At 71.2% G+C, this 51516-nt stretch carries 46 protein-coding genes and 3 tRNA genes (1 of these 49 cut by a window edge); 26 read left to right on the forward strand and 23 right to left on the reverse strand.

The window, feature by feature from the left end:
- The 3 genes in view from purL to AOM00_RS10605 are tightly spaced (at most 32 nt apart) and all read left to right on the forward strand, a layout consistent with a single transcriptional unit that may run on beyond the window.
- Positions 1-2177: the 3' portion of a phosphoribosylformylglycinamidine synthase subunit PurL gene (gene purL, locus AOM00_RS10595; RefSeq protein ID WP_062517757.1), read on the forward strand. 130 nt of this gene lie to the left of the window's left edge; only the last 2177 of its 2307 coding nucleotides appear in the window; its start codon lies beyond the left edge, outside the window; it ends in the stop codon at positions 2175-2177.
- 32 nt (positions 2178-2209) lie between these two features.
- The gene (locus AOM00_RS10600; RefSeq protein ID WP_169746840.1) at positions 2210-5365 is read left to right on the forward strand and encodes a glycoside hydrolase family 2 TIM barrel-domain containing protein; all 3156 of its coding nucleotides are present in this window, start codon (positions 2210-2212) and stop codon (positions 5363-5365) included.
- Positions 5366-5369: 4 nt separating this feature from the next.
- Complete coding sequence (locus AOM00_RS10605; protein WP_062517796.1) at positions 5370-5741, forward strand: sterol carrier family protein; 372 nt, start codon at positions 5370-5372, stop codon at positions 5739-5741.
- A gap of 99 nt (positions 5742-5840) precedes the next feature.
- Here the strand turns inward: AOM00_RS10605 and AOM00_RS10610 are convergent, their stop codons facing one another.
- Genes AOM00_RS10610 through AOM00_RS10625 form a run of 4 tightly spaced genes read right to left on the reverse strand, consistent with a single transcriptional unit; the run spans position 5841 to position 12398 of the window.
- Positions 5841-7940, reverse strand: coding sequence for an FtsX-like permease family protein (locus tag AOM00_RS10610; protein ID WP_062517759.1), 2100 nt, complete (start codon positions 7938-7940; stop codon positions 5841-5843).
- Positions 7937-9847 carry an FtsX-like permease family protein gene (locus tag AOM00_RS10615; protein ID WP_062517760.1) on the reverse strand — a complete coding sequence of 637 codons (1911 nt, stop codon included), beginning with the start codon at positions 9845-9847 and terminating at the stop codon, positions 7937-7939. The genes AOM00_RS10610 and AOM00_RS10615 overlap by 4 nt, the downstream gene beginning before the upstream one ends.
- Entirely contained in the window at positions 9844-11649 is a 1806-nt protein-coding gene (locus AOM00_RS10620) for a hypothetical protein (RefSeq protein ID WP_156159131.1), read from the reverse strand. The genes AOM00_RS10615 and AOM00_RS10620 overlap by 4 nt, the downstream gene beginning before the upstream one ends.
- Entirely contained in the window at positions 11646-12398 is a 753-nt protein-coding gene (locus AOM00_RS10625) for an ABC transporter ATP-binding protein (RefSeq protein ID WP_062517762.1), read from the reverse strand. The genes AOM00_RS10620 and AOM00_RS10625 overlap by 4 nt, the downstream gene beginning before the upstream one ends.
- Positions 12399-12636: 238 nt before the next feature.
- On the opposite strand from AOM00_RS10625, the gene AOM00_RS10630 reads away from it, so the two are divergent.
- Positions 12637-13182, forward strand: a complete 546-nt coding sequence (locus AOM00_RS10630) for a hypothetical protein (RefSeq protein ID WP_062517763.1) — start codon at positions 12637-12639, stop codon at positions 13180-13182.
- 56 nt (positions 13183-13238) lie between these two features.
- On the opposite strand, the gene AOM00_RS10635 is transcribed toward AOM00_RS10630, so the two are convergent.
- The 3 genes from AOM00_RS10635 to AOM00_RS10645 form a co-directional block, all read right to left on the reverse strand.
- Positions 13239-14450: a serpin family protein gene (locus tag AOM00_RS10635; protein ID WP_062517764.1), complete on the reverse strand. Its 1212-nt coding sequence runs from the start codon at positions 14448-14450 to the stop codon at positions 13239-13241.
- Positions 14451-14665: 215 nt separating this feature from the next.
- On the reverse strand, positions 14666-15313 hold the full coding sequence (locus tag AOM00_RS10640; protein WP_062517765.1) for a response regulator: 648 nt from the start codon (positions 15311-15313) through the stop codon (positions 14666-14668).
- Positions 15310-16104 carry a sensor histidine kinase gene (locus AOM00_RS10645; RefSeq protein ID WP_062517766.1) on the reverse strand — a complete coding sequence of 265 codons (795 nt, stop codon included), beginning with the start codon at positions 16102-16104 and terminating at the stop codon, positions 15310-15312. The genes AOM00_RS10640 and AOM00_RS10645 overlap by 4 nt, the downstream gene beginning before the upstream one ends.
- A gap of 268 nt (positions 16105-16372) precedes the next feature.
- Between AOM00_RS10645 and AOM00_RS10650 the strand changes: the two genes are divergently transcribed.
- From AOM00_RS10650 to purM, 6 genes are all read left to right on the forward strand, one after another.
- The gene (locus AOM00_RS10650; protein ID WP_062517767.1) at positions 16373-17755 is read left to right on the forward strand and encodes an ABC transporter substrate-binding protein; all 1383 of its coding nucleotides are present in this window, start codon (positions 16373-16375) and stop codon (positions 17753-17755) included.
- Between the two features lie 106 nt (positions 17756-17861).
- Complete coding sequence (locus AOM00_RS10655; RefSeq protein WP_062517768.1) at positions 17862-18839, forward strand: carbohydrate ABC transporter permease; 978 nt, start codon at positions 17862-17864, stop codon at positions 18837-18839.
- Complete coding sequence (locus tag AOM00_RS10660; protein ID WP_062304315.1) at positions 18839-19771, forward strand: carbohydrate ABC transporter permease; 933 nt, start codon at positions 18839-18841, stop codon at positions 19769-19771. The genes AOM00_RS10655 and AOM00_RS10660 overlap by 1 nt, the downstream gene beginning before the upstream one ends.
- A 124-nt stretch (positions 19772-19895) precedes the next feature.
- Complete coding sequence (locus AOM00_RS10665) at positions 19896-20246, forward strand: hypothetical protein (RefSeq protein ID WP_062517769.1); 351 nt, start codon at positions 19896-19898, stop codon at positions 20244-20246.
- Positions 20243-21754, forward strand: a complete 1512-nt coding sequence (gene purF / locus AOM00_RS10670; RefSeq protein ID WP_228373474.1) for an amidophosphoribosyltransferase — start codon at positions 20243-20245, stop codon at positions 21752-21754. The genes AOM00_RS10665 and purF overlap by 4 nt, the downstream gene beginning before the upstream one ends.
- Positions 21755-21757: 3 nt before the next feature.
- Positions 21758-22867 (forward strand): phosphoribosylformylglycinamidine cyclo-ligase, encoded by a 1110-nt coding sequence (purM, locus tag AOM00_RS10675; protein WP_062517770.1) that lies wholly within the window; start codon positions 21758-21760, stop codon positions 22865-22867.
- Between the two features lie 283 nt (positions 22868-23150).
- On the opposite strand, the gene AOM00_RS10680 is transcribed toward purM, so the two are convergent.
- Positions 23151-23342, reverse strand: coding sequence for a DUF3073 family protein (locus tag AOM00_RS10680; protein ID WP_062517771.1), 192 nt, complete (start codon positions 23340-23342; stop codon positions 23151-23153).
- Positions 23343-23681: 339 nt separating this feature from the next.
- On the opposite strand from AOM00_RS10680, the gene AOM00_RS10685 reads away from it, so the two are divergent.
- From AOM00_RS10685 to AOM00_RS10695, 3 genes are all read left to right on the forward strand, one after another.
- Positions 23682-23879, forward strand: coding sequence for a BldC family transcriptional regulator (locus tag AOM00_RS10685; RefSeq protein WP_042215779.1), 198 nt, complete (start codon positions 23682-23684; stop codon positions 23877-23879).
- 146 nt (positions 23880-24025) lie between these two features.
- A complete protein-coding gene (locus AOM00_RS10690; protein WP_062517772.1) occupies positions 24026-24553 on the forward strand; it encodes a methylated-DNA--[protein]-cysteine S-methyltransferase in 528 nt (175 codons plus the stop codon).
- Positions 24550-25521 (forward strand): DMT family transporter, encoded by a 972-nt coding sequence (locus tag AOM00_RS10695; RefSeq protein ID WP_156159132.1) that lies wholly within the window; start codon positions 24550-24552, stop codon positions 25519-25521. Before AOM00_RS10690 ends, AOM00_RS10695 begins: the two co-directional genes overlap by 4 nt.
- Here AOM00_RS10695 and AOM00_RS10700 read toward each other — a convergent pair.
- The gene (locus tag AOM00_RS10700) at positions 25487-25876 is read right to left on the reverse strand and encodes a phage holin family protein (protein ID WP_062517774.1); all 390 of its coding nucleotides are present in this window, start codon (positions 25874-25876) and stop codon (positions 25487-25489) included. The two genes, AOM00_RS10695 and AOM00_RS10700, sit on opposite strands and share 35 nt — an antisense overlap.
- Positions 25877-25979: 103 nt before the next feature.
- Between AOM00_RS10700 and AOM00_RS10705 the strand changes: the two genes are divergently transcribed.
- A complete protein-coding gene (locus AOM00_RS10705; RefSeq protein WP_062517775.1) occupies positions 25980-26927 on the forward strand; it encodes a nucleoside hydrolase in 948 nt (315 codons plus the stop codon).
- An 80-nt stretch (positions 26928-27007) separates the two neighbouring features.
- Here the strand turns inward: AOM00_RS10705 and AOM00_RS10710 are convergent.
- The 3 genes from AOM00_RS10710 to AOM00_RS10720 all read right to left on the reverse strand — a co-directional run bounded on the left by AOM00_RS10710 (position 27008) and on the right by AOM00_RS10720 (position 27355).
- Positions 27008-27083, reverse strand: a tRNA-Phe gene (locus AOM00_RS10710).
- A gap of 63 nt (positions 27084-27146) precedes the next feature.
- Positions 27147-27220 (reverse strand) — tRNA-Asp (locus tag AOM00_RS10715).
- 62 nt (positions 27221-27282) lie between these two features.
- Positions 27283-27355 (reverse strand) — tRNA-Glu (locus AOM00_RS10720).
- A gap of 138 nt (positions 27356-27493) precedes the next feature.
- On the opposite strand from AOM00_RS10720, the gene AOM00_RS10725 reads away from it, so the two are divergent.
- Positions 27494-27844: a metallopeptidase family protein gene (locus AOM00_RS10725; RefSeq protein ID WP_062517798.1), complete on the forward strand. Its 351-nt coding sequence runs from the start codon at positions 27494-27496 to the stop codon at positions 27842-27844.
- Positions 27845-27925: 81 nt separating this feature from the next.
- Here AOM00_RS10725 and AOM00_RS10730 read toward each other — a convergent pair whose 3' ends face one another.
- The 4 genes from AOM00_RS10730 to galT form a co-directional block, all read right to left on the reverse strand.
- Positions 27926-29281: a uracil-xanthine permease family protein gene (locus AOM00_RS10730; protein ID WP_062517776.1), complete on the reverse strand. Its 1356-nt coding sequence runs from the start codon at positions 29279-29281 to the stop codon at positions 27926-27928.
- Between the two features lie 204 nt (positions 29282-29485).
- Positions 29486-30460, reverse strand: coding sequence for a UDP-glucose 4-epimerase GalE (gene galE / locus AOM00_RS10735; RefSeq protein WP_062517777.1), 975 nt, complete (start codon positions 30458-30460; stop codon positions 29486-29488).
- Between the two features lie 10 nt (positions 30461-30470).
- Positions 30471-31637 carry a galactokinase gene (gene galK / locus AOM00_RS10740; RefSeq protein ID WP_439644926.1) on the reverse strand — a complete coding sequence of 389 codons (1167 nt, stop codon included), beginning with the start codon at positions 31635-31637 and terminating at the stop codon, positions 30471-30473.
- Positions 31634-32734, reverse strand: a complete 1101-nt coding sequence (gene galT, locus AOM00_RS10745; protein ID WP_062517800.1) for a galactose-1-phosphate uridylyltransferase — start codon at positions 32732-32734, stop codon at positions 31634-31636. The genes galK and galT overlap by 4 nt, the downstream gene beginning before the upstream one ends.
- Positions 32735-32991: 257 nt before the next feature.
- Between galT and AOM00_RS10750 the strand changes: the two genes are divergently transcribed.
- The 7 genes from AOM00_RS10750 (at position 32992) to AOM00_RS10780 (ending at position 42021) form a co-directional block, all read left to right on the forward strand.
- Positions 32992-34014 carry a LacI family DNA-binding transcriptional regulator gene (locus AOM00_RS10750; protein ID WP_062517778.1) on the forward strand — a complete coding sequence of 341 codons (1023 nt, stop codon included), beginning with the start codon at positions 32992-32994 and terminating at the stop codon, positions 34012-34014.
- A 272-nt stretch (positions 34015-34286) separates the two neighbouring features.
- Complete coding sequence (locus AOM00_RS10755) at positions 34287-34997, forward strand: L-ribulose-5-phosphate 4-epimerase (protein WP_062304741.1); 711 nt, start codon at positions 34287-34289, stop codon at positions 34995-34997.
- Positions 34994-36508 (forward strand): L-arabinose isomerase, encoded by a 1515-nt coding sequence (gene araA / locus AOM00_RS10760; RefSeq protein ID WP_062517779.1) that lies wholly within the window; start codon positions 34994-34996, stop codon positions 36506-36508. Before AOM00_RS10755 ends, araA begins: the two co-directional genes overlap by 4 nt.
- Positions 36509-36884: 376 nt before the next feature.
- Positions 36885-38060, forward strand: a complete 1176-nt coding sequence (chvE, locus tag AOM00_RS10765) for a multiple monosaccharide ABC transporter substrate-binding protein (protein WP_062517780.1) — start codon at positions 36885-36887, stop codon at positions 38058-38060.
- An 83-nt stretch (positions 38061-38143) separates the two neighbouring features.
- Positions 38144-39685, forward strand: a complete 1542-nt coding sequence (gene mmsA, locus AOM00_RS10770) for a multiple monosaccharide ABC transporter ATP-binding protein (RefSeq protein WP_062517781.1) — start codon at positions 38144-38146, stop codon at positions 39683-39685.
- Positions 39682-40860 (forward strand): multiple monosaccharide ABC transporter permease, encoded by a 1179-nt coding sequence (gene mmsB / locus AOM00_RS10775; RefSeq protein ID WP_062517782.1) that lies wholly within the window; start codon positions 39682-39684, stop codon positions 40858-40860. Before mmsA ends, mmsB begins: the two co-directional genes overlap by 4 nt.
- Positions 40861-41007: 147 nt before the next feature.
- On the forward strand, positions 41008-42021 hold the full coding sequence (locus AOM00_RS10780) for a LacI family DNA-binding transcriptional regulator (RefSeq protein ID WP_062517783.1): 1014 nt from the start codon (positions 41008-41010) through the stop codon (positions 42019-42021).
- A 20-nt stretch (positions 42022-42041) separates the two neighbouring features.
- Here AOM00_RS10780 and AOM00_RS10785 read toward each other — a convergent pair whose 3' ends face one another.
- Together AOM00_RS10785 and AOM00_RS10790 are read right to left on the reverse strand one after the other, a co-directional pair.
- Positions 42042-43043 carry a LacI family DNA-binding transcriptional regulator gene (locus AOM00_RS10785; RefSeq protein ID WP_062517784.1) on the reverse strand — a complete coding sequence of 334 codons (1002 nt, stop codon included), beginning with the start codon at positions 43041-43043 and terminating at the stop codon, positions 42042-42044.
- 9 nt (positions 43044-43052) lie between these two features.
- Entirely contained in the window at positions 43053-43817 is a 765-nt protein-coding gene (locus AOM00_RS10790) for an SDR family NAD(P)-dependent oxidoreductase (RefSeq protein WP_062517785.1), read from the reverse strand.
- A gap of 105 nt (positions 43818-43922) precedes the next feature.
- Between AOM00_RS10790 and AOM00_RS10795 the strand changes: the two genes are divergently transcribed.
- The 4 genes from AOM00_RS10795 to AOM00_RS10810 are packed head-to-tail and all read left to right on the forward strand — an operon-like array spanning position 43923 to position 45939.
- Complete coding sequence (locus AOM00_RS10795; RefSeq protein WP_062517786.1) at positions 43923-44411, forward strand: beta-class carbonic anhydrase; 489 nt, start codon at positions 43923-43925, stop codon at positions 44409-44411.
- 33 nt (positions 44412-44444) lie between these two features.
- Complete coding sequence (locus AOM00_RS10800; RefSeq protein WP_062517787.1) at positions 44445-44705, forward strand: DUF1232 domain-containing protein; 261 nt, start codon at positions 44445-44447, stop codon at positions 44703-44705.
- A 32-nt stretch (positions 44706-44737) separates the two neighbouring features.
- Positions 44738-45457 carry a flavodoxin family protein gene (locus tag AOM00_RS10805; protein ID WP_062517788.1) on the forward strand — a complete coding sequence of 240 codons (720 nt, stop codon included), beginning with the start codon at positions 44738-44740 and terminating at the stop codon, positions 45455-45457.
- Positions 45454-45939, forward strand: coding sequence for a GyrI-like domain-containing protein (locus tag AOM00_RS10810; protein WP_062517789.1), 486 nt, complete (start codon positions 45454-45456; stop codon positions 45937-45939). Before AOM00_RS10805 ends, AOM00_RS10810 begins: the two co-directional genes overlap by 4 nt.
- Positions 45940-45966: 27 nt before the next feature.
- On the opposite strand, the gene AOM00_RS10815 is transcribed toward AOM00_RS10810, so the two are convergent.
- The 5 genes from AOM00_RS10815 to AOM00_RS15245 form a co-directional block, all read right to left on the reverse strand.
- Positions 45967-46233, reverse strand: coding sequence for a hypothetical protein (locus AOM00_RS10815; protein WP_062517790.1), 267 nt, complete (start codon positions 46231-46233; stop codon positions 45967-45969).
- On the reverse strand, positions 46230-46721 hold the full coding sequence (locus tag AOM00_RS10820; RefSeq protein WP_062517791.1) for a hypothetical protein: 492 nt from the start codon (positions 46719-46721) through the stop codon (positions 46230-46232). The genes AOM00_RS10815 and AOM00_RS10820 overlap by 4 nt, the downstream gene beginning before the upstream one ends.
- A 19-nt stretch (positions 46722-46740) precedes the next feature.
- A complete protein-coding gene (locus AOM00_RS10825) occupies positions 46741-48564 on the reverse strand; it encodes a BCCT family transporter (RefSeq protein WP_062517792.1) in 1824 nt (607 codons plus the stop codon).
- A gap of 123 nt (positions 48565-48687) precedes the next feature.
- Positions 48688-51063: a glycoside hydrolase family 3 C-terminal domain-containing protein gene (locus AOM00_RS10830; RefSeq protein ID WP_062517793.1), complete on the reverse strand. Its 2376-nt coding sequence runs from the start codon at positions 51061-51063 to the stop codon at positions 48688-48690.
- 194 nt (positions 51064-51257) lie between these two features.
- Positions 51258-51494: an HNH endonuclease gene (locus AOM00_RS15245; RefSeq protein ID WP_228373477.1), complete on the reverse strand. Its 237-nt coding sequence runs from the start codon at positions 51492-51494 to the stop codon at positions 51258-51260.
- Positions 51495-51516: the final 22 nt, after the last annotated feature.

The following is a 51516-nucleotide window of genomic DNA, read 5'->3' on the forward strand; positions in this document are numbered from 1 at the left end:
TCCTGGGCCGCCGCCCCACCAACGCGGAGCTCGCGATGTACTCGGTCATGTGGTCGGAGCACTGCAGCTACAAGTCCTCGAAGGTGCACCTGCGCCAGTTCGGCGAGAAGACGACTCCTGAGATGAAGGAGCGCCTGATGGTCGGCATCGGCGAGAACGCCGGTGTGGTCGACATCGGCGACGGCTGGGCCGTCACGTTCAAGGTCGAGTCCCACAACCACCCGTCCTTCGTCGAGCCGTACCAGGGCGCCGCGACCGGCGTCGGCGGCATCGTCCGCGACATCCTCGCGATGGGTGCCCGCCCGGTCGCCGCGATGGACGAGCTCCGCTTCGGCGCGATCGACCACCCCGACACGGCCCGCGTGGTCCACGGCGTGGTCTCCGGCGTCGGCGGCTACGGCAACTCGCTGGGCCTGCCCAACATCGGCGGCGGCGCGCGCTTCGACTCCTGCTACCAGGGCAACCCGCTGGTCAACGCGCTGTGCGTGGGCGTGATGAAGCACGAGGACATCCACCTCGCCTCCGCCGAGGGCGTGGGCAACAAGGTGGTGCTCTTCGGCGCCCGCACCGGCGGCGACGGCATCGGCGGCGCGTCCATCCTCGCCTCGGAGACCTTCGAGGACGGCGTCCCCGCCAAGCGCCCGAGCGTCCAGGTGGGCGACCCGTTCATGGAGAAGGTGCTCATCGAGTGCTGCCTCGAGCTGTTCGCCGCGGACGTGGTCCAGGGCATCCAGGACCTCGGCGCGGCCGGGATCTCGTGCGCGACGTCGGAGCTCGCCTCGAACGGCTCGGGCGGCATGCACGTGTGGCTCGACGACGTCCTGCTGCGCGACCCCACGCTGAACGCCGGCGAGATCCTCATGTCGGAGTCGCAGGAGCGCATGATGGCCGTGGTCACGCCGGAGAAGCTCGACCAGTTCCTCCAGATCACCGGCAAGTGGGACATCGAGACCGCCGTGGTCGGCGAGGTCAACGACTCGGGCCGTCTCACCATCGACCACCACGGCGAGCGCATCGTCGACGTGGACCCGCGCACCGTCGCGCACGACGGCCCGGTGTACAACCGCCCGTTCCACCGCCCCGCGTGGATGGACGCCCTCCAGGCCGATGCCTTCGCGGGCGACCTCCCGGCGACCGGCGAGGCGATGCGGGCGGCCTTCCTCACGCTCCTCAGCAGCCCGAACATGTCCTCGCGGACCTGGATCACGAACCAGTACGACCGTTACGTGCAGGGCAACACCGCCGCCGCGCGCCCGGACACCGCGGGCGTCATCCGCGTCGACGAGACGACGGGGCGCGGCGTCGCGATCGCCACGCGCTCCAACGACCGCTTCACCAAGCTCGACCCGTACAACGGCGCGCGGCAGTCCGTCGCGGCGGCCTTCCGCGCCGTCGCGATCGCGGGCGCCGAGCCGACCGCCGTCACCGATGGGCTGAACTTCGGCTCGCCCGAGGACCCCGACTCGATGTGGCAGTTCGCGGAGGCCATCCGCGGCCTTGCCGATGCGTGCCAGGAGCTCGGCGTCCCGGTCACCGGCGGCAACGTCTCGCTCTACAACGGCACGGGCGAGCCCGGGCGGATCGACTCCTCGATCAACCCCACGGCCATCGTCGGCATCCTCGGCATCCTCGACGACGTCGCCCGCGCGACCCCGTCGGGCTGGCGCGAGGACGGCCAGCTGCTGTTCCTCATCGGCGCCACCAAGCCGGAGCTCGACGGAAGCGAACTGGCCTCGACTCAGGGTCACCTGGGCGGTCTTCCGCCGGTGCTCGACCTCGCGTGGGAGAAGGAGCTCGCGGAGATCCTCATCGCGTGCTCGCGCGACGGCCTGGTCGATGCGGCTCGTGACGTCTCCGAGGGCGGCCTCGCGGCCGCCGCGGCGTACGGCGCGCTGCGCTACGGCGTCGGCGCGCGCATCGTCCTCGACGAGGTGTGCGAGCGCGACGGCCTGACCCCCGCGCAGGCGCTGTTCTCCGAGTCGCAGGGCCGTGCGCTGCTCACGGTGCCGCGCACCGAGGAGCCGCGCTTCGTGGCGATGCTCGAGGCGCGCGGCGTGCCGTTCGCGCGCGTGGGCGTCACCGGCGGCGACATGCTCGACGTCCAGGGCCAGTTCGAGGTCCCGGTGGCGGAGCTCACCGAGGCCTGGGAGGCTCCGCTTCCTTCGCGCTTCGCCTGAGGCCTCCGCCAGGGGCGATGCGCGGGTCGGGCATGAGGGCACGCGGCTGGGTGGCGCTCGCCGGCGCGCTCGCGCTCGCTGTCGGCGCGGCCGTGGTCCTCACGCGCTCCGACCCGACCCCGTGGGCCGGCACCCCCGAGGTGTTCGAGGTGAACCGGCTCGAGGCCGCGGCGCGCGCGATCCCCGTGGCAGACGCCGCGACCGCGCTCGAGCTCGGTGCATATGAAGCAGAGGAGGCCTCGCCGTGGCTCCTCTCGCTGAGCGGCGAGTGGAGCTTCCGGTGGTCGCCCACCGCTGAGGAAGCGAGCCTGGACTTCGTGGACCCGGCCACCGATGTCGGCGGCTGGGACACGGTCGAGGTGCCGCATCACTGGCAGCTCGACGGCTACGGGGACGCCGAGTCGGGCGACCTCGTCTACCTCAACGAGCAGTACCCCTGGGAGGCCTACGGGGAGCTCACGCCGTTCGAGATCCCCGACGCGCACAACTCCGTCGGCTCCTACCGGCGTCAGGTGGACGTGCCCGAGGACTGGGGCGGTCGTCGCATCGTCCTGGCCTTCCAGGGCGTGAAGTCCGCGTTCACGGTGTGGGTGAACGGCGTCGAGGTGGGCTACAGCGAGGACTCGTACGCGCCCGCGGAGTTCGACCTCACGGCCGCGATCCGGCCGGGCGCCAACACCGTCGCGGTGCTGGTGCACCGGTGGTCGGACGGGTCCTGGCTCGAGAACCAGGATCAGATCGACCTGTCGGGCATCTTCCGCGAGGTCGAGCTGTACTCGACGCCGCAGTCCTTCCTTGCGGACCACACCGTGACCACCGACGTCGCCGACGACCTTCGCAGCGCCACCGTGGAGGCCACCCTCGACGTCGTGGGCGACGCGACGGTGCGCGCGTCGCTGCACGATGCGACGGGCGCCGTGGTCGGGGAGGCGACCGGGGCATCGTCCGCCATCCCTGTCGATGATCCGCGCCTGTGGTCGGCCGAGGACCCGTACCTCTACACGCTCGTCTACGAGCTCCTCGATGGCGACAACGTGATCGAGACCGTCGCGACCCGCATCGGGATCCGCGAGTTCGGGATCGTCGACGGGCTCATGACGCTCAACGGCATGCCGCTCGACATCAAGGGGGTCAACCGCTCCGAGATGCATCCGGACACGGGCCAGGCGCTCACCGAGGAGCAGACCCGCGCGGACCTCGTCGCGATGCGCGAGGCGAACATCACCGCGGTCCGTACCTCGCACTACCCGGCGAGCCCCGCGCTCTACCGACTCGCGGATGAGATCGGCATGTACGTCCTCGACGAGGCTGCGCTCGAGACCCACGACCTGCGCCCGTTCCCCGACGGCGCCCCGGAGTGGGACGCCGCCGTCCTGGACCGCATCGTGAGCATGTACGAGCGCGACAAGAACCATGCCTCGGTGCTGTGGTGGTCGCTCGGCAACGAGATCGGGCCCGGCGACGTGTTCGCGAAGGCCGCGGACTGGTTGCGCGCCACCGACCCCACGCGCCTGGTCCACTTCCAGGAGGACAGCACGGTCGCGGACATCGACGGGGTGTTCTACCCCTACGTGTCGACGCTCGAGGAGCGCGCGGCGACCACCAACGGGCGGCCCTGGATGATGACCGAGTACCAGCACGCGCTCGGCGCCGGCCTGGGCGGCATCGAGGAGTTCTGGGAGGTCGTCGACACGAGCCCCGAGATGCAGGGCGGTTTCGTGTGGCAGTGGGCGGACCAGTCGATCCGCCTGCCGATCGACGGCGGCGTCGCGGCGCTTCCCGTCGCGGACGATGCCCCCGCCGGATCGACGTACCTGTCCTACGGCGACGACTGGGGCGAGCTGCCCACGTCGGGCGCGTGGACGCTCAACGGGATCGTGAACCCCGACCGCGAGGCGCAGCCCGAGCTGCTCGACCTCGCCGCGGTCTACGCGCCGGTCGAGATCGTGGACACGGATCTCGAGGCCGGACGTATCGAGCTGCGCAACGAGCACCTCTTCACGGACCTCGCGGCCCTCGACGCGACGTGGGTGCTCGAGGCGGACGGCGTGGCCCTCGCCTCGGGTCCCTTGGACGTCGCGCTCGCACCGGGCGAGACCGGCTGGGTCGACCTGCCCGTGACGGAGCCCGCGGACCCGGTCCCGGGCGCGACGTACCGGGTGACGGTCTCCTTCTCGCTTGCCTCCGACACCGCGTGGGCGCCCGCGGGGCACACGGTCGCCGCGCTCCAGGTGACGATGCCGTGGGACGGCGGGGCGGTCGATGCGCCGGGCGAGCGGGGCGAGGTCTCGGTCGAGGAGGCAGCCGGGATGACGACCGTCTCCGGCCATGGCTTCGCGGCCTCCTTCGACATCACGACGGGCGCGCTCGCGTCCTACGCGGTCGACGGCATCGAGCTCCTCGCCGAGCCGTGGCACCCCGACTTCTGGCGCGCCCCCACGCAGAACGACCTGCTCAACGGCGTCACGGACAACGCGCTGTCATGGAAGGGCGCGGGCGAGGCGCTCGAGGACGTCTCGGTGGGGGTCGACGCCGGACCTGATGCGGCGACCGTCCACGTCGCGGCCACCGTGCCCGCGGCCGGCAGCCCCGCCTGGGAGGCCGTCTACACCGTCACCGGCGACGGCGCGATCGCGGTGGACGCGACGCTCGGCGCGACCTCGCGTGCCTTCGAGATCCCTGCCGTGGGCATCGAGCTCACGCTTCCCGGCGAGCTCTCGCAGCTGCGCTGGCTGGGCGCCGGCCCGCATGAGACATGGCGCGACCGCGATGCAGGCGCGCTCATCTCGATGTGGAGGTCGACGGTCGAGGACCAGGTCTTCGACAATGTCCGCCCGCAGGCGACCGGCAACCACACCGGCGTCGAGTGGTGGGCCGTGACGGACGATGCGGGCGCGGGGCTCCTGGTGGTCGCGGGCGACGCGCCGCTCGAGACCGCGACCCTGCCGGTGACGGAGGCGGCGCTCGCGGAGGCGGGCCACCCGTTCGAGCTCGAGCGCGATGGGCTGACGCATCTGAGCATCGACGCCGTGCAGCAGGGCCTGGGCCTGACCTGGGGCGAGCGCGCGCTGCCCTTCGCCACGGTCGCGGGCGACGAGCCCCACACGCTCTCCTTCACGCTCGCGCCCCTGCGCGCGGGCGACGATGCAGGTGCGGCCGCGCGGGCGCTCGCGGCCGTGGGAGGCTGAGCGCATGCCAGCACGTCGCCGTATCCCCGTCGCCGCCGGACGCGCCGCCGTCGCACAGTGGGCCGCGCTCACCGACGCCGGGAACGCCGAGCCGGGGATGGTCGCGATGGCGGTGCGCTTCTCGCTCGAGGAGCTCGCGGCCGTCGCACCGGGGCGGTCCTTGGAGGTGCGCGTCCCGCCGTGGGGCGCCGTCCAGGCGGTCGAGGGCTCGGTGCACCGCCGCGGCACCCCGCCTGCCGTGGTCGAGATGTCCGCCGAGACCTGGCTGGGCCTGGTCACCGGTCGCGTGCGCTGGGACGATGCGGTCGCCGCGGGGGACGTCGATGCGTCCGGCGAGCGCTCGGACCTCTCCGCGCTGCTGCCGCTGAGCCTGTAGTCCACGCCGACCGCGCGCGCTGGGAGGTGCGCAGTGCTCGATTCTGCGATCTTCGAGCATCGAGCACCTCGCGAGGCGCTGGATGAGCGCGACGAGGGCCTAGACCCGTGTCACCTCGCTGTCGCGGACCAGCGTCGCTGCCGCCGCAGCCGCGCCGATGCTGATCGCGAGGAGCGCGGCGAGCAGGATCGCGATCATCGGCTCCGCCAGGTTCCCCGCGTGCGCGAGCGCCCAGGCCGGACCCACGGGCTGCGACTCGAGGATGCCCTCGTAGCCGAGCGGGAGGTTCGGGTCCCAGGCGCTTCCGTGGAAGGTGAGCAGCACGCACGCGAGGCCCGTCGCCATCCCGAGTGCGACGCCGATGAGCAGCGGCACCGCGAAGCGCACCGCCATCGCCGCCCGCGCCGTGCCGGCGGCGAGACCGAGGGCGCGTCGTGCATCGTCCTCCGCGGCCGACGCACGGACCCCGGAGGCGAAGGACGCGAAGGCGACGAGCACCAGCGCTCCGAGCCCGGCGATCGCGGTCGCCATGAACGGGTCACGGAAGACCGAGACGTAAAGGGCCTCGGTTCCACCGGGCAGCCACCCCCATGGCGCGATGGTGACGCGGCCGACCGCGCTCTCGCCCACGGCGGCGAGGACATGCCAGGCGAGCGCCGCGGTCAGGGCAGCGGTGCCGATCGCGATCACGCCTGCGGGGATCGCTGCGATCCGAAGCCGCCCGAGGATGGCATCCCCGGCGGGGAGCTCCCAGGGCACGGTGCTGCGCGCAAGGCGACGTGCGGCCGCGGCCACCAGGATCCGTGCGGCGCGCATCAGCATCGGCACGGTGCCGACCACCAGGGCTGTGGCGAGGATGCCTGTCACGATGCGGCGGGCACCTCCAGCGTCGCCGGGCCACCCGAGCGCCACCAGCGCAACGAGCAGCGCGCTCCACGTGCCGAGGATCCACCCCGACGTCACGCGCGGTCCGGCCGCCTCCTCGGTGGCGGGCACCACCGGCTTGAGCGCCGCCGCGGGGGCGACCCGCGCCGCCCAGAACGCGGGGATCGCCCCGAGGACCGCGGCCACGCCGAGCCCCAGCGCACCGGCCGCGAGGATCAGCCATGTCGCGATGTCCACGCCTGGCGGGATGAGCGCGGTCGGGTGCGCGGCGGCGAAGGACGAGTACTCGGCGGCGACCGCTCCCCACGCGATCGCCGCGCCCGCCGCGCCCGCGAACAGCCCGACCAGCAGCACCTCGGCTGCCGTCGCCATCGCGATCGCGGAGCGTCGCGCACCGAGCACGCGCGCCGTCGCCACCCACCGGCTGCGGGCCTGCGCCTGCGAGCGGCCCACGGCGAAGGCCATGCCGATCATCGCGACCGCCAGCACCACCGCGGTGGCGGCGAGCCCGAAGAGGCGGTTGCGCGCCTCGACGTCGAGGATGCCCGGGGGCGTCCACCCCGTGGCGGTGCCGAGCGCCTCGAGCGCAGGAGTCTCCGTGGCCGCCCCCACCGAGGCGCCCGCGCTGTAGTCGTACGCGAAGGCGTCGAGCTCGCGCTGCGCGGCAAGCCAGGTGTCCCACGTGCCCACTGCATCGTCCCACTCGAGGATCGCGTCGAACGGCCTCGCCGCGTAGCGGCCGTCGGCACCATCGCGCAGGAAGCCGGAGACCTGGAAGCTGCCCAGATCGATGCTGCTCCACACCCCGTCCGGCGTGGACAGGTCGCCGGTCACGGTGACCGTGTCGCCGATCCGCACCCCGCCTCGGGTGTGCCAGAGCGACGCCATGGCGATCTCGCCGCGACCGGGTCGTTCGCCTTCCACAAGGAGCGTGTCCCAGTCGGCAGCGCCCCGGACACCGCCCACCACGTCGGCCCACCACTCGACCTCGCCGACCGGCGAGGACACCCGGGCGGGAAGGCTCTCCAGCGTGGCGGCGGTTCCGGCGCCCTCGGCATCCGTGGCGTCGAGGATCGCGTCGAGCCTGTCGAGGGCCATCGACGAGGGGTCCTCTGCGGCGCCCACGGACAGCTCACGCGACCACGGTGCGGCGATGCCGTACGCCTCGGCGGCGAACCTGTCGACGGCGTCCTGCTGCGCTGCTGAGAACGCCGCGTAGCCCGCGAGCGAGACGCCGAGCGTGAGCATCGCCGCTGTCCAGGCGAGGTAGCCGCGGTGGGCCCGCGCCTGCGCCTTCATGAGGTCGAGGATCACAGCACGCCCTCCTTCTCCGCGTCCCGCAGCTGCTCGGCCGGGGAGAGCGCATCGGCTCGCACCCGCACCAGGGCAGCGAGCCCGGCCGCGAGGCCGACGGACAGCGCCGCCAGCCCGATGAGCGCGGCCCAGGGGACCTGGGTCAGGTCGAAGCCGATGTTCCACAGCCGGATGGCCCCACCGCCGGCGCCGTTGAGGGAGGACGTCGCCAGCCCGAGCGTGAGCCCGGCGACCAGCCCGAGCACCGCGCCGACGCCCGTCACCACGGCCGCCTCGAGCGCTGCCGCGGCGCGCATCGTCCTCGCCTGTGCCCCCAGTGCGACGAGCGTCGCGTGCTCTCGCGCCCGTAGCCGCTGCGTCGCTGCCGCGAGCACCACCACGATGGCGACCGCGCCCAGCAGGAAGGGGCCTGCGAGGAGCGTGAGGCTCCACGCATCGGCACGCGACTCCCCGGGCCAGTAGTAGTCGGGGCTGGCCGAGACGTACGCGCCTTCGAGCGCATGCCCGGCGAGGACGTCGTGGACGTCGCTCGCCTGCGACGCGTCGCCCGGCGCCCGGGGCACGCTCGACGCCGCGTAGACCAGCAGCGCGGAGTCCGGCGCCGGACCGAAGGTCTCCTCCGCCCACGTCCGCTCGATCGCCGCGAAGGGCGCCGCGACCGCCGGGGTGTCGACCCGAACGTCGACGTCGCCGACCACCAGCACCTCGGGTGCGACGTCGATCACCACGGCATCGCCCAGGTAGGCCGCACGGAGGCCGGACGGTCCGAGGCCGTCGAGCGAGTCGTTCTCGACCGCCAGGATCGTGCCGCCGCCGCCCAGCTGGCCGTCGTAGTCTGCGAGGTCGCCGGGAAGCGGCGCCACGGACGTGGTGAGCGCGGCGGCCGGAACCACGACCAGCCGGGGGTCTGCCTCGAGCGCGGCGACGATCGCCGGGTCGAGCGCCGGCGCCCAGCCGGGTGCTGCCTCGGCGGAGGAGGCGTCCTCGCCCAGGGTGGCCACCGAGGCCACCACCGCGTCGGGCGCGAGTGTCTGCGCCACGTCGTTGCGCGCCGCGTTGCCGTTGATCGCGACCGTCGCGCCGGACGCCGCGGCGATCACGAACCCGATGGCTCCGATCGCCGCCGCGCGCAGCGGCGCGGGGCGCACCAACGCGTGCGACCCGAGCGCCCGCGCGCTCGCGGGATCCGCGCCCTTCCCCAGGAGCGCCGCGAACCGCATGACGATGCGCGCGCCGAGCAGCGCGCCCCACCGCACCAGGAGCGCGGGGAGGGCGAGGTACAGCCCGATGGCCGCCGCGATCGCGACGGCGACCTCGAAGGGCGCGGAGTAGACGTCGGGCCAGCCGGTGGCGACGCACGCGAGGCCGAGCAGCGCGAACCCTCCCGCGACCCACGTCCACCGCGGGCGGCGGCGGCGCGCCTGGCCCGCGGGAGCATCGTCCTCGCCTCGGCCGCGCGTGGCCCACGCCGCGCTGGCGGTCCACCCGAGCGCCGCGCCCGAGACCAGGGCGATCGCGAAGAACGTGAGCGTCACCGCTGCCAGCCAGTCGGGTGCCGCGCCGCCGAAGCCTGCGACCAGCTGTCGCGTCACCGAGCCGGCGAGCAGCGCGCCGAGGCCCCACACGCCGCCGGCGGCGACGCCGCGTCGCGCCTCGGCGCCGATCAGGGACGTCCGGGACTGCCCGAGCGCACTCCGCGAGGCGAGCTCGGCACGCCGGGTCGCCAGGTGCGCCGAGCGAAGTGTGCCCGTCACCGCCGCGATGAGGCCCGTCAGCACGGGCAGGAGGGCGATCCCGAGCATCGGCGAGTATCCGAAGCCGCCATCGGCCGGCTGCCACAGGGGCGGCGCGACCAGCCCGAGCGTGACGCCCGCCGCCACGAGCGACCACGACGCCGCGTTCCTCATCGCGCGACCTCGCCGTCCCGCAGCGCCTCGGCGGGCGTGTCGAGGTGGATCGCCGATGCCGCGACCGCCGTCACCGCCACGAAGACCGAGAAGATGACGCCGGCCCACGCGATCACGTGAACCCACGGCACGGACTCGAGCATGAGCGCGGGGTAGGAGTCCACAAGGACGCCGCCGAGCGAGCGCCTCGCGGCGCCCAGCCCGGACATCGCCATGCGCGTGCCGACGCCCGCGGCGGCGCCCGCCGCCACGGCGACCGATGCCACCACGGCGCTCTCGATCACGAGCGCGTGCCGCACGATGCGCGATTCGACGCCGAGAGCCGCGAGCATCGCGGCGTCCCGGCCGCCGGCGCGCACCGCTCCGAGGGCGAGGGGCGCGAGGAGCAGCGCGAGCGTCAGGGTGACGGGCATGAACCCTTGCCAGGTGCCGGGCTCGTCGCTGTAGCGGAACGACGACGACGCCCACGAGGCCTCCCCGACGTCGAGGTCGGCGACGGCCATGCTGATCGCGTCGCGGGCGGCGCCGGCCTCGACGTAGACGAGGTACGCGGCGCCCTGCCCGCGGCCGTCGACATCTGCGGCGTTCACGTAGGACTCCGAGCTGTGCACCATCGGCACGATCCCGTCCGGTGCGATCGCATCGCTCTGGACGTCGTCCATGCTGGTCGCGCTCGAGACGACCGCATCGGGATGCGTCTCCAAAGCGCGCGCGAGGTCCTCGTCCACGCCGGCGAGGTCGGAGGGGTCGAGGGCGACGACCGGGCGGGTGCCGTCGTCCCGGCCCATGACCTCGCCGACCACCACGCGATCGACGCCCGCGATCGCCGAGATCTCGGTGGCGAGATCGGGCGCCTCCGCGCCCACCATGAGCGTCATCGCGAGCCGGTCGCTCTGCTGAACCCCCGTCGGCACCACCAGCCACGCGGCGAGCGTGAACGCGATCGCGCCGACGGCCATGACCGCGCGTCCTGTCGCCCTGGTCGGGGACGACGCGCGCGCCGCCAGCACGGCGGCCAGCCGCGGCGCACCGGCACCGTCCGCGAGCCCCGCGGCGAGCGCGACGAAGCGCGGCGCGAGGGTGCGCGCCCACGGCAGCACCGCGCCGAGCACCAGGCCGATGGCCGCGACCCACGCGACCGCATAGGCGACGCCGGCGGCCACGACCGCGGCCGCCCCGCCCTGGTCGGTGGTGAGCGCGAGGCCCACGATGACCCCGACGGCCGCGGCCCCGATCCCCGCGGCGGCACGCGCGCCCCTGCCGAAGCGGGCCGGGGGCAGCGGCTCGGCGTCCTCCCGCAGCCGCGCGGCGGGCGAACGCTGCGGGCGCCAGACGGCCAGCGCGTGCGCGGCGGCGAGGACGAGCGTGAGCAGCACCGCCTCGATGGCGCGCGTCGTCCACAGGTCCGTGAAGGTGGTGAAGGGCTCCCAGCCGTGCGACGTCTCCTGCGCCACGTGGAGCGACCCGGAGATCGCGTACGCGGCCGCGGCGACCGCGGCGCCGTCGCGCAGGCCGATGAGGGCCGCGCGAACCACGCCCGCGTGAGCGGCCTCGCCGAGCGCGGCGTGCACCGCGGCCTCGTGCGTCGGGGCCGGCCGGATCCCGAGCGTCCACACGAGCACCGCGGTGAGCAGCGCGGCGGGGATCGCGAGGACCACCACGAGCGCGGCGATCGAGCGCCAGGAGACCGGGTCCGAGGACATCGCGCAGATCGAGGCGCACTGGTCGAGGTGCCACGGGACCTGCGCGGTCATCACCGCGCCGCCCACGATGCCGGCGACCATCGTCGCCGCGCTCCTCATCGCTCGACCCCTGCGAGCGCGTCCAGCCCGGCGAGCACGGCGTCGGGCGTGGGATCCGTGACGTGGCCGGCGACCTTGCCATCGGCGAAGAGCAGCACGCGGCCCGCGTAGGACGCCGCCGTCGGATCGTGGGTCACCATCACCACGGACTGCCCGAGCTCGCGGCACGACTGCCGCAGGTGCGCGAGGATCTCCGCGCTGGCATGGGTGTCGAGGTTGCCCGTCGGCTCGTCGGCGAGCACGATGCGCGGCTTGGTGATGAGCGCCCTCGCGATCGCGACGCGCTGCTGCTGGCCGCCCGACATCTCGTAGGGTCGCCGCTCGAGCTCGCGCCCGATGCCGAGCATGTCCACGAGCGCGTCGAGCCAGGCATCGTCCGGGGCCAGCGCGTTGAGCCGCAGCGGCAGCACGATGTTCTCGCGCGCCGTCATGGTCTGCAGCAGGTTGAAGCCCTGGAAGACGAAGCCGATGATGCGCCCGCGCACCTTCGCCAGGGCGCGGTCCTTCATCGCCGTGATCTCGTCGCCGCCCACCCACACCTGGCCGCCGTCGGGGCGGTCGAGGCCGGCGAGCAGATGCACCAGCGTGGTCTTGCCTGAGCCGGACGGTCCCATCACCGCGGTGAGCACACCGGCGGGGACATCGAGGTCGACGTGGTCGACGGCGCGCACCTGCGCGTCGCCGCTGCCGTAGGTCTTGGTCAGGCCGCGCGCCCGGACGGCGAGCGCCTCATCCCCCTGGTGGTCCATACCGGCGAACCTATCGACGGCCCGGTCGCCCGCGCATCGTCCCTCCGCACCGTTCTCGCGTGATACCCAGGTATGACGCGGCCGAACGGCGATGGGGTCCGAGATGGCATGGCGTGGGCCGTATGCCCCCAGAAGTGAGGTCTTGTCGTGTATGCGGCGTCCGGATTGACTCGGACCGGCCGCATCCGGCCCGGGGGGCCGATCGACCTTCCCGCCACGTCACGTCACTGAGGGAATCATGAAGAAGCTACGTCTGATCGCCGCCGCGTTGGTCGCATCGCTCGCACTTGCCTTCGCGGCAGCGCCCGCGCAGGCGGCGAGCGATCCGTCGCGTCCGAGCTGCAAGAACCTCCTGTTCTTCACCGACTCGGCCTGTGTCACCGCGTTCGACTGGTACGACGACGTGCGCGGCTACGCGACCGTGACCAGCGCCGACCGGCTCGCGCGCGCGGCATCCGTCATCTACGGGCCGTACGCGACGTCGTATCAGAAGTCGCAGCTGGACGATGCGATCCGGTACTACGGCTCTAGCTCCGCCTTCCGCAGCTGCTTCCGCACCATCGAGGTGAAGTTCGCGTACGAGGTGGCCAAGCAGAAGTCCGCGATCTCGTGGGCCAAGTCCGCGCTCAAGACCGTCAAGCTGGCGCCGCTCGGACCCACGAAGAGCCTGGTGACGTCCTACTTCACGCTCTTCCCGAGCGTGTACGGGGCGACGGCGACGGCCGCGCTCAAGAGCCGCGCGAAGACCGACATCACGGTCGGCGTGGTGCAGTGCTCGATGTGACCGCCCGCGGCTGAGGCGGGGCGGGGGCGGCAGCACGGGTCGCTGCCTCCGCCCCGTCAATCGCCGTCCGGGTCCAGGTACTGCCCGACCAGGAGGATCGCGCCCGTCTCCGTGTCCCGCACCGCGTAGAGGAAGGGGCGATCGGCGATGATCTCCGCGACGGGCTCGGGCGGCATGGACCCCGCCATCCCCTCGATCACCGTCGCCGCGGCGGCCTCCGTGCCGTCCTCGTCCACGATCACCTTGGTCGCGTGGACCGCGGCGCCCACCTCGAGCTCGGGTCCGATGCCGTCGAGGCCGATCTCCCCGAACAGGCCGGCGATGCCCATGCGGTCGGCGATGACCGCGCGCAGGTCCACGGTCGACGCGGTCTCGAACCTGGGCAGCTGCACCAGGACGTAGCCCTCCGCGAGCGAGCCGTCGAGGCCTGCGAGCGCGTCGACGTCGAAGGTGCCCCGCACCTCCTCGAACCGCCCGCTCCGCGGCACGATCAGCACCATCTCCAGGCCGCCCACGTAGGGCAGCACCGCCGCGTCGTAGGCGTCCGTGGTCGCGTAGCGGGCGTCGAACGCCTGCGTCATGAGCTCGGCATCGGTGACGGAGCCGTCGAGCCGCGTGAAGTCGTCCTCGTAGGTGCCGGCCTCGCTGAACGGGTCCCACCACTGCGCCTTGAGGTAGAGCGTGTTCACCAGGATGAGCCGCGTGTCGGGTCCCGGCACGGACTCGGGCAGGACGCGCGGGATGAGCCCCTCGGTGCGGTCCTCGACCCAGCCGTCGATCTCCTCGCGCGAGCCCTCGGGGTCGGCGGCCAGCGGCAGCGTGCGCGCCTGCGCGCCGAACCAGGTCTGCACCGTCTCGACGTATGCCGGATCGGGTGTGAAGCCCTCGTCGAACCAGGCCGCGTTGGCGACACGGACGATCGGCAGGTCCACCGTGTCGCCTTCGGCGTTCGGGGCGCCGTCGCCCTTCTCGCTCGCGATCGCGAGGTCGAGCGAGTTGAAGGCGTTCAGCAGCGCCTCGCCCTGGGCGGGATACGCGAAGACCTCCTCGAGCGCATCGTCGACCGTCCCGGTCGCGCCCGCGTCGACCATGCCGAACGCGAGCCCGATCGATATGGGGGACAGGGCGAGGTTCCTGTCCGCGGCCGCCGCCCGGAACATGGTGAGGCCCGCGTCGTTGAACGACGCGGCGAGCGGGACGGCGGCGGAGGGTGTGGGGGCGGGACGGGCGACCTCGATCTCGGGCGCGGTCTCTGCGGCTGGCGGCATGCACCCAGCCAACAGCAGCCCACCGACAGCCACCCCGATGGCACGCCTCATCGCACACCCCCCTCAGCGGTACGACGCACGAGCGCCCCGAACCGTTGGGCCCCACCCTGGCCGCCCTCCTGACAGCCGCAACGGATCTCGCAGCGACACGCCGCGCATCGTGGGGGGAAGCCCCGCGACACGCCGGCAACCCGGGACCAGCTCCGTTGCGACTGTCAGCGGGGGGTGAGGCCCGCCTCGAACGCGATCACCACGGCCTGCACGCGGTCGCGCGCGCCCAGCTTCGCGAGCACGCGTCCCACATGCGTCTTCACCGTGGGCTCGGCCAGGAACAGCTCCGCGCAGATCTCCGCATTCGACAGGCCGCGCGCCATGAGCGCGAGGACCTCCCGCTCACGCTCGGTGAGCGAGCCGAGGCGGGCATCGTCCACCGGCTCCGGCATGGCCGCGACGCGGGCGAGAAGCCTTCGCGTCGACGACGGCGCGATGACCGCGTCCCCCGCGTGCACGGTCCGCACCGCCGCGAGCAGGTCCTCCGGCGGCGCATCCTTGAGCAGGAAGCCGGAGGCGCCCGCCTTGATGGCCGCGACCACGTACTCGTCGAGGTCGAACGTGGTGAGGATGACCACCTTGGTGGGGGACGATGCGGTGATGGCGGCGCACGCCGCGATGCCGTCGGTGCCGGGCATGCGCACGTCGACGAGCGCGACATCGGCGGGCGGGTCCAGCGAGGCCAGCGTCGAGACCGCGGCGGCGCCGTCGCCGGCCTCCGCGACCACGGTCATGTCCTCCTGCGAGTCGACCACCATGCGGAAGCCCGCACGGATGAGCTGCTGGTCGTCGACGAGCGCGACGCGGATCATGCGTCCTCCTTCTCGAGCACCGTTGCGGTGCGGGGGGTCAGGGGCAGGCGGGCGCGCACCAGGAAGCCGCCGCCGGCGCGTGGGCCCGCGGTGAGGGTGCCGCCGAACACGGTCGCACGCTCGGCCATGCCGGCGATGCCCAGCCCGTCGCCGTCGCCGCGCGCCGCGGCACCCCGGCCGTCGTCGGACACGGCCACGGCCAGGGCATCGTCCTCCCAGCGCAGTTGGACGAATGCGGTGACGTGGGGCCCGGCATGCTTGAGCACGTTCGTGAGGGCCTCCTGGACGATGCGGTAGGCGGCCAGCCCGGCGCCGATCGGCAGGGGGCGCGGGGTCCCGGTGGTGACGTACGAGACCTCGAGGCCACCCTCGCGCATGGACGCGACCAGCTCCGGGATGTCGGAGAGCGAGGGTTGGGGGCCCATGTCCGCGCCCCCGTCGCCGTCGCGCAGGATGCCGAGCAGCGCACGCATCTCGGCGAGCGCGGAACGGCTCACATCCGCGATGGTGTCGAGGCTGGCGAGTCCCGCGGCCGGGTCCGCGCGGCCCGCGAAGCGTCCGCCGTCGGCCTGCGCGACCACCACCGAGAGCGTGTGCGCGACCACATCGTGCATCTCGCGCGCGATGCGCGCGCGCTCGTTCGAGGCGGCGAGCGCGAGCGCGGCCTCGCCCGCCCGCGCGCTCTCCTCCGCGCCGGCGCGGGAACGGCGCCGCTCGACCACGAGCAGCCCGCCCAGGACGCATGCGGCCAGCGTCGCGACCGTCGCGCACCCCCATGCCAGCCAGATCATGGCGCTCACTGTACGGCGCGACGGGCTCGGTGCGTCGCGCGGCACCGCGCGGGCGCCCTGGCCAGGGCATCGGCCCAGGTCACGCCGGGATAACGATGTCGTACCTGGCTCTCCGAGCGGTTGCGGGCGCCCGTGGGCGCCGCTACGTTCGGTTGCAAGCGCTTGCGATGTCGGGGTGCGGTGGGCCCTTCGTCACGAGCGCCGCTCCGTGCGTGTCCTCGCGACCGGGCGCACGGCTGCAACTCAATGAAGAGGAGGCGCATCACCCATGAACCGACGTCTATATCTACCCGTCGCGGGGCTCGCGATCGGGGGGCTCGTGCTCGCCGGCTGCTCCGGCGGGGACTCCGACGGTGGCAGCAGCGGCGACAGCAGCGGCGGTGGCGGTGGCGCCATGGCCGAGGGCTGCGAGGCCTACGCCGACTACGGCACGTTCGACGGCGAGTCCGTCGAGATCTACGGCACCCAGGTGGACGAGGAGGCGGACCGCCTGGTCGAGTCCTGGCAGGAGTTCTCCGACTGCACCGGCATCACCGTCGACTGGATCGGCAACCAGGAGTTCGAGACCCAGATGAACGTCCGCGTCGAGGCAGGCGACCCGCCGGACCTCGCGATCTTCCCGCAGCCCGGCCTCGCGGCCCGCTTCATCAGCGGCGGCTCCGTGGTCCCGGCTCCCGAGTCGGTCGAGGCGAACGTCGACGAGTTCTGGACCGAGAGCTGGAAGGAGTACGGCACGGTCGACGGCACGTTCTACGCCGCGCCGCTCATGGCCAGCGTCAAGGGCTGGATCTGGTACTCGCCCACCGAGTTCGCGGAGAAGGGCTACGAGGTCCCCGAGACGTGGGACGACATGATGGCCCTCACCGCGCAGATGGCCGATGACGGCGCCGACAACGCGCAGTACCGCCCCTGGTGCATCGGCTTCGAGTCCGGTGAGGCGACCGGCTGGCCCGGCACCGACTGGATCGAGGACATCGTCCTGCGTCAGCAGGGCGCCGAGACCTACGACGCGTGGGTCGCCGGCGACGTGAAGTTCTCCGACCCGGAGATCGTCGAGGCCTTCGACACGTTCGGCGAGATCGCGCTCAACGCCGACTACGTCAACGGCGGCATCGGCGGCCCCGAGACCATCGCCTCGACGGCGTTCGGCGACGCGGGCCTCCCGATCCTCGACGGCAACTGCTCGCTGCACCACCAGGCCTCGTTCTACGAGGGCTTCTGGCCCGAGGGCACCACCGTCGCCGAGGACGGCGACATCTGGGCCTTCATCACCCCGAAGGTCAACGCGGACGACCCGGACGCCGTCACCGGCGGTGGCGAGTTCATCACCGCCTTCAACGACAACCCGGCCACCGTGGCGTTCCAGACGTTCCTCTCGAGCGACACCTGGGCGAACATCCGCGTCGGGCTCGGCGGCGTCATCTCCGCGAACCAGGGCCTCGACCCGGCGAACGCGAGCTCCGCGCTCGGTACCGCCGCGATCGAGCTCCTGCAGAGCGAGGACACGCTGTTCAAGTTCGACGGCGCGGACCTCATGCCTGCCGAGGTCGGCTCGGCCTCGTTCTGGACCGGCATCACCGACTGGGTGCAGGGCACCAAGACCACGGAGGAGGTCACGGCCTTCATCGACGGGACGTGGCCCTCGTCCTGATGTCAACCGTGATGCGCCGGCCGGGTGACCCCCGGCCGGCGCATCGCGCCATCGAAGGGAGGGGACGATGACGTCCCTCGCAGGTGTAGCCCAGGGCGCCCTCCGCATGGAGGGCTTCTGGACCGAGCAGAGCCCCAAGCTCGGGTTCGCCGCGATCGCGATCGTGGTGTTCCTCGCGGTGATGGGGCTGGTGATGTTCCTCGCCGACAACGCGCCGCGCAAGGGGCGCGACGTGGTCCAGCTGCTGCTCTTCGTCCTGCCGGCGATGCTGCTGCTCGCGGCCGGCATGATCTGGCCGGCGCTCTCGACGATGTGGCAGTCGGTGACGTCGAAGGCCGGCGAGTTCGTGGGGCTCGACAACTTCGTGACGATCTTCACCGACCCGACCGGGCAGGTGGTGCTCCGGAACACGCTCCTGTGGGTCGTGTTCGTGCCGACCATCTCCACCGTGGTGGGCCTCGCCTACGCGCTGTTCATCGACCGTGCCAAGGGCGAGCGGATCCTCAAGTCGCTGGTGTTCATGCCCATGGCGATCTCGTTCGTGGGAGCCTCGATCATCTGGGGCTTCATGTACACGTACCGCTCCGAGGGCTTCCCGCAGATCGGCCTGCTCAACCAGATCCTCGTGTGGATCGGGCTGTCCCCGTACCAGTTCGTCGAGACGCCGCCATGGAACACGTTCTTCCTGCTCGTCGTCATGGCCTGGATCCAGACCGGGTTCGCGATGGTGGTGCTGTCCGCCGCGATCAAGGGCGTGCCCGCGGAGATCGTCGAGGCGGCCGAGCTGGACGGCGCGAGCGCGTGGCAGCGCTTCAAGAACGTCACGCTGCCGTGGATCCGAGGCTCGCTCGTGGTGGTCGTCACGACCATCACCATCTCGACGCTCAAGGTCTTCGACATCGTGCGCACCATGACCGGCGGTCAGTACAACACGTCCGTGGTCGCGAACGAGATGTACACCAGGGCCTTCCGGCTGGGGCAGCCCGAGATCGGTGCCGCGCTCGCGGTGGTGCTGTTCATCCTGGTGCTGCCGATCGTCATCTACAACATCCGGGTCCTGCGACAGCACAAGGAGACTCACTGATGAGCGCCGCCATCGCACCCGAGCCCGTGGTCGACGCCGCCGATGCGACGCCGTCCGGCGGCAAGGCCAAGCGGGTCAAGAAGCGCCTCACCTCGCGCACGGCGACGTTCTTCGCGATCGTCATCGCCGCGCTGTGGACCATCCCGACCTTCGGCCTGTTCGTCTCGTCCTTCCGGCCCGACACGGATATCGCGAACTCCGGCTGGTGGACCATCTTCACCAACCCGAGCTTCACGCTGGACAACTACACCGCGGTCTTCTCGGAGTCGGGCGCCTCGTCCGCGAGCCTCGGCGTCTACTTCATCAACTCGATCGTCATCACGCTGCCGGCGACCGTGTTCCCGATCACGCTCGCGCTCATGGCCGCGTATGCGTTCGCGTGGATCCCGTTCCGGGGGTCCTCGTGGATCTTCGTGCTCGTGTTCGCGCTGCAGATCGTGCCGCTTCAGATGGCGCTCATCCCGCTGCTGAAGATCTTCAACTACCCGTGGCTCGACATCGGCGGCACGTTCCCCGCCGTGTGGATCGCGCACACGATCTTCGCGTTGCCGCTCGAGATCTTCCTGCTGCACAACTTCATCTCGGAGATCCCTCGCGACGTCATGGAGGCGGCTCGCGTCGACGGGGCCAACCACGCGCAGATCTTCCGTCGCGTGGTCATCCCGCTGTCGGTGCCGGCCATCGCGTCCGTGGCGATCTTCCAGTTCCTGTGGGTGTGGAACGACCTGCTTGTCGCGCTGGTGTTCTCCGGCGGCACGGTGAGGACCGCGCCGGTCACCCAACGCATCGCGGAGTTCGCGGGGACACGTGGCAACGACTGGGAGCTGCTCACCGCGGCGGCCTTCGTGGGCACCATCGTCCCGCTCATCGTGTTCTTCTCGCTCCAGAGGTACTTCGTACGCGGCCTGCTCGCCGGCTCGACCAAGGGCTGACGGGCATCCGAGGGGGAGGCCGGGAGGGGTCGGCGGCCGTCGGGTCGCCGGCCCCGTCCCGGGTCCGGATCGGACGATGCAGGTCCCGTTCACGGGCCGTTCGGCCACCGCCTAGACTTGCCACGTGAGCGACGTCCCCCAGGAAGACACCGCGTCCGGACTCCCCGAGCAGGAGCAGACCGCTCCCGCACCCGCACCCGCCGAGCGGCCGGTGCCGGAGGACCTCGCGCGCGTGGCGGTCCCGGCGCACGTGCGCAACGCGCCCAAGTTCGGCAGCTTCATCGGCACGGGCGTGGGCGCCGGCATCATCGTGGCCGCGATCCTCGCGATCTTCCTTCCCAACTCGACGGGCGTGGGCCGCTTCCTGGTCTTCGTGCTGCTGGCGCTCGGGCTGTGCCTGCTGGGCGCCATCATCGGCGGTGCGCTCGCCACGTCGCTGGACCGTGCATCGTCCGCCACCAAGGAGAACCGATGACGAACCGCCGCAGCCCCCTCGGCACGTCCATGACGGCCCGACGCGGCGGCGACGGCCGCCTGGGCCACGACCTCCTCCAGGGCGAGACCACCCCGCAGGACGAATGCGGCGTGTTCGGGGTCTTCGGCCCCGGCGAGGAGGTGGCCAAGCTCGCGTACTTCGGGCTCTACGCGCTTCAGCACCGCGGCCAGGAGTCCGCGGGAATCGCGACCTCGAACGGCGAGAACATCCTGGTGTTCAAGGACATGGGCCTGGTCTCGCAGGTGTTCGACGAGGGCGCTCTCGAGGCGCTCCAGGGCCACATGGCCGTGGGCCACACGCGCTACTCGACCACCGGCGCCTCCGTGTGGGCCAACGCGCAGCCCACGCTCGGTCCCACCGAGCACGGCACCATCGCGCTGGGCCACAACGGCAACCTCACCAACGTGCAGCAGCTGCTCGACCTCCTGATCGAGCGCGAGGGCATGGCGAAGCGCCTGGACCTCAAGGGCGGCAAGTGCACGGACACGGCGATCGTGACCGCGCTGCTGGGCGCCGAGGGCTTCGACTCGCTCGAAGAGGTCGCGATCGACCTGCTGCCGCAGGTGGAGGGCGCCTTCAGCTTCGTGTTCATGGACGAGCACCGCATGTACGCCGCGCGCGATCCGCAGGGCTTCCGCCCGCTGGTGCTCGGCTCGCTGCCCTCGGGCGGCTGGGTGGTCGCCTCGGAGACCGCAGCGCTGGACATCGTCGGAGCCAAGCATGAGCGCGAGATCGAGCCGGGCGAGCTCATCGTCATCGACGAGACGGGCGTGCGCTCGCGCCGCTTCGCGGAGGCCGACCCCAAGGGCTGCATCTTCGAGTACGTCTACCTCGCGCGTCCCGACACCACCATCGCGGGCCGCTCCGTTCAGATGGCGCGCCTCGCGATGGGCCGCGCCCTCGCCAAGGAGCACCCGGTCGACGCCGATCTGGTGATCCCGACCCCGGAGTCCGGCACCCCCGCCGCGGTGGGCTATGCGCAGGCCTCGGGCATCCCGTTCGCGCAGGGGCTGGTGAAGAACGCGTACGTGGGCCGCACCTTCATCCAGCCCTCGCAGACGCTGCGCCAGCTGGGCATCCGGCTCAAGCTCAACCCGCTGCGCGAGGTCATCGAGGGCAAGCGCCTCATCGTGGTCGACGACAGCATCGTGCGCGGCAACACCCAGCGTGCGCTCGTCGCGATGCTGCGCGAGGCCGGGGCCGCCGAGGTGCACGTGCGCATCTCCTCGCCGCCGGTCCAGTGGCCGTGCTTCTACGGCATCGACTTCCCCACGCGCGACGAGCTCGCGGCGGTGGGGCACTCGGTCGAGGAGATCCGCGACGAGATCGGGGCGGACTCGCTCGGCTACATCTCGCTCGAGGGCATGCTCGCCGCGACCGAGCAGGCGCAGGAGCGCCTGTGCACCGCGTGCTTCACCGGGACGTACCCGGTCGAGCCGCCCGTGAACGCCCGGCACCTGCTGGTGTCCCAGCCCGTGGAGGCCTGAACCATGACCGAGCCGCAGGGCATCACGTACGCGTCCGCGGGCGTCGACACGCACGCGGGAGACCGCGCGGTCGAGCTCATGAAGGCGGCCGTGTCCAAGACCCACGGGCCCGAGGTGCTCGGCGGGGTGGGCGCGTTCGCGGGGCTCTTCGACGCCTCGGCGCTCAAGGCCTACGACCGCCCGCTGCTGGCGTCCTCCACGGACGGCGTCGGCACCAAGATCGTCATCGCGCGCGCTCTCGGGGTGCACGACACCATCGGGCAGGACCTGGTCGCGATGGTCGTGGACGACATCGTGGTGTGCGGCGCGAAGCCGCTGGTCATGACCGACTACATCGCGTGCGGGAAGGTGGTGCCCGAGCGCATCGCGGACATCGTGCGCGGCATCGCGGTCGGCTGCGAGATGGCGGGCGTCGCCCTGGTGGGCGGCGAGACCGCCGAGCACCCGGGTGTGATGGAGCCCGACGACTACGACGTCGCGGGTGCCGCGATCGGTGTGGTCGAGGCCTCGGCGCTGCTGGGTCCCGACCGCGTGCGGTCGGGGGACGTGGTGGTCGCGATGGCCTCCTCGGGTCTGCACTCCAACGGGTACTCGCTGGTGCGCTCGGTGGTCGCGCACGCCGGCTGGTCGCTCTCGACGTCGGTCCCCGAGCTCGGACGCACCGTGGGCGAGGAGCTGCTCGAGCCCACCCGGATCTACTCGCAGCTGTGCGTCGACCTGGCGGCCTCGGTGCCCGGTCTCCGTGCGTTCTCGCACGTCACGGGCGGCGGCCTCGCGGCGAACCTCGCACGCGTGCTGCCCAAGGGCCTCGCCGCGTCCGTCGCGCGCGATGCCTGGGACCTGCCCGCGGTGTTCTCGGTGGTCCAGGCCGCGGGCTCGGTGCCGTGGAACGACCTCGAGTCGACGCTCAACATGGGCGTGGGCATGGTCGCGGTGGTGGCTCCCGAGGACGCCGACGCGCTGATCGCGGCCTCCGCGGCCGCAGGCGTGCCGGCATGGGTGCTCGGGTCCGTCGCAGCCGATGCAGGCCTGCCGACCGGACCTGACGTGGTCCGCGGCGCCAAGGGCGTCGACGGCGGCACCGTGGTGCTCTCGGGGGCCTACCGGGCCTGACGGGCCTACCGGGCCCACCCCGTTCGCCGTCCGATCGACGGAGGTGGTCGATGGTGGTCGCCGCTGGCGGGTTTCCGCACTGCAGCGGTCGCTGGTTGTCGTTCCTGCCGATGCGGCATCACCGGCGCCCCAGGAGCAGCGTGGCGCGACCTGCGCAGGGCTAGGTCCGGCCAGGGGAGCGCGGTCGGCGCGTCAGCGACACTGATCTACCTCTGGCGCGCGGCGATTGCCGAGAAGCGACCACCACCTACCACCTCACGGGTGGTGGCGCGGGGGAGAGGACTCAGTCCTCGTCATCCGCCCAGCGGTCGTAGTACTCGTCGGAGTCGTCGGCGGTGTGGGTGGTGTGCGTGGGCGCGCTTCCGTCGCGGCTGGTCAGCTCACGCTCGAGCTCACGGAGGTCACCACCGTGGTTCGTGTACTTGAGCTGACGAGCGATCTTCGCGTCCTTAGCCTTCTGACGGCCTCGCCCCATGTCGCCGTCCCTCCCGGTCTCTCGCGCCTCTTGTGTGGGCGCCGCCTCGTCATTCCTGCCCTACTTTACAACGCGTGTCCAGCACGTTGCGACCGCCCTGGGAGCGGGAGTGCGCGTGGCGTCGCATGCCCCGCAGCGCATCGGCGCCCGCAGCGCAAGCCGCCGTGAGGTCCGTCACATACGCCGCACGAACCTAGGGCGCGACACGCCGTACATGTCACAATATGGAAATTACGGAAACATTGACCTTTCGCCGTCATAATCGCTTCCGTCGGACGTCTCATCGCACACCAGAGCCTCCCCCGAGGCGCTCGACACGGACTGAGGGAACGAAATTCCATGACTGAAACCGCGCAGGAGCCCGAGAAGCTGCTCACCCCGTCTGAGGTTGCCGCGATCTTCCGCGTCGACCCCAAGACGGTCACCCGGTGGGCCAAGGTCGGCAAGCTCAGCTCGATCCGTACGCTCGGCGGTCACCGCCGCTTCCGCGAGGCAGAGGTCCAGGCCCTCCTCGCGGCGGCACAGGAAGGCCGCTGAGCCTCGAGCAGGCTTGAGGCGCCTCTCTGAGGGAGGGGTGCCGGTACCGCGCGCCGACGCGCGGTGACACTCGACGCTGGCGCGCGCCCACCGCGATGTCCGATGGGCGCGTGCCCGGTGTCACAGGCTGGTCGTAGCCTGCTCTCATGACATCGGCACCGCTCATCGGGGCGTCCTACGAGACGCCGTTCGGCACGCTCACCGTGCTCGCCACGCCCGAGGACGGCGTCGTCCGCTCGTCGGGCTTCCGCATGATGCGCGACACGGTCGCAGCGCTCCCCGCGACGATGCAGGGGCGGGGCTGGGAGCCGGGCGAGCTTCCCCACGTGGCGGACGCGGTCACGGCGTGGCTCGACGGGGACGGCGACGCGCTCGCGTCCGTCCCGATCGTGCAGCAGGGCGGGCCGTTCTTCCAGGAGGTGTGGGAGCAGCTGCGCACCGTCCCCTCCGGCAGCGCCGTGAGCTATCAGGAGCTCGCGACCATGGCGGGACGGCCCCGAGCGATGCGTGCGGCCGGGACCGCGTGCGCGCGCAACAACATCGCGCCGTTCGTGCCCTGCCACCGCGTGGTGCAGTCGGGCGGGAGGCTCGGCAGCTACGGCTTCGGCGGCACCGAGGTCAAGGCGGCGATGCTCGCCCTCGAGGGTGCGTGGCCGTTGCCGGTCCGCGCATGACCTCGGCGCCCGCCCGGGCGTGGGTGCCCGCGTTCATCGTCGCGGCGGTGTCGTGGGGCTCGAGCTTCCTCTTCATCTCGCTCGCATTGCGCGGTCTGAGCGCCACCCAGGTGGGCTTCGGGCGCCTCGCGATCGGTGCGGCGGTGCTCTGGGCCATGCTGCTTGTGACCCGCCACCGGCCGCGTCTGTCCGTGCGGGACGTCGCGAGCATCGGCGTGGTCGCGGTCGGCCTGTCGACCGTGCCGTTCGTGCTGATCCCGCTCGCGCAGCAGCACATCACCTCCATCCTCGCGAGCCTGCTCAACGCGACCACACCGCTGTGGACCGCGCTGTTCGTGGCGCTGCTCATCCCGCACGAACGTGCGACCCGCGCGCAGGTGCTCGGGCTGGTGATCGGCGCGTTGGGCATCGCCGTGCTCCTCGGGGCATGGGACATCGAGGGGATCCCCGCGCTCGGCGCCGCGCTCATGCTCGCCGCCACGGCCTGCTACGGCATCGGCTCGACATTGTCGCGCATGCTGCTCGCGCGCGTCGACGAGGGCCCCACCGCGCTGTCGGCGGTGCAGATCGGCATCTCCGCGATGCTGCTGCTGCCGGTCGCAGTCGCCGCCCCGGCACCCGACCCGGGAGCCCTCGCGCTCGGCTCCGAGGTGCTCTGGGGTCTGCTCGCGCTCGGCGTGCTCGGGACCAGCTTCACGTACGTGCTGTTCTGGCGCGTGGTGAAGCTGGCCGGTGCGACCACCGCCGCATCGGTGACGTATGTGGTGCCCGTGGTGGCGACGGCGCTGGGCATCCTGGCGCTCCACGAGGAGCTGCGCTGGCACGAGCCTGCCGGCGCCGTCGTGGTCCTTGCAGGCGTGTGGCTTGCGCAGCGCAAGCCACGGTCCACGGACGCGGCCACCGTCGCGGGTGCGCCCGAGCCGCGACAGCGGGCTACTGGGAGGAGGACATCCCGACCGTCGACTTGATGTTGTCGATCTGCTCGTGAGGCGTGAGGTCCTTGTTCTTCTTGATCAGGGCCGAGCCGATGCCCGCGAGGAGCAGCACGATCAGCAGCAGCGCGCCGCCCACCGTGAGGGCCGCGAGCCATGCGGGCCAGACCTCGGAGAGGCCCAGGATCGCGGCGGCGATGAAGACGCCGACCATGAAGAACGCGAAGATCCCGGCGCCGATGACGAGCCCGACACCGATCCCGATCCGCTGGAGCTTCTTGGAGATCTCCTGCTTGGCCTTCTCGATCTCGTCCTTGACGACCGTGGCGATGCGACCGATCAGGCCGGCGACGATCGCGTTGACGAAGTAGCGGCCGAAGTTGTCGGACATGCAGCACCTCCACTGGGATTGTCCCTAGTCAATCCTGTATCGGCAGGTGTCCGCAAATGAACAAGGCTGGCTGCCGCCGCGTCCGCTCGCTACCGTCGTCCGCATGACGCTCCCTCCCGCCGGTCCCGTACCGCTCGTGATCGACACGGACACAGCCTCGGACGACTGCTTCGCGCTCCTGCTCGCCCTCCTCGACCCGCGTGCGGACCTCCGTGCCCTCACCATCGCCCAGGGCAATGTGAGCTTCGAGCAGCAGGTCCACAACGCGTTCCTGGTGCTCGAGGTCGCGGGCCGGCTCGGGGACGTTCCCGTCCACCTGGGGGAGCGCGAGGCTCTCGCGGGCGGCTGGATCGGCGCGGAGGACGTCCACGGCGACGGCGTGGGCGGGCAGCGGCGGTCGAACGATGCGCAGGCGGAGCCCGAGCACGCCGTCGATGCGTTGCTCCGGCTCACGTCCGAGGCGCCAGGAGAGATCACCGTGGTCGCCATCGGCCCGCTCACCAACCTGGCGCGCGCGGTGCAGCGCGACCCGGGCTTCGCGGGCCGGGTGGGGTCGCTCATCGTCATGGGCGGTTCTCTCGACGGCGTCGGCAACATCACGCCGCACGCGGAGTACAACATCTACGCGGATGTCGAGGCGGCGGCCGCCGTGGTCGCGGCGGGATTCCCGCGCCTGCGCTTCATCACGTGGTCCCCGGTGACCTTGCGCGACGGGATCTTCGACGCCGCGCGGGTGGAGGCGATCAGGGAGCTCGGGACGCGGCGGAGCGACTTCTTCGTCCGCGCCAACCAGGCGCCGTTCGACTTCGACACGGCGCACGGCGTGGGCGGGTCGACGCACCCCGACACGCTGTCGGTGCTCGCGGCGATCGACCCCTCGGTCGCGCTCGAGGAGCGTGCCTTCGACGTGTCCGTGGTGCTCGAGGGCGAGCGGCGCGGCGCGACGGACTTCGCGCCCGTGGACGATGCAGCGGCGGCCGCCTGCACGGCGGTGACGCTCGCGGATGGCGAGAGGCTGTTCGGGGCGCTGTGCGACGTGCTGGCGGGGTAGCGGGAGGCGGACGGTGCCCCGCCCGCATCGTCCCCGGAACGGCGAGAGCCCCGGAGGTGATCCTCCGGGGCTTCCCCATCTGGTGGCTCCGACGGGCGTCGATCCCGTGACCTCACGATTTTCAGTCGTGCGCTCTACCAACTGAGCTACAGAGCCTTGGCGCAGGGGCGTCCCCCCACTGAGACGAAAGCCCCTCCGTGAGAAGGGGCTCGCGCAACGCGACCCTGACGGGACTTGAACCCGCGACCTCCGCCGTGACAGGGCGGCGCGCTAACCAACTGCGCTACAGGGCCTTGATCTCGCTAGAACTGCGAGCAAGACGTATGAAGTTTAGTACATCCTGAACCCGACTCCGTACCCCCAACGGGATTCGAACCCGTGCTACCGCCGTGAAAGGGCGGCGTCCTAGGCCGCTAGACGATGAGGGCTCGCATCCACGCTCGGATTCCTTGCGTCGAGGCCTAGAAAACTATAGGGGTAATGGAGCGAAAAATCCAATCGAGCGTCTGCCAGGCACGATGTGCGTGGCGGGTGCGGCGCGCCAGACGCGTGGGAGCATCGTCTCCATGGTGGAGATGACCCGCGAGGAGTTCGAGAAGGCCGTCGACGACGCGATCGACGCGGTGCCTGACGAGCTCCTCGACCTTGTCGACAACTGCGTGATCCTCATCGAGGACGAGCCCGAAGGGGACGACAAGGACCTCCTGGGACTCTACGACGGCGTCGCGCTCACCGAGCGCGGCGACCTGTGGGGAGGCGAGCTGCCCGACCGCATCCTCATCTACATGAACCCCACGCTCCGCATGTGCGAGGACAAGGACGATGTCCGCGAGGAGGTCGCGGTCACCGTGGTCCATGAGATCGCCCACCACTTCGGGATCGACGACGACCGCCTCCACGAGCTCGGCTGGGACTGACGGCGCCGCAGCGCCTCCGGTCCCGGGCGCGACGATGCCCGGGCCGCCCCCTGCCGAGGCGACCCGGGCATCGTGGTGCTGCTAGTCCTCGTCGCCCTCGATGAAGGCGGGGCTCGCGACGGCGTGGGTCCCGGCGCGACGGCTGATCCAGCCGAGGCCGTGGTAGATCGCCAGGGCCGCGATGGCGCCCAGCGCGATGCCGTTGAAGACCATGTCGCCGGCGGTCGCGGTGAAGTCCGCCGTGCCGATGATGAGCGCGACGGCCGCGGTGACCAGGTTCACCGGGTTGGTGAAGTCCACCTTCGCCTCGACCCAGATCCGGGCGCCCAGGACGGCGATGAGGCCGAACAGGAGCACCGAGAGGCCGCCCAGGATGCCAAGCGGGATCACGGCGACCATCGCGCCGAACTTGGGCACCAGGCTCAGCAGGAGCGCGACCGCGGCGGCCGCCCAGTACGCGAGCGTCGAGTACACGCGGGTCGCGGCCATGACGCCGATGTTCTCCGCGTACGTGGTGGTGCCGGATCCGCCGCCGAGGCCCGCGACGATGGTGGCCGCGCCGTCCGCGAGCAGCGCGCGACCCGTCTCGGGGTCGAGGTCGCGGTCGGTCATCGCGGACACCGACTTGAGGTGGCCGATGTTCTCCGCGATGAGGATGATGACCACGGGGACGAAGGCGACGAGCACGCTGCCATCGAACGTGGGCGTGTGGAACTCGGGGATGCCGAACCAGTCGGCGGCGCCGATGTGCTCCAGCGCGGTCTGGCCGTCGAAGCTCTCGAGGGCCGTGGTCCACTCCCCGCGCAGCGCGGAGAAGACGCCGCCGACGACCGCTCCGAAGAGGATCGCGACGCGGCTGATGAAGCCCTTGAAGGCGACCATCGCGATCAGCGTCGCGGACAGCGTCACGAGCGCGGTCCACGGGCTCGCCGACCACTGGCTCTTCGCGGCGCCCGCGAGGTTGAGACCGATGAGCGCCACCACGGCGCCGGTGACGACCGGCGGCATCGACCTGTCGATCCAGCCGGCGCCGAAGCGTGCGACCACAAGGCCCACGATCGCGAGCAGGATGCCCGCGAGCAGGACGCCGCCGAGGCCCTTCGAGATGGTCGCGGCGTCGAGGGGGCCGTTCGCGGAGGTCACGCCCGCGGCGGCGAGCGGCGCGATGAACGCGAAGCTCGAGCCCAGGTAGCTGGGCACGCGGTTGCGCGTGATGGTGAGGAACAGCGCGGTGCCGAAGGCGCTGAAGAACATCGTGGTCGATGCGGGCATGCCGGTGAGGGCGGGCACCAGCAGGGTGGAGCCCATCATCGCGAGCACGTGCTGCGCGCCGATGCCGAAGGTGCGGGGGTACGTCAGTCGTTCGTCGGGGGCGACGGCCTTGCCGGGCGCGGCGTGCTTGCCGTCCCCGTGCAGCGTCCAGCTGAACATGCTCATGGTTCTCCTTGATGCGGGGGGACTGCCGTGAAACCTAGTCTCTCCGTGACCCTGCGTGCGCGCGCGTCCACGCCCCGCACAGATGCGCTCCGCACGGTTCCAGGGACGACGCGCCGGAGGAGACCGGCGCATCGTCCCCTCGCGACGGCGTGTCGCGTGCGGATCCGTGCGGAGCGAACGGGGGAGGCCTGCGGGGCCGGGCCGTCAGGCCTTCGGATGCGCCGCCCAGGCGCTGTCGACCATCTCCTGCACCGTGTGGCGCATGCCCCAGCCGAGGTCGCGCGTCGCGAGCGTGCCGTCGGCGACGATGAGGTCGGGGTCGCCCGGGCGGCGGGGGCCCTCGACGGGGGTCTTGTCGGTGCCGGTGGCGGCGACCATCGCGTCGACGATCTGCCGCACGGAGGTGCCCGAGCCCGATCCCAGGTTGTAGATCGGCTCGAGGGTGTCCCCGGCGTCGAGGCGCTGGGCCGCGACCACGTGTGCGGCCGCGAGATCGCTCACGTGCACGTAGTCGCGCACGCACGTGCCGTCCGGCGTCGAGTAGTCGGTGCCGTTGATCTGCGGGGCCTTGCCGCTCTCGATGGCGAAGAAGACCTTGGGGAACAGGTTGTGAGGCGACGCGTCGTAGATGTCCGGGTAGCCGGAGCCGACCACGTTGAAGTAGCGCAGGCTCGTGGCCGCGAGCGGGTCGCCGGCCATCGAGGTCGCGGTCACCTGATCCGCGATCAGCCATTCGCCGATGAGCTTGGAGCGCCCGTACGGCGACTCGGGCACGGTCGGGGTGGTCTCGGTCACCACCGCGACGCCGGAGTTGCCGTAGACGCCTGCCGAGGAGGAGAACACCAGGCGCCGCACGCCCGCGTTCTCCATCGCCTCGAGCAGCGAGCGCGTGCCGTCGACGTTCGCCTTGTAGTTGACCAGCGGGAACTTCACGGACTCGCCCGCGTACTTGTAGCCCGCGCAGTGGATCACGCCCACCACGCCGTGCTCGGCCATGAAGCGCTCGAGCGCCTCGGTCTCGAGGATCGATGCGTGCAGGAAGGGGACGTCGGCGGGCACGAAGGCCTCGACACCGCTCGAGAGGTCGTCGACCACCACGGGTGCGATGCCTGCCTCGGAGAGGGAGCGGACGACGTGCGAGCCGATGTAGCCGGCGCCGCCGGTGACAAGCCAGGACATAGGACTCCTTCTAGAGGTCGCGGTGCGCGCCCGCGGCGGGGTTGACGACGAAGACGATGGGGGCGGTGAAGCCGGCCTCGGCGAACGCGGCCTCGACGGCCTCGCCCACCTCCTCGGCGCGGCCCGCGTCCACGAGCGCGATCGCGGCGCCGCCGAAGCCGCCGCCGGTCATGCGCGCGCCGACGGCGCCGTTCGCGAGCGCGGTCTCGACCGCGAGGTCGAGCTCGGCGCACGAGATCTCGAAGTCGTCGCGCATCGAGGCGTGGGACTGCACCAGCAGGTCGCCGATGGCGCGCGGGCCGTCGGCCTGCACCACGTCGGCGGTGCGGGCGACGCGCGCGTTCTCGGTGACCACGTGCTTGACGCGGCGGAACGTGACGTCGTCGAGCAGCTCGGCCGCACGCGCGAGGTCCGCCTCGGCGAGGTCGCGCAGGGACGGCACGCCCATCGCGGCGGCGCCCTCCTCGCACGAGCGGCGGCGCTCCCCGTACCCGCCCGTCGCGTGCTCATGGTGGACGCGCGTGTCGATCACCAGCAGCTCGAGGTCCTCGTCCGCGAAGTGCAGCGCGACGGGGTCGGCGGTCTCCGCGCGGACGTCGATGAGGACGCCATGGCCCGGCTCGCCCATGAGCGAGGCGGTCTGGTCCATGTTGCCGGTCGGGGCGCCCACGGCGCCGTTCTCCGCGAGCTGGCAGATGTAGATGAGCTCGCGACGGGTCAGGCCCAGGTCCCATTCGTCGTTGAGCGCGATGGCGACCGCGCACTCGATGGCGGCGGAGGAGGACAGCCCCGCGCCCAGGGGGACGTCCGAGGCGAGCATGATGTCGAAGCCGGTACGGCCCTCGAGGGGCACCCCGCGCTCGCGCATCGCCCACACGACGCCGAACACGTAGGCGCTCCAGCCGTCGAAGTCGTCGGGGGAGAGGGCGTCGAGCGAGGCCTGTGCGGGCTCCGGCATGGCGCCCGAGTGCACCGTCAGCAGGCGGTCGTCGCGTCGGCCGACGGCGGCCCACGTGCGACGCTCGATCGCGAACGGGAACACCAGGCCGTCGTTGTAGTCCGTGTGCTCGCCGATCAGGTTGACGCGGCCCGGGGCGGACCACACGCCGTCGGGTCGGCGCCCGTAGCGGTCCTCGAAGGCCTGGGCGGTGGACTCGGGCGAGGGGATGTCGATCACAGTTCCTCCACGGGGTTGTCGTCGTCGGCACGGGCGATCGCGTCGCGCAGGGCGCGGGCGTGCTCCTCCTGAGGGATGTCCGCCACCCATGCTCCCATGGCGGCCTCGGAGCCTGCGAGGAACTTCATCTTGTCCTCGGCGCGGCGGGGGCTCGTTATCTGCAGCATGAGCCGCACGCCGTCGGGGCGCTCCACGGGCGCCTGATGCCACGCCGCGATGTACGGCGTCGGCGTGCTGTAGCGCGCGTCGATGCCGCGCAGCAGGCGCAGGTACAGGCCCGACAGCTCGGCGCGCTCGGCCAGCGAGGTCTCGGCCAGGTTCGCGACCGGACGATGCGGCATCACCTGGATCTCGAGCGGCCAGCGGGCGGCGAAGGGCACGTAGGCGCTCCAGTGCTCGCCGGCGACGAGGAGGCGCGGGCCGCTGCGCTCGCGGTCGAGGACGTCCTCCATGAGCGTGGGGCCGTAGGCCTCGATGGAGGCGAGCAGGCGCTGCGTGCGCGGCGTCACGTACGGGTACGCGTAGATCTGGCCGTGCGGGTGATGGAGCGTGACGCCGATCGCCTCGCCCCGGTTCTCGAACGGGAACACCTGGGCGACCGCGGGCACGCGCGACAGCTCCGCGGTGCGGTGGGCCCATGCCTCGATGACGGTGCGCATGCGCGAGCGCGTCTGCGTGGCGAGCGAGCCGTCGTGCTCGGGGCTGAAGCACACCACCTCGCAGCGGCCCGCGGAGCTCCCGATCCGCTCGAGGCCCACGCCGTCGAGGGTGCCGTCGAGGTCCATGGCGGGCCCGAAGGAGGGCGACTTGTTCTCGAAGACCGCGACGTCGTAGCGGTCGGGGATCTCGGAGGGGTTGCCCGGGGACTGCGGGGCCAGGGGATCGAGGTGGGCGGGCGGCAGCATGACGCGGCCCTGGCGCGCGGCCGCGACGGTGATCCACTCGCCGGTGAGCGGGTCCTGGCGCAGCTCCGCGGTCGCGGGACGCGGCGCGAGCTCGCGCGCATCGCGCCTGCGCTCGGGGGCGAGGGTCGTGTCGGCGTCGTCGAAGTACAGCAGCTCGCGACCATCCGCGAGGCGGTCGCGCAGGACGCGCACCGCGTCGTCGCGGACGTGGGTGGGGTGGTCGCCTACCTGGGCAGCGGTGGCGCTGAGGCTCACGGAGGCTCCGTTCGTGGGGATGTCCGGGTGAATGTTACCGTCAACATGTTATCGTCAACATCGACCGGTGCGCGACGGGACCTGCGTCCCGCATGCTCGCCGCGGGCGGGCGCGCGGCATCCGGCGGCGGGCCCGGACCGCTCCCGGGACCTCGCTCCCGGGCCGGTCCTGCGCGGTCGGATACCCTGGCGCCCATGAGACCCGAGCGCCCCGCGCCGCTGGCCAAGCAGGGCCGCGGGCCGAGCATGCACGATGTCGCCGCGCGGGCCGGCGTCTCGCATCAGACGGTCTCGCGTGTGCTCAACGACTTCCCAGGCATCCGGCCCGAGACCCGGGAGCGCGTCCAGGCGGCGATCCGGGAGCTCGGATACCGCCGCAACATGGCGGCTCGCGCGCTCGCGACCGGCCGGTCCGAGGTGATCGGCGTGATCATGCCCGAGGTCCCGCACTTCGGGCCCACGAGCACGCTCTACGCGATCGAGCACGCCGCCAAGCAGGTGGGCTTCAAGCCGCTCATCACCACCGCGTCCTGGGACTCCGAGTCGATGGGGGAGGCGCTGGACTTCCTGCTGGGGCGCGCCGTCGATGCGCTCGTGGTCATGGCGCAGCACCCGGACGTGCTCGCGGCCGTCGACGCCATCACGGATGTCCCGGTGCTGTTCGTGCTCACCGGCAACTCGCATGCCGAGCGTTCCGTCGCGGTCGACCAGGTCGCCGGCACGCGTCTCGCGCTCGACCACCTGTACTCGTTGGGCCACCGGCGGTTCCAGCACATCACGGGGATCGCGGGCCTCACCGAGGCCCAGCTGCGCCGGGACACGTTCCTCGAGTTCCTCGACGAGCACGGCCTCGAGCGCCTTCCCGTCCTCGAGGGCGACTGGAGCGCCGATGCGGGCTACCGCGCGGGGCTCGAGGTCGAGGAGGGCGTCACGGCGCTGTTCGTCGCCAACGACCCCATGGCGATCGGAGCGATCCATGCGCTCGAGGAGCGCGGCCTGAGCGTGCCGCGCGACATCTCGGTGGTGGGCTTCGACGACGTCCCCGAGTCCGCGTACGCCCATCCGGGCCTCACCACGGTGCACCAGGACTTCGCCGCGGTCGGGCTGCGAGCGGTGTCGCTGGTGTTCGCGGCGATCAACGGCAAGGAGCCCGGTCCGGTCGAGCCGATCGAGCCCTGGCTGGTGGTGCGGGACTCGACCGCCCCCGTCCGCGCCTGACGTCCTGCATCGCCGGCGCGATGCATCGTTCGGGGTGAGGCCGAGCGGCGCCTCGGCTAGCGTGGACGATGACCGCGCGACACGCGGTCGCGACGGGACCTACGACCCCTGCACGGGCCGTGGGGGCCTGTATGTTAACGTTAAAACCAGCGATGCTCTCCACCAGGCAAAGGGGCCCCATGCTCGACCTCCGGTCGACCGCGGATGCCGGCTCCCGCGCTGTCGCGAGAGCTCGACCCATCCAGGCGGCACCGAGGCAAGGAGACTTCCGCATGACCACGTTCACCCCCGAGCAGGAGGAGTCGATCCTCCGGAGCCGCGAGAAGGTGGCCAAGCTCCACGGCGAGCTCACCCGCTACAACCTGGTGGTCTGGACCGGCGGCAACGTGTCGGAGCGCGTGCCCGGCACGCAGCACTTCGTGATCAAGCCCTCCGGCGTCGACTATGACGACCTGGCGCCCGAGAACATGATCCTGTGCGACCTCGACGGCAACGTGGTGCCGGGCTCGCTCGGCTCGGACCGCAGCCCCTCGTCGGACACCGCTGCGCACGCCTACGTGTACCGCGCGATGCCGAGCGTCGGCGGCGTGGTCCACACCCACTCGACCTACGCGACCGCGTGGGCGGCCCGCAACGAGCCCATCCCGTGCCACATCACCGGCATGGCCGACGAGTTCGGCGGCGAGATCCCGGTCGGCCCGTTCGCGATCATCGGCGACGACTCGATCGGCCGCGGCATCGTCGCGACCCTCGAGGGCCACCGTTCGCGCGCCGTCCTCATGGCGAACCACGGCGTCTTCACCATCGGCAAGGACGCGCGCGACGCCGTCAAGGCCGCCGTCATGTGCGAGGACGTCGCCAAGACCACCCACATCGCCCGCCAGGGCGGTGCGCTCGTCGACATCCCCGAGGGGAAGATCGACGCGCTCTTCGACCGCTACCAGAACGTCTACGGACAGAAGCCGCAGGGAGGCATGCAGTGAGCAGCATCGTTCCGAACCTCGCCGACTACGAGGTCTGGTTCCTCACCGGATCCCAGACCCTCTACGGCGACGAGGTCCTCAAGCAGGTCGCCGACCAGTCCACCGAGGTCGTCGAGACCCTGAAGGCCTCCGGGAACATCCCTGCGACGGTCGTGTGGAAGCCCGTGGTGAAGAACCGCGACGAGATCCTCGAGACCATCATGGCCGCGAACGCGGACCCGAAGGTCATCGGCGTCATCACGTGGATGCACACGTTCTCGCCGGCGAAGATGTGGATCGCGGGCCTCAACGCGCTCCAGAAGCCGCTGCTCCACCTCGCCACCCAGGCGAACCTCGAGCTGCCGTGGTCCACCATCGACATGGACTTCATGAACCTCAACCAGGCCGCGCACGGCGACCGCGAGTACGCGTACATCGAGTCGCGCATGAACGTCGCCCGCACCACCGTGGTCGGCCACCCGTCGACCCCGGCCGTCTCCGAGCGCATCGGCGTCTGGTCGCGTGCCGCGGCCGGCGCCCTCGCCGCGAAGAACCTCAAGGTCGCGCGCTTCGGTGACAACATGCGCTTCGTCGCGGTCACCGAGGGCGACAAGACCGAGGCCGAGATCAAGCTCGGCGCCCAGATCAACACGTGGGGCGTCAACGAGCTCGCCGAGCGCGTGGCCGCCGTCACCGACGCCGAGGTCGACGCGATGGTCGACACCTACCTCGCCGAGTACGACGTGGTCCCCGAGCTGCTCAAGGGCGGCGAGCGTCACGAGTCGCTGCGCGAGGGTGCGGCGATCGAGGTCGCGCTGCGCGCGTTCCTGGTCGAGGGCGGCTTCGGCGCGTTCACCGACACGTTCGAGGACCTGGGCGAGCTCAAGCAGCTGCCCGGCCTCGCGGTCCAGCGCCTCATGGCCGACGGCTACGGCTTCGGTGCCGAGGGCGACTGGAAGACCGCCATCCTGGTCCACCTGTGCGCCGTCATGGGTGCGGGCCTGCCCGGCGGCTCCTCGCTCATGGAGGACTACACCTACCACCTGGTGCCCGGCGAGGAGCTCTCGCTCGGTGCGCACATGCTCGAGGTGAACCCGGCGCTGTCGTCGAAGAAGGCGCGCCTCGAGATCCACCCGCTCGGCATCGGCGGCAAGGAGGACCCGGTCCGCCTGGTCTTCACCGCGGACGCCGGCGAGGCGGTCGTGGTGGCCCTGTCCGACATGCGCGACCGCTTCCGCCTGGTGGCGAACGTGGTCGACAACGTCGACCTCCCCGAGCCCATGCCGAAGCTCCCTGTGGGCCACGCGGTGTGGAAGCCCCGTCCGGACTTCACCACGGCGGTCGCGTCGTGGCTGCAGACCGGTGGCGCGCACCACACGGCCATGTCGAACCAGATCGGCATCGACGTCATCAAGGACTTCGCGAAGATGGTGGGCATCGAGCTCCTGGTCATCGACGAGGACACCACCTACGAAGGCTTCGAGCAGCAGATCCGCTGGAACAACGCGTACTACGCGATGGGCGGCCGCTGACGGTCCGAGGCGGCGCGTAGCGCCGCCGCGAGGAGGCCCCGACCGGGACGCGGTCGGGGCCTTCCTCATGCCCGCGCTCGTGCCTTCCCGGAGGTCTTCGCGACGTTCCGGGGACGATGCGCGGCGGCCCTCGCGCGCCGCTTCCGTGTCCGATTCGTCCTCGCGGGGAGAGGTGCCGGAGCATCCCGATGGTGTCAAGGAATTCTGGGAGCGCTCCCATACTTTGAGCATCGTGCCTGGTAAAGCATTTTAATTCACGCTGTTGGTGCTCCGTGATCGCATTGTGACGCAAGTCGTTTGACGTTTGTTGTGAACGCAAACACACTTGGTCTCGCACGGCCAGCGACGACGCAGGCCGGTATCTCGAGGAGGAGATATGAAGTTCAGGAAGATCCTGGCAGCGGGCGCCGGTGCGGCTCTCGCGTTCACCCTGGCGGCCTGCTCCGGCGGCGGCGCGGGCTCGACCGACGACAGCACGGCGGGTGCGACCGGCGGCACCGACGGCGGCACCGCGACCGAGGGCGGCACCATCGGTGTGGCGATGCCCACGCAGACCTCGGAGCGCTGGATCGCCGACGGCGACGCGGTGAAGGCGGGCCTCGAGGCCGCCGGCTACTCCGTCGACCTGCAGTTCGGCAACGACGACATCCCGACCCAGTCGCAGCAGATCGACTCGATGATCACCTCGGGCGTCGACGCCCTCATCATCGCGGCGATCGACGGCACCGCCCTCAAGGCGCAGCTCGACCAGGCGCACGACGCGGGCATCCCCGTCATCTCCTACGACCGCCTCATCCGCGACTCGGAGTACGTCGACTTCTACGTCACCTTCGACAACTACAAGGTCGGCGTTCAGCAGGCGACCTCGCTGCTCGTGGGTCTCGGCGTCCTCGACGAGAGCGGCGCGGAGACCGGCGAGGCCGGCCCGTTCAACGTCGAGCTCTTCGCGGGTTCGCTGGACGACAACAACGCGCACTTCTTCTGGAGCGGCGCGATGGACACCCTGCAGCCGTACATCGACAACGGCACGCTCGTGGTCCCGTCGGGTGAGATGGACATCAACGTCACCAACACGCAGCAGTGGAAGCAGGAGACCGCGCAGACGCGCATGGACACGCTGCTCACCACCTACTACGTGGGCACCGACCTCAAGGTCGACGGCGTGCTGTCGCCCTACGACGGCATCTCGCGCGGCATCATCACCGCTCTCCAGAACCAGGGCTACTCCGGTACGGTCGCCGACGGCTTCCCGGTCGTGACCGGTCAGGACGCGGAGATCGCCTCCGTCAAGCTGATCGCGGACGACGTCCAGTTCGCGACCATCTTCAAGGACACCCGCAAGCTCGCCGACCAGGCGGTCACCGCGACCCTCGCGTACCTCGAGGGCGGCGAGCCCGAGGCGAACGACACCACCACCTACGACAACGGTGTGAAGGTCGTCCCCTCGTACCTGCTCGAGTCGGACATCGTCTACGCCGACAACATCCAGTCGCTGCTGGTCGACAGCGGCTACTGGACCGCTGAGGAGGTCGAGGCCGGTCAGGCCTCGTGATCTGACGGCGGTGCCGGTCCCGCGGGGCCGGCACCGCCCCTTCCTCTTGCTCAACCCCTCTCTCCCACCCTTGGAGGTGAGACATGCCGAAGCACATCCTTGAGATGCAGAAGATCACCAAGGTCTTCCCTGGCGTCAAGGCGCTCTCGGACGTCGAGCTCAGCGTGATCGACGGCGAGATCCACGGCATCTGCGGCGAGAACGGCGCAGGAAAGTCGACGCTGATGAAGGTGCTGTCGGGTGTCTACCCCCACGGCACGTACGAGGGCGACATCGTCTACGACGGCGAGGTCCAGTCCTTCCACTCGATCCCCGATTCCGAGCACAAGGGAATCGTGATCATCCACCAGGAGCTCGCGCTCATCCCCTACCTCTCGGTCGCGGAGAACATCTTCCTCGGCAACGAGCGCCGCGGGAAGAACGGGCTCATCGACTGGAACCTCACCAACCACGAGGCGATGAAGCTCCTCGAGCAGGTGGGTCTCAACGAGAACCCGACCACGCCGGTCAACCAGCTGGGCGTGGGCAAGCAGCAGCTCATCGAGATCGCGAAGGCGCTGTCCAAGGACGTGCGGCTCCTCATCCTCGACGAGCCGACGGCTGCGCTGAACGACGACGACTCGGAGCACCTGCTCGGCCTGCTGCGCGCGCTCAAGGAGCGCGGCATCACGTCGATCATGATCTCCCACAAGCTCAACGAGATCGCCGAGATCTGCGACCGCGTCACCATCATCCGTGACGGTCACACGATCGAGACGATCGACGTCGACGACGACGCAGGCATGCAGGACCGCATCATCCGCGGCATGGTCGGTCGCGACCTCACCAACCGCTACCCGTCGCGCAAGCACGTGGTCGGTGACGAGATCTTCCGCGTCGAGGACTGGACCGTCTACCACCCCACGCAGGATGGTCGCGTCGTCGTCGACAACGCCTCCTTCAACGTCCGCAAGGGCGAGGTCGTGGGCATCGCCGGCGTCATGGGCGCCGGTCGCACCGAGCTCGCGATGAGCCTCTTCGGCAAGGCGTACGGCCGTGACATCACGGGCCGCACCTACCTCCACGGCGAGGAGGTGCAGATCAACAGCGTGTCCGAGGCGATCAAGCACGGCCTCGCGTACGCGACCGAGGACCGCAAGCGCTACGGGCTCAACCTCATCGAGGACGTGCGCCGCAACATCTCCGCCGCCGCCCTGTTCAAGCTCTCGAAGCGCGGCTGGGTCGACGGCAACAAGGAGATCAAGGTCGCGGAGGAGTACCGCGGCTCGATGAACATCAAGACGCCGTCGGTCATGCAGACCGTCGGCAACCTCTCGGGCGGCAACCAGCAGAAGGTGGTGCTGTCCAAGTGGATCTACTCGGACGCCGAGGTGCTCATCCTCGACGAGCCGACGCGCGGCATCGACGTCGGCGCGAAGTACGAGATCTACACCATCATCAACAGGCTGGTGGCTGCCGGCAAGGCCGTCATCGTCATCTCGTCCGAGCTCCCGGAGCTGCTCGGTACGTGCGACCGCATCTACACCCTCGCCTTCGGCGTCGTCACCGGTGAGGTGCCGGTCGCCGAGGCGACCCAGGAGAAGCTCATGGCTCTCATGACCCAGGAGAAGGAGGTCCGGGCATGACCGGCACCGCGAACATCAAGGATCTGCTGGTGCGGAACATCCGCACAAGCGGCATCTACATCGCCTTCGTGGTGATCGTGGCACTCTTCGCCCTCCTCACGGACGGCAGGCTGCTCAGCCCCGGGAACATCACCAACCTGGTGCTCCAGTACTCCTACATCCTCATCCTCGCCATCGGCATGGTGATGGTGATCATCGCGGGTCACATCGACCTGTCCGTCGGATCGGTGGTCGCCTTCACCGGCGCCGTCTCCGCGGTGGTGGTCATCAAGAACGACATGCCGTGGTGGGTCGGGGTGATCGCTGCGCTCATCACCGGAGTGGTGATCGGCGCGTGGCAGGGCTTCTGGGTCGCGTTCGTCGGGATCCCGGCGTTCATCACGACGCTGGCAGGCATGCTGCTGTTCCGTGGTCTCACGCACCTGACGCTCGGCAGCATCTCGCTCTCGCCGTTCCCGCAGTCGTACCAGAACATCGCGATGGGCTTCCAGAACGGTCTCCTGGGCGGCAACGGCTACGACGTCTTCACGCTCGTGGTGTTCGCCCTCGCAGTCGTGGGCTACGCCTTCAGCGCCTGGCGCACCCGCTCGTCGCGCATCGCGTACGAGCAGTCCGTCGAGGCCTTCCCGCTGTTCATCACCAAGATCGTCGTGGTCGCCGCGGTGGTCATGTGGTTCGCGTGGCAGCTCGCCAACGCGCGTGGTCTGCCGAACGTGCTGATCATCCTCGCGGTGCTGGTGATCGTGTACTCGCTCGTGACCCAGCGCACGGTCTTCGGCCGTCACGTCTACGCCGTCGGTGGCAACCTCGCGGCCGCGATGCTCTCGGGCGTCAAGGTCAAGTGGGTGAACTTCGGCGTCATGCTCAACATGGGTGTGCTCGCGTCGGTCGCCGGCGTCGTGTACTCCTCCCGCTCCAACGGCGCCCAGCCGGGCGCGGGCAACATGTTCGAGCTCGACGCGATCGCCGCGTGCTTCATCGGTGGTGCGGCGGTCACGGGTGGTGTCGGTCGCGTGACCGGTGCCATCGTCGGTGGTCTGATCATGGCGGTCATGTCGAACGGCATGCAGATCCTGTCGATCGGACAGCCGGTGCAGTGGGTCGTCAAGGGCCTGGTGCTGCTGCTGGCCGTCGCGTTCGACGTGTTCAACAAGCGCCGCGCGGGCGCTCGCTGATCCTGCGCATCGTGCGAGGGGCCTCGGGAGCTTCCCGGGGCCCCTCGTCGCGTCCCGCTCGGGAGCGCCCGGCGCCCCGGCGCGCGTCGCCGCGCGGCTGAGAGCGCTCCTAGTCCATACTCGTAAGCGACACGAGAAGAGGTACCAGTGACGAAGCTGCGGGGACGCCGGCCCACCATCGACGATGTGGCACGGGAGGCGGGGGTGTCGCGCGGGACGGTGTCCCGGGTCCTCAACGGCGGTCACTGGGTGTCGGACGGGGCACGGGTCCAGGTCGAGAAGGCCATCAAGTCCACGGGCTACCGCATCAACCCGCACGCACGGTCGCTCGCCACGAGCCGCACCGGCTCGGTCGGCTTCCTGCTCACGGAGTCCTACGAGCGGTTCTTCTCGGACCCGAACTTCCTCCAGATCCTGCGATCGTCGGCGGACGCGCTCGCGGGGCACGGCATGACGCTCGTGCTCATCATGGCGGACACGCTCGACGAGCGTCATCGCGCCACCGAGTACCTCACCGGCGGCCACGTCGACGGCGCGCTCGTGGTGTCCTCGCACCGCGACAGCCAGGAGTTCCTGGCCGAGCTGCTGGCGGCGCGCCTGCCCGTGATCTCCGCGGGCATCCCGCTGGGCTTCGAGGAGCAGGTGGGCTACGTGACGGCCGACGACGAGGGTGGGGCCCGGGCGATCGTCGAGCACCTCGGCGCGCACGGGCGGACGCGCATCGTCCACCTCGCGGGTCCCCAGGACACGTCGGGCGGCACGGGGCGCCTTCAGGCGTTCCGGACGGTGATCGGCGATGCGTACTCCGACGAGCGAGTGGCGTACGGCGACTACAGCCGCGAGTCGGGCGCGAGCGCCATGCGGGAGATCCTGGCGCGCGAGGTCCCGTTCGACGCGGTCTTCGCGGCGAACGACCTCATGGCGGCGGGGGCGATGGACGTGCTCGCGCAGGCGGGGCTCGCGGTCCCGGAGGACGTCGCGGTGGTCGGCTTCGACGACTCCCCGGTGGCGCAGCAGACCACGCCGCAGCTGACCACGATGCGTCAGCCCTTCGACCGGGTGAGCGAGGAGATGGTCCGGCTGCTGGTCGACGAGATCAACGGCCGTCCGGCCGGTCGCATGGTGATCCCCACGGAGCTGGTGGAGCGCGGAACGGTCTGAGCGGGACCCGGCCCGCCTGCTCAGCGGGGCGGCGCCGTCGAGGCGCGCACCACGAGCTCGCAGGGGATGAGCTCGGTCCCCGCAGGCACCGTCTCGCCGTCGATGAGCGCGAGCACCTGCTCGACCAGCCGACGCCCGACCTCCGCGAAGGGCTGGTGCACCGTGGTGAGCGGGGGCGCGAGGTAGCCCGCGAGGGCGATGTCGTCGAAGCCCACCACCGACAGGTCGTCGGGGATCCGTACCCCGGCCTCGGCGCACGCGAGCATGAGGCCCGTCGCCATCTCATCGTTCGCGCAGAACACGGCGGTCGCCTCGCCGGCGGCCACGAGCGCGCGGCCCGCGGCATGGCCCGAGGCCGCGGTCCAGTCGCCGAGCAGCGGCTCGGGGATGCGCGCGCCGCGCTCGCGCAGGACGTCCTGCCAGGCAGCGAGCCTGGCACGCGCCGGGATCGAGTCCTCGGGGCCCGCGAGATGGTGCACGGTGCGGTGCCCCAGGTCGAGCAGGTGCTCGACCGCCTGGCGTGCGCCGCCGGCGTGATCGGATCCCACCATCGGCAGGCGTCCGCCGAAGGTCGCATCGGCCACCACCACGGGAAGGCCTGCCGGCAGCGCGAGGCGGCCGGCATCCTCGATCTCGGCGCGGATGATGATGAGCCCGTCGATCGCCTGGTGGGACAGGCGCGAGGCGGCCTCCGCGACCTCGGCGTGCTCGGTGGAGTCGATGTCGAGCAGCGTGACGGTGTGGCCCGAGCCGCGCGCGGCCTGCACCACCGCCTCGACGATGCTCGACTCGCCCGTGCGGGCGAGCCGGTGCGCGATCACGCCGAGCGTCTCGAAGCTTCCGCTGCGCAGCGCCCGGGCGGCGGTGTTGGGGGTGTAGCCCACGGACTCCATGGCCTCGAGGACGCGCTGGCGGGTGTCCGGGCTGACATTGAGCGAGCCGTTCGCGACGCGGGAGACGGTCTGCCCCGACACCCCGGCAAGGCGGGCGACGTCGGTCATCGAGGCGCGTGCCGGGCTCATGAGGGAACCCTAGTGGAGGTGCTCGCCGGTGACCGTGACCAGGTGCTCGACCAGCTCGCCCCGCAGGCCCTCGTCGAGCGCGGCGGCAGGCGGCGCCTCGGCGCGGCGCTTGTGCACGTACTGTCCGCCCCGGCGCGCGATCGCCTCATCGGACGTCGCGAGCCACACGGGGGTGTCGGCGCCGTCCGAGACCGGCAGCGCGGCGCGTGGACCCCCCATGCGGGTGCGTACCCATCCCGGATGCACCACGTTGATCTGGCGGTCGGTGTGACGCGCCGCGAGCTCGAACGCGAGCATGGTGAGCAGGAGCTTCGAGTCGGCGTAGGCCTGGTGGCTCTCCCAGCCGTCGGGCACGGACAGGTCGACGACCGGGTGGCCGCCGAAGGCCGAGTCGGACCCGATGAGGACGATGCGCTGAGGGACCGTCAGCAGGGCGCTCAGCAGGTAGGGGGCGACCACGTTGACCTGCAGGATCCGCTCGATGCCGTCCTCCGTCAGGAGCGGGCGCTCCTGCTCGGGGCCGAGCGCCGCGTTGTGGACGATCACGTCGTACGGGCCCCGACCCCGCGCATCGTCCGCGAGGAAGCGCGTCGAGGCGAGCGAGTCGAGCCTGCCTGTTACCCCCGCGATCGCGCCGGGGGCGGCGGCGAGCGCCACCTCGGTGCGTGCCGCGTCGCGGCCGTGCACCACCACGTCGTAGCCGAGCGCCACCAGCCGGCGCGCGATCTCGGAGCCCAGGCCCTGGGCAGCTCCGGTGACGAGGGCGCGTGGCATGGGTTCATCGTTGCAACCCGTGGCCGGGGCCGCAATACCCGGATGGCGCTCGGAGCGGCGGTTCCGGCATAGGCTGAAGCGCCACCCGTCCCCGAAGGAGCAGCCATGGGAATCGCCGACGAACTCGTCGCCAACAACCGCGACTACGCGACCACCTACACGCCCGACCGTCCGCTGCCGCCGCGCCGCCAGCTCGCCGTCGTCGCCTGCATGGACTCGCGTCTCGACACGTTCGCGATGCTGGGCCTCGAGGTGGGCGACGCGCACGTCATGCGGAACGCGGGCGGCGTCATCACGGATGACATGATCCGGTCGCTGGTGATCTCGCAGCGCAAGCTCGGCACGCGCGAGATCATCCTCATCCACCACACCGACTGCGGTGCGCTCACCTTCACCGACGACGAGCTGCGCAACCAGCTCCTCGACGAGACGGGGCTCAAGCCCACGTGGAGCCCGGAGTCCTTCCGCGACCTCGACGCGGACCTGCGCCAGTCCATGGAGCGCCTGCGTCGCAACCCGTTCCTGGTCGACACGTCCCAGGTGCGCGGCTTCGTGTTCGACGTCCACACCGGGGAGCTGCGCGAGGTCGTCTGAGCCTCCGCATCCGGCGGGGCGCATACTGGGCGCATGTGGTGGAGCTTCCTGCAGGCGGTCCGGAGAGGTGAGCACCGGCTCGCGCCCACGACGTGGGTGGTCGCGGCCGGGGCCGTGCTCTACACGCTCTGGCCGCTCGACCTCATCGCGGACCTGCTGCTCCCGCTCGGGGTGGTCGACGACCTGGGGCTGTGGGTGGTCGCGTTCACGCTCCTCAACCGGGAGCGGCGACGCTTCGAGGAGTCCCGCGCCGGAGCGGTCGTCGACGTCGAGGGCAGCGTCCGTCGCTCCTGACAGCCGGGCGCTCCTGACGTAGCGTCGGGAGCATGACCGATTTCAGCGATCTGTCCGCCGTGGTGCTCAACTGCACGCTCAAGCCTTCGCCGACGCCGTCCCACACGCAGGGCCTGCTCGACAACGCGACCGCGATCCTGCGCGCCCAGGGCGTGGGGGTGGAGGTGATCAGGGCGGTCGACCACGTCATCGCTCCAGGCGTCTACCCCGACATGCGCGAGGACGTGCCGGGCGGGAACCAGGAGCGGGACGACTGGCCCGACCTGGCGCCGCGCATCCTCGGCGCGGACATCCTGCTCCTCGGGACGCCCATCTGGCTGGGTGACAAGTCCTCCGTCGCGACGCGCGTGATCGAGCGGCTCTACGGGCTCTCGGGCGAGCTCAACGACCGTGGCCAGTACCTCTACTACGGCCGGACGGCGGGCGTGGTGGTCACCGGGAACGAGGACGGCGTCAAGCACGTCGCGATGAACGTCCTCTACAGCCTGCAGCACCTCGGCTACACGATCCCGCCCAACGCCGATGCGGGATGGATCGGTCCCGTGGGCCCAGGGCCGTCCTACCTCGATCCTGGCAGCGGGGGACCGGAGAGCGACTTCACCCGACGCAACACCGCGTTCATGACGTGGAACCTCCTTCACGCCGCCCGCTGGCTCAAGGACGGCGGCGGCTTCCCGGCGGGGGGCAACTCGCGCCGCGAGTGGGATGCCGGTGCACGGTTCGACCACCCGAACCCGGAGTACCGCGCATGACCACCACGCACCTGCCGGCCAGGCCCTATGTGGGCGTGCCGATGGAGGTCACGCTCGAGGAGCTCCCAAGGCTGGTGGGCGAGGCCTTCGACCGTGTCGCGACGATGCTCGCGGCGTACGGCACCGCGCCGCGCGGCGCCGTGATCCGGTACATCGCGTTCAGGCCGGGCGATGTGGTGGACATCGAGGTCGGGCACCTCGTGGATCCGGCCGAGCTCGAGGGGGCGCCCATCGAGGCCGACGTGCTGCCTGCGGGGGTGTACTCGGTGGTGCATCACGAGGGCCCGTACGCGGAGCTCGGCGAGGTGACGGCGCGGCTCATGGACTCGTGGCCCGAGGCGGGGCTCGTGCCTGCCATGGCGCACACGACCACGGGCGACGACTACGCCTCCTGGTACGAGCTCTACCTCGACATGCCCCGGCCAGGCCCGCGAGGACCGGAGGGCGCGGTGGAGGTCTGCGTGCTCGTGCTTCCGGCGTGAGCCGGGATCACGATGCGGGGCGCGGATTCAGGCGGCGAGCGCGAGCCCGCTGAGGATCAGGCGTCGCATGTCGCCCTCCTCGTCGGCCTCCCGGTAGGCGAGCATGCCGCCGGGGGTCGTGCATCGTCCGTCGCCGTGGTCGGCGACCTGCGCGCCCACGCGCAGGAGCTCGGGCCGGCTGATCCGCCACACGAGCATCGAGTCGCCGTCAGACATCAGCGCCCAGGTGCTCCCGACCTCCATGACCGTGCGCAGCAGCGGTCGGGTGCCGTGGACCAGGGGCGTGATGTTCATGAGGGCGACTCTACGCCCGTGGCGGGCCTCTCGATCACCGCGCGGAGCGCGGCCACGAGCGCGCGTGGGTCGTCGGCTGCGACGGCCACCGCGTCCCGACCGAGCGCCTCTGCGGTAGCCGCATCGAGAACGATCAGCAGGTTCGCCTCGCCCGCGTAGACGGTGCGCGCGGCGCCGCGAGGGAGATTGTCGCTCGACGGCACGGTGCGGGCGTCGACGATGCCCGCGGTCGGCACCACCACGGGTCGCCGGAGGCCTCGGTTGACCGTGAGCGACCCGCCGTCGAGCCGCAGCGGCCGCCGCGCCGCCACGACCCAGTCGAGGAGCACGTACGCGATGAACAGGATCGAGGCCGCGGTGACGACGATCGCGACGGACGGGTTCCAGCGTGCGAGCAGCAGGTGCGCGACGGGGATCTCGACCAAGGACACCGCCGTCACGGCGAGCACGAGCTGGCGGGGCAGGCCGAGTGCGTACGAGAACTCCATGCCCGAAGGGTAGGCGGGATCAGGCCTTGGGGGAGTCGGGCGGCGGGGCGGCGGCGCCCGCGTCGTCCAGGGGCTCCTCCGTGGTCCGGTGCGCGATCGCGATCGAGTCCGTGTCGAGCGACTCGAAGTGCGGGGCGGCCGCTTCCGGGGCGGTCGCGGCCTCGCTGCTGCTCCCCGGGGCCGCGCCGTCGGGCCGACGGAGCAGGCGGTCCAGGATCTTCGCGCGTGGGCGGGGAAGCTCGCCGGTGGCGTCGAGCCCGTAGGTGTCCCCGATGTGCTCGACGAACTGCTGGCGCGTCACCTTGAGGTACGCGCGATGCTCGCGTTCGAAGGCGCGGAACAGCGACACCACCATGCCGATCATCACGAAGCTGAAGGGCAGCGCGGTGATGATCGCGGCGGTCTGGAGCGCGGTGAGACCCCCGGACAGGAGCAGCGCGATCGCGACGGCGGCCGTGGTGCACGCCCAGAAGACGCGCAGCCACTTCGCGGGGGTCTCCTGGCCGCCCGAGGTGAGCATGGAGAGCACGAAGCTCCCGGAGTCCGACGACGTGACGAAGAAGATGCCGACCAGCAGCACGGCCCCGAGGGTGAGCACGCTGCCGCCCGGCAGATGCTCCAGCATGTCGAACAGGGCGCCCTCGGTGTCGATGGACCCGTCTGCGGCGATCAGCCCGCCGTCGCCGAAGAGCTCCTGGTACAGGGCGGTGCCGCCCATGACCGCGAACCACAGGAACGTGATCATCGCGGGGACCAGGAGGACGCCCCACACGAACTCGCGGACGGTGCGGCCCCTCGAGACGCGCGCGATGAAGACGCCGACGAAGGGCGCCCACGCGATCCACCAGCCCCAGTAGAAGGTGGTCCAGCTCGCCTGCCAGGCGGCGCCCTCGGCGCCCGCGTACGCGGAGACGTTGAAGCTCAGCCCGATGAAGTTCTGGATGTAGTTGCCGATCGACTGCACGAACTCGCGCAGCAGGAACAGGGTGGGTCCGGCGAACAGGACGAAGAACAGCAGGATCGCGGCGAGCGCGAGGTTGATGTTCGACAGCCACTTCATGCCGCGCGCGAGGCCGGTCAGCAGGCTGAACAGGGTCACGATGGTGATGACGATGATGAGCACCACCTCGGTGGTGGTGCTCGGCTCCGCGATCCCGGCCGAGCCGAGGCCCGCCGCGATCTGCAGGACACCCAGGCCGAGCGAGGTCGCGATGCCGAACAGCGTCCCCAGGACGGCCGTGATGTCGATGACGTTGCCCCACCGGCCCTCGACGTGCTTGCCGAGCAGGGGCTCGAGCGCCCAGCGGATGGAGACCGGTCGACCGCGTCGATGCACCGCGTACGCGATCGCGAGGCCCACGATGATGTAGATCGACCAGGCGTGGATGCCCCAGTGGAGGAACGTCTGGGACATCGCGGACTGGGCGAGCTGCTCGGGGGTGCCGCTCACCCCGGGGCGCGGGCTCGCGTAGTGGGAGAGCGGCTCGGCCACGCCGTAGAAGACGAGGCCGATGCCCATGCCCGCCGCGAACAGCAGCGCGTACCAGGAGAACTTGGAGAAGGCGGGCTCGTCGCCGTCCTTGCCGAGCACGATGTCGCCGTAGCGGCTGAAGCCCAGGTACAGCGTCACCGCGACGAAGAAGGCGGCGATGAGCACGTAGTACCAGCCGAAGGCCGAGATGATGTTGGCCTGGATGGTGTCGAAGAGCGACTCGGCGGCGTTCGGCGCGACGATCGCGAAGAGCACGAAGCCGAGGATGAGGGCCGCCGATGGCCAGAACACCCACTTCGCGAGGTCGCCGCGTGTCATCGGCTGCGTGGGCTTCGCCTCGGTCGCTGTCATGCACGCCTCCCCTGGTCCGAAGGGGTCGGACCCTGTGTCAATCCTGCACCCCGGCGACCTCGCACGCGCGGGGGACGCCTGGCGCGGCATCTCCCCCCGTGTGCGAGGCCTGTGGGCTGGTGGTCAGCTGCGCGCGCGCCACGCCTTCGACGAGGTCAGGTTGAGCGTCCGGATGAGCCGGTCGAGCCCGGCCAAGGTGAGCTTCCCGGAGCTTCCCATCGCGACCATGCGGAGCGGCGCCTCGCGGGTGGCGGCGTCGAACATGGCCAAGGTGGTCGCATCGGCCTCCGATGTGTCGAAGGCCTTCTTGGCCTGCTGGAGCATCATGCCCGCGACCACGCGGCCGGCGGCGGTCTCCTTGAGGTCGGCGACGGTCGAGTCGCGGTGGTACGGCAGCGTCCCCTGCGCCTCGGGGATCTCGCGGCCGAGCATGAGCCGGAACTCGTTGTCGTTCGCGACGAAGGCCGCGGGGCCGTGCGCGGGGGAGACGGCCTCGCCGAACTCGACCTTGATGGTGCGGCGCGCGCGGATGTCGGTCGAGGAGGCTCCCACGAGGATCTCGAAGGTGCCGGGCTCGACGCGCCATTCCTGGGAGCGGACGTCCCACACGGAGAAGGCGCGACGGTCGAGCTTGAGGGTCACCTTCTCCGAGGTGCCGGGCTCGAGGTGCACCTTGGCGAAGCCCTTGAGCTCCTTGGCGGGGCGGTAGGCCGCGCACTCGGGGTCGCGGACGTAGACCTGCACCACGTCGGAGCCGGCGCGCGGTCCCGCGTTGGTGACGGTGACCGTGACCGTGTAGCCCTCGCCGGACTTGCGGACGCTGAGGCCCGAGTAGTCGAAGGCCGTGTAGGTGAGGCCGTGTCCGAACGGGAAGCGCGCGGGGATGCCCGCCGTGTCGTGGTACCGGTAGCCCACGAAGAGCCCCTCGCGGTACTCGACCTGCTTGGGGTGGCGGGCGAAGTCCCGGTCCGCCGGGAGGTCGGCGGCGGAGATGGGGAAGGACTCGGCCAGGCGTCCACCCGGCGTCGCGTCGCCGAGGAGCACGTCGGCGAGCGCCGAGCCCGAGGCCTGGCCGCCCAGGTACGCCTCGACGATGGCCGCGGGTCGGTCGGCCCACGGCAGCTCGACCGGGGAACCGTTCTGCAGCGCGACGACCGTGCGGTCGTTGACATCGAGCGCCGCGGCGATGACCGCGGTGTGGCCGTCGGGCAGGCGAAGGTGCGGGCGGTCGAAGCCCTCGGACTCGTAGGACTGGGGCAGGCCTGCGAGGACGATGACGACGTCCGCCTTCCGCGCGGCGTCGCGGACCTCGTCGAGCAGGGCCTCCTCGGTCTCACCGGTGGTGGCGTCGTATCCCGGCGCATAGTGGACCACGGCGGCGTCGCCGACCGCGGCGCGCAGCGCGCTGAGGAAGGTGTCCACCTGGGTGGGGTTCACGAGCGAGGAGCCGGCGCCCTGGTAGCGCGGCTTCTTCGCGAAGGCGCCGATGACGGCGATGCTGCCGGTGCGCTCGAGGGGGAGGATCCCGTCGTTGGTGAGGAGCACCGTGCCGGCGGCGGCGGCGCGGCGGGCGAGCTCGTGGTGGGTGGCGGGGTCGAACTGCGAGGTGCCGTCTGCTTCGCTCACGCGGAGGGCGAGGTCGATCACGCGCGTGACGGCGAGGTCGAGCTCGGCCGTGGTGAGAAGACCCTTGGCGTGGGCGTCCTTGACCTGGGCGTCCCACGTGCCGCCGCTTCCGGGCATCTCGAGGTCGAGCCCGGCGCAGATGCCGAGCGCGCGATCCGACACCGCGAACCAGTCGGACATCACGAGGCCGTCGAAGCCCCAGTCGTCGCGCAGCTTGTCGGTCAGGAGGTCGCGGTTGATGTCGGCATGCTCACCGTTGATCTTGTTGTACGAGCACATCACCGTCCACGGGTCGGACTCCTTGACCGCGATCTCGAACCCGGTGAGGTAGAGCTCGTTGAGCGTGCGGTCGTCGACCACGGAGTCGCACGACATGCGGAAGAACTCCTGGTTGTTCGCCGCGTAGTGCTTGAGGCACGCGCCGACGCCCTGGGACTGGATGCCTCGCACGAGCGCGGCCGCCATCTTGCCCGAGACGAACGGGTCCTCGGAGAAGTACTCGAAGTTGCGCCCGCCGGCGGGGTGGCGCTTGATGTTGAGGCCAGGGCCCAGCAGGACCGACACGTCGTTGGCGCGGGACTCGCGGCCGAGCGCGCTTCCGACCTCCTCGATCAGCGCCGGGTCCCAGGTCGAGCCGAGCGTCACGGCGGGCGGGAAGCAGGTCGCCGGCACGGACTCGTTGATGCCGAGGTGGTCGGTGCTCGCAGTCTGCTTGCGCACCCCGTGGGGGCCGTCCGTCAGCATGATCGACGGCACGCCGTGCTCGTCGAGCGCCTCGGTGGTCCAGGCATCCTTGCCGGACACCAGTCGGATCTTCTCGTCAGTCGTCAGGCGCGAGACGATCTGCTCGGCCCTCTCGTAGGTGGCGCGCATCGTTTTCCTCTGTGGAGAAGGGGGACTGCTTCGTCGGTCCTTCCATCCTATCGACGGCCTGTGCTGGGACGATGCAGGACGCGGGTCCCCCTTCCGGGTTCCATGCCGGCGTGGAGGCGTGGGTCCCGGTCACCCATGCCCGGGCGTGCCGGTAGGGCGCCCGCCTGTGGGGTGGGCGCCGTGGGGCGTGGCAGTTAGCCGGGTGGGCTTGCGGTGGCGGGTGTGCGTGGGGGTAGGTCGACCTGGAGTGCGGTTTTGCCGCCTCGTCTGGGGGTGCGTTGTGGGTCGATGCTTGCGGGTGGGGTGAACCACACCTCGGTGGTGGTGGCGGTGACGGTCCAGCCGTCGTCGTGGATGCGGTGGTGACAGCGGGTGCACAAGAGCACGCCGTTGGATAGGTCGGATGGGCCGCCGTGGGACCAGTGGCGGATGTGGTGGGCGTCGCACCAGGAC

The sequence above is a fragment of the Demequina gelatinilytica genome, assembly GCF_000971115.1.
Lineage (GTDB): Bacteria > Actinomycetota > Actinomycetes > Actinomycetales > Demequinaceae > Demequina > Demequina gelatinilytica.

Bases quoted from the DNA above. Each gene is read 5' to 3' on its own strand.
- purF (WP_228373474.1), top strand. From the start codon at position 20,243: ATGACGAACCGCCGCAGCCCCCTCGGCACGTCCATGACGGCCCGACGC.
- mmsA (WP_062517781.1), top strand. From the start codon at position 38,144: ATGCCGAAGCACATCCTTGAGATGCAGAAGATCACCAAGGTCTTCCCT.
- AOM00_RS10805 (WP_062517788.1), top strand. From the start codon at position 44,738: ATGACCGATTTCAGCGATCTGTCCGCCGTGGTGCTCAACTGCACGCTC.
- AOM00_RS10655 (WP_062517768.1), top strand. From the start codon at position 17,862: ATGGAGGGCTTCTGGACCGAGCAGAGCCCCAAGCTCGGGTTCGCCGCG.
- galE (WP_062517777.1), bottom strand. From the start codon at position 30,460: ATGTCCTGGCTTGTCACCGGCGGCGCCGGCTACATCGGCTCGCACGTC.
- AOM00_RS10825 (WP_062517792.1), bottom strand. From the start codon at position 48,564: ATGACAGCGACCGAGGCGAAGCCCACGCAGCCGATGACACGCGGCGAC.
- AOM00_RS10650 (WP_062517767.1), top strand. From the start codon at position 16,373: ATGAACCGACGTCTATATCTACCCGTCGCGGGGCTCGCGATCGGGGGG.
- AOM00_RS10820 (WP_062517791.1), bottom strand. From the start codon at position 46,721: ATGGAGTTCTCGTACGCACTCGGCCTGCCCCGCCAGCTCGTGCTCGCC.
- AOM00_RS10640 (WP_062517765.1), bottom strand. From the start codon at position 15,313: ATGATCCGCGTCGCGCTCGTCGACGACCAGCAGCTCATCCGTGCGGGC.
- AOM00_RS10660 (WP_062304315.1), top strand. From the start codon at position 18,839: ATGAGCGCCGCCATCGCACCCGAGCCCGTGGTCGACGCCGCCGATGCG.
- AOM00_RS10625 (WP_062517762.1), bottom strand. From the start codon at position 12,398: ATGGACCACCAGGGGGATGAGGCGCTCGCCGTCCGGGCGCGCGGCCTG.
- purM (WP_062517770.1), top strand. From the start codon at position 21,758: ATGACCGAGCCGCAGGGCATCACGTACGCGTCCGCGGGCGTCGACACG.
- AOM00_RS10645 (WP_062517766.1), bottom strand. From the start codon at position 16,104: ATGATCTGGCTGGCATGGGGGTGCGCGACGGTCGCGACGCTGGCCGCA.
- AOM00_RS10800 (WP_062517787.1), top strand. From the start codon at position 44,445: ATGTGGTGGAGCTTCCTGCAGGCGGTCCGGAGAGGTGAGCACCGGCTC.
- AOM00_RS10750 (WP_062517778.1), top strand. From the start codon at position 32,992: ATGAGACCCGAGCGCCCCGCGCCGCTGGCCAAGCAGGGCCGCGGGCCG.
- AOM00_RS10705 (WP_062517775.1), top strand. From the start codon at position 25,980: ATGACGCTCCCTCCCGCCGGTCCCGTACCGCTCGTGATCGACACGGAC.
- AOM00_RS10725 (WP_062517798.1), top strand. From the start codon at position 27,494: ATGGTGGAGATGACCCGCGAGGAGTTCGAGAAGGCCGTCGACGACGCG.
- AOM00_RS10795 (WP_062517786.1), top strand. From the start codon at position 43,923: ATGGGAATCGCCGACGAACTCGTCGCCAACAACCGCGACTACGCGACC.
- AOM00_RS10605 (WP_062517796.1), top strand. From the start codon at position 5,370: ATGCCAGCACGTCGCCGTATCCCCGTCGCCGCCGGACGCGCCGCCGTC.
- AOM00_RS10615 (WP_062517760.1), bottom strand. From the start codon at position 9,847: ATGAGGAACGCGGCGTCGTGGTCGCTCGTGGCGGCGGGCGTCACGCTC.
- AOM00_RS10630 (WP_062517763.1), top strand. From the start codon at position 12,637: ATGAAGAAGCTACGTCTGATCGCCGCCGCGTTGGTCGCATCGCTCGCA.
- AOM00_RS10830 (WP_062517793.1), bottom strand. From the start codon at position 51,063: ATGCGCGCCACCTACGAGAGGGCCGAGCAGATCGTCTCGCGCCTGACG.
- AOM00_RS10730 (WP_062517776.1), bottom strand. From the start codon at position 29,281: ATGAGCATGTTCAGCTGGACGCTGCACGGGGACGGCAAGCACGCCGCG.
- AOM00_RS10790 (WP_062517785.1), bottom strand. From the start codon at position 43,817: ATGCCACGCGCCCTCGTCACCGGAGCTGCCCAGGGCCTGGGCTCCGAG.
- chvE (WP_062517780.1), top strand. From the start codon at position 36,885: ATGAAGTTCAGGAAGATCCTGGCAGCGGGCGCCGGTGCGGCTCTCGCG.
- AOM00_RS10810 (WP_062517789.1), top strand. From the start codon at position 45,454: ATGACCACCACGCACCTGCCGGCCAGGCCCTATGTGGGCGTGCCGATG.
- AOM00_RS10815 (WP_062517790.1), bottom strand. From the start codon at position 46,233: ATGAACATCACGCCCCTGGTCCACGGCACCCGACCGCTGCTGCGCACG.
- AOM00_RS10680 (WP_062517771.1), bottom strand. From the start codon at position 23,342: ATGGGGCGAGGCCGTCAGAAGGCTAAGGACGCGAAGATCGCTCGTCAG.
- AOM00_RS10695 (WP_156159132.1), top strand. From the start codon at position 24,550: ATGACCTCGGCGCCCGCCCGGGCGTGGGTGCCCGCGTTCATCGTCGCG.
- mmsB (WP_062517782.1), top strand. From the start codon at position 39,682: ATGACCGGCACCGCGAACATCAAGGATCTGCTGGTGCGGAACATCCGC.
- AOM00_RS10600 (WP_169746840.1), top strand. From the start codon at position 2,210: ATGAGGGCACGCGGCTGGGTGGCGCTCGCCGGCGCGCTCGCGCTCGCT.
- AOM00_RS10700 (WP_062517774.1), bottom strand. From the start codon at position 25,876: ATGTCCGACAACTTCGGCCGCTACTTCGTCAACGCGATCGTCGCCGGC.
- AOM00_RS10785 (WP_062517784.1), bottom strand. From the start codon at position 43,043: ATGAGCCCGGCACGCGCCTCGATGACCGACGTCGCCCGCCTTGCCGGG.
- AOM00_RS10690 (WP_062517772.1), top strand. From the start codon at position 24,026: ATGACATCGGCACCGCTCATCGGGGCGTCCTACGAGACGCCGTTCGGC.
- AOM00_RS10685 (WP_042215779.1), top strand. From the start codon at position 23,682: ATGACTGAAACCGCGCAGGAGCCCGAGAAGCTGCTCACCCCGTCTGAG.
- AOM00_RS10755 (WP_062304741.1), top strand. From the start codon at position 34,287: ATGACCACGTTCACCCCCGAGCAGGAGGAGTCGATCCTCCGGAGCCGC.
- AOM00_RS10620 (WP_156159131.1), bottom strand. From the start codon at position 11,649: ATGAGGAGCGCGGCGACGATGGTCGCCGGCATCGTGGGCGGCGCGGTG.
- AOM00_RS10635 (WP_062517764.1), bottom strand. From the start codon at position 14,450: ATGCCGCCAGCCGCAGAGACCGCGCCCGAGATCGAGGTCGCCCGTCCC.